At 67.2% G+C, this 46814-nt stretch carries 56 protein-coding genes, 2 tRNA genes and 1 pseudogene; 31 read left to right on the top strand and 28 right to left on the bottom strand.

Annotated features, from left to right (window positions below; genetic code table 11):
• The 4 genes and pseudogenes from C492_RS26005 to C492_RS01635 form a co-directional block, all read right to left on the bottom strand.
• Window positions 1-153: pseudogene (locus C492_RS26005) on the bottom strand (DUF354 domain-containing protein); the annotation flags it as partial.
• On the bottom strand, window positions 146-1159 hold the full coding sequence (locus C492_RS01625; protein ID WP_008419906.1) for a glycosyltransferase family 2 protein: 1014 nt from the start codon (window positions 1157-1159) through the stop codon (window positions 146-148). The gene C492_RS01625 and the pseudogene C492_RS26005, both read right to left, overlap by 8 nt.
• Before the next feature lie 42 nt (window positions 1160-1201).
• Window positions 1202-2188: a Gfo/Idh/MocA family protein gene (locus tag C492_RS01630; RefSeq protein WP_008419908.1), complete on the bottom strand. Its 987-nt coding sequence runs from the start codon at window positions 2186-2188 to the stop codon at window positions 1202-1204.
• Entirely contained in the window at window positions 2178-2399 is a 222-nt protein-coding gene (locus C492_RS01635) for a hypothetical protein (protein ID WP_008419910.1), read from the bottom strand. Before C492_RS01635 ends, C492_RS01630 begins: the two co-directional genes overlap by 11 nt.
• 791 nt (window positions 2400-3190) lie before the next feature.
• Here C492_RS01635 and C492_RS24835 point away from each other — a divergent pair.
• Window positions 3191-3613: a toxin transporter gene (locus C492_RS24835; protein WP_193364836.1), complete on the top strand. Its 423-nt coding sequence runs from the start codon at window positions 3191-3193 to the stop codon at window positions 3611-3613.
• Window positions 3614-4896: 1283 nt separating this feature from the next.
• Here the strand turns inward: C492_RS24835 and larC are convergent.
• Window positions 4897-6234 (bottom strand): nickel pincer cofactor biosynthesis protein LarC, encoded by a 1338-nt coding sequence (gene larC, locus C492_RS01650; RefSeq protein ID WP_008419916.1) that lies wholly within the window; start codon window positions 6232-6234, stop codon window positions 4897-4899.
• Window positions 6235-6426: 192 nt separating this feature from the next.
• Here larC and C492_RS01655 point away from each other — a divergent pair, with 192 nt between their 5' ends.
• The gene (locus C492_RS01655) at window positions 6427-8655 is read left to right on the top strand and encodes a CDC48 family AAA ATPase (protein ID WP_008419917.1); all 2229 of its coding nucleotides are present in this window, start codon (window positions 6427-6429) and stop codon (window positions 8653-8655) included.
• A 321-nt stretch (window positions 8656-8976) separates the two neighbouring features.
• Entirely contained in the window at window positions 8977-9246 is a 270-nt protein-coding gene (locus C492_RS01660) for a hypothetical protein (RefSeq protein WP_193364837.1), read from the top strand.
• 12 nt (window positions 9247-9258) lie between these two features.
• Here C492_RS01660 and C492_RS01665 read toward each other — a convergent pair whose 3' ends face one another.
• The 7 genes from C492_RS01665 to C492_RS01695 all read right to left on the bottom strand — a co-directional run bounded on the left by C492_RS01665 (window position 9259) and on the right by C492_RS01695 (window position 17277).
• Window positions 9259-10185 (bottom strand): DMT family transporter, encoded by a 927-nt coding sequence (locus C492_RS01665; RefSeq protein WP_008419919.1) that lies wholly within the window; start codon window positions 10183-10185, stop codon window positions 9259-9261.
• A gap of 38 nt (window positions 10186-10223) precedes the next feature.
• On the bottom strand, window positions 10224-10583 hold the full coding sequence (locus C492_RS01670) for a DUF7344 domain-containing protein (RefSeq protein WP_049892613.1): 360 nt from the start codon (window positions 10581-10583) through the stop codon (window positions 10224-10226).
• Between the two features lie 105 nt (window positions 10584-10688).
• Window positions 10689-12290: an ABC transporter ATP-binding protein gene (locus tag C492_RS01675; RefSeq protein WP_008419921.1), complete on the bottom strand. Its 1602-nt coding sequence runs from the start codon at window positions 12288-12290 to the stop codon at window positions 10689-10691.
• Window positions 12287-13609, bottom strand: a complete 1323-nt coding sequence (locus tag C492_RS01680; RefSeq protein ID WP_008419922.1) for an ABC transporter ATP-binding protein — start codon at window positions 13607-13609, stop codon at window positions 12287-12289. Before C492_RS01680 ends, C492_RS01675 begins: the two co-directional genes overlap by 4 nt.
• Before the next feature lies 1 nt (window position 13610).
• Entirely contained in the window at window positions 13611-14612 is a 1002-nt protein-coding gene (locus C492_RS01685) for an ABC transporter permease (RefSeq protein ID WP_008419923.1), read from the bottom strand.
• Window positions 14609-15598, bottom strand: coding sequence for an ABC transporter permease (locus C492_RS01690; RefSeq protein ID WP_008419924.1), 990 nt, complete (start codon window positions 15596-15598; stop codon window positions 14609-14611). The genes C492_RS01685 and C492_RS01690 overlap by 4 nt, the downstream gene beginning before the upstream one ends.
• A 110-nt stretch (window positions 15599-15708) precedes the next feature.
• Window positions 15709-17277: an ABC transporter substrate-binding protein gene (locus tag C492_RS01695; RefSeq protein ID WP_049892615.1), complete on the bottom strand. Its 1569-nt coding sequence runs from the start codon at window positions 17275-17277 to the stop codon at window positions 15709-15711.
• A gap of 197 nt (window positions 17278-17474) precedes the next feature.
• Here C492_RS01695 and C492_RS01700 point away from each other — a divergent pair, with 197 nt between their 5' ends.
• From C492_RS01700 to C492_RS01710, 3 genes are read left to right on the top strand one after another with little or no spacing between them, the layout of a single operon-like run.
• Window positions 17475-18113 (top strand): ribonuclease H family protein, encoded by a 639-nt coding sequence (locus C492_RS01700; RefSeq protein ID WP_008419926.1) that lies wholly within the window; start codon window positions 17475-17477, stop codon window positions 18111-18113.
• 51 nt (window positions 18114-18164) lie between these two features.
• Window positions 18165-18617, top strand: a complete 453-nt coding sequence (locus C492_RS01705) for a DUF2240 family protein (protein ID WP_008419928.1) — start codon at window positions 18165-18167, stop codon at window positions 18615-18617.
• A gap of 23 nt (window positions 18618-18640) precedes the next feature.
• The gene (locus tag C492_RS01710) at window positions 18641-19015 is read left to right on the top strand and encodes a hypothetical protein (protein ID WP_008419930.1); all 375 of its coding nucleotides are present in this window, start codon (window positions 18641-18643) and stop codon (window positions 19013-19015) included.
• A 20-nt stretch (window positions 19016-19035) separates the two neighbouring features.
• On the opposite strand, the gene C492_RS01715 is transcribed toward C492_RS01710, so the two are convergent.
• From C492_RS01715 to C492_RS01730, 4 genes are all read right to left on the bottom strand, one after another.
• Window positions 19036-19713 (bottom strand): HAD family hydrolase, encoded by a 678-nt coding sequence (locus C492_RS01715; RefSeq protein ID WP_008419932.1) that lies wholly within the window; start codon window positions 19711-19713, stop codon window positions 19036-19038.
• Window positions 19714-19786: 73 nt separating this feature from the next.
• Window positions 19787-21064 (bottom strand): cation:proton antiporter, encoded by a 1278-nt coding sequence (locus C492_RS01720; protein WP_008419934.1) that lies wholly within the window; start codon window positions 21062-21064, stop codon window positions 19787-19789.
• Between the two features lie 36 nt (window positions 21065-21100).
• A complete protein-coding gene (locus C492_RS01725; RefSeq protein WP_008419936.1) occupies window positions 21101-21592 on the bottom strand; it encodes a cation:proton antiporter regulatory subunit in 492 nt (163 codons plus the stop codon).
• 87 nt (window positions 21593-21679) lie between these two features.
• Complete coding sequence (locus tag C492_RS01730) at window positions 21680-22048, bottom strand: methylglyoxal synthase (protein ID WP_008419938.1); 369 nt, start codon at window positions 22046-22048, stop codon at window positions 21680-21682.
• An 86-nt stretch (window positions 22049-22134) separates the two neighbouring features.
• Between C492_RS01730 and C492_RS01735 the strand changes: the two genes are divergently transcribed.
• Entirely contained in the window at window positions 22135-22554 is a 420-nt protein-coding gene (locus C492_RS01735; protein WP_008419939.1) for a VOC family protein, read from the top strand.
• 11 nt (window positions 22555-22565) lie between these two features.
• Here C492_RS01735 and C492_RS01740 read toward each other — a convergent pair whose 3' ends face one another.
• The gene (locus tag C492_RS01740; RefSeq protein WP_008419941.1) at window positions 22566-23120 is read right to left on the bottom strand and encodes a DoxX family protein; all 555 of its coding nucleotides are present in this window, start codon (window positions 23118-23120) and stop codon (window positions 22566-22568) included.
• A gap of 259 nt (window positions 23121-23379) precedes the next feature.
• On the opposite strand from C492_RS01740, the gene pyrF reads away from it, so the two are divergent.
• Window positions 23380-24180 (top strand): orotidine-5'-phosphate decarboxylase, encoded by an 801-nt coding sequence (pyrF, locus tag C492_RS01745; protein ID WP_008419942.1) that lies wholly within the window; start codon window positions 23380-23382, stop codon window positions 24178-24180.
• A 29-nt stretch (window positions 24181-24209) separates the two neighbouring features.
• Here pyrF and C492_RS01750 read toward each other — a convergent pair whose 3' ends face one another.
• Window positions 24210-24389 carry a hypothetical protein gene (locus C492_RS01750; RefSeq protein ID WP_008419943.1) on the bottom strand — a complete coding sequence of 60 codons (180 nt, stop codon included), beginning with the start codon at window positions 24387-24389 and terminating at the stop codon, window positions 24210-24212.
• Between the two features lie 82 nt (window positions 24390-24471).
• Window positions 24472-24885: a DUF7344 domain-containing protein gene (locus C492_RS01755; RefSeq protein ID WP_008419944.1), complete on the bottom strand. Its 414-nt coding sequence runs from the start codon at window positions 24883-24885 to the stop codon at window positions 24472-24474.
• Between the two features lie 187 nt (window positions 24886-25072).
• Between C492_RS01755 and C492_RS01760 the strand changes: the two genes are divergently transcribed.
• Both C492_RS01760 and C492_RS01765 read left to right on the top strand, forming a co-directional pair.
• Window positions 25073-26290, top strand: coding sequence for a DUF7504 family protein (locus C492_RS01760; RefSeq protein ID WP_008419945.1), 1218 nt, complete (start codon window positions 25073-25075; stop codon window positions 26288-26290).
• The gene (locus tag C492_RS01765) at window positions 26287-28356 is read left to right on the top strand and encodes a hypothetical protein (RefSeq protein WP_008419946.1); all 2070 of its coding nucleotides are present in this window, start codon (window positions 26287-26289) and stop codon (window positions 28354-28356) included. Before C492_RS01760 ends, C492_RS01765 begins: the two co-directional genes overlap by 4 nt.
• A 7-nt stretch (window positions 28357-28363) precedes the next feature.
• Here the strand turns inward: C492_RS01765 and C492_RS24410 are convergent, their stop codons facing one another.
• Complete coding sequence (locus tag C492_RS24410) at window positions 28364-28513, bottom strand: DUF7503 family protein (RefSeq protein WP_169333430.1); 150 nt, start codon at window positions 28511-28513, stop codon at window positions 28364-28366.
• Between the two features lie 262 nt (window positions 28514-28775).
• Between C492_RS24410 and C492_RS01770 the strand changes: the two genes are divergently transcribed.
• Window positions 28776-30395: a GTPBP1 family GTP-binding protein gene (locus C492_RS01770; RefSeq protein ID WP_008419947.1), complete on the top strand. Its 1620-nt coding sequence runs from the start codon at window positions 28776-28778 to the stop codon at window positions 30393-30395.
• A gap of 11 nt (window positions 30396-30406) precedes the next feature.
• Here the strand turns inward: C492_RS01770 and C492_RS01775 are convergent, their stop codons facing one another.
• From C492_RS01775 to C492_RS01805, 7 genes are all read right to left on the bottom strand, one after another.
• Window positions 30407-31087 carry an HAD family hydrolase gene (locus tag C492_RS01775; protein ID WP_008419949.1) on the bottom strand — a complete coding sequence of 227 codons (681 nt, stop codon included), beginning with the start codon at window positions 31085-31087 and terminating at the stop codon, window positions 30407-30409.
• Window positions 31088-32020: a methenyltetrahydromethanopterin cyclohydrolase gene (mch, locus tag C492_RS01780; protein WP_008419950.1), complete on the bottom strand. Its 933-nt coding sequence runs from the start codon at window positions 32018-32020 to the stop codon at window positions 31088-31090. It abuts the gene before it with no gap.
• Between the two features lie 69 nt (window positions 32021-32089).
• Window positions 32090-32296, bottom strand: coding sequence for a heavy-metal-associated domain-containing protein (locus tag C492_RS01785; RefSeq protein ID WP_008419952.1), 207 nt, complete (start codon window positions 32294-32296; stop codon window positions 32090-32092).
• Window positions 32297-32389: 93 nt separating this feature from the next.
• Entirely contained in the window at window positions 32390-32704 is a 315-nt protein-coding gene (locus tag C492_RS01790) for an MTH1187 family thiamine-binding protein (RefSeq protein WP_008419954.1), read from the bottom strand.
• Window positions 32705-32809: 105 nt separating this feature from the next.
• A complete protein-coding gene (locus tag C492_RS01795) occupies window positions 32810-33163 on the bottom strand; it encodes a HalOD1 output domain-containing protein (RefSeq protein ID WP_008419955.1) in 354 nt (117 codons plus the stop codon).
• A gap of 148 nt (window positions 33164-33311) precedes the next feature.
• Entirely contained in the window at window positions 33312-33638 is a 327-nt protein-coding gene (locus tag C492_RS01800) for a DUF5789 family protein (RefSeq protein WP_008419957.1), read from the bottom strand.
• A 438-nt stretch (window positions 33639-34076) separates the two neighbouring features.
• Window positions 34077-34147 (bottom strand) — tRNA-Gly (locus C492_RS01805).
• 360 nt (window positions 34148-34507) lie between these two features.
• Between C492_RS01805 and C492_RS01810 the strand changes: the two genes are divergently transcribed.
• The gene (locus C492_RS01810; RefSeq protein ID WP_008419959.1) at window positions 34508-35626 is read left to right on the top strand and encodes a M14 family zinc carboxypeptidase; all 1119 of its coding nucleotides are present in this window, start codon (window positions 34508-34510) and stop codon (window positions 35624-35626) included.
• A 493-nt stretch (window positions 35627-36119) separates the two neighbouring features.
• Here the strand turns inward: C492_RS01810 and C492_RS01815 are convergent.
• A tRNA-Gly gene (locus C492_RS01815) sits at window positions 36120-36190 on the bottom strand.
• A gap of 290 nt (window positions 36191-36480) precedes the next feature.
• Here C492_RS01815 and C492_RS01820 point away from each other — a divergent pair.
• From C492_RS01820 to C492_RS01910, 19 genes are all read left to right on the top strand, one after another.
• A complete protein-coding gene (locus C492_RS01820) occupies window positions 36481-37353 on the top strand; it encodes a putative RNA uridine N3 methyltransferase (protein WP_008419961.1) in 873 nt (290 codons plus the stop codon).
• A 4-nt stretch (window positions 37354-37357) separates the two neighbouring features.
• A complete protein-coding gene (locus tag C492_RS01825) occupies window positions 37358-38377 on the top strand; it encodes a 50S ribosomal protein L3 (RefSeq protein WP_008419963.1) in 1020 nt (339 codons plus the stop codon).
• Between the two features lie 3 nt (window positions 38378-38380).
• Window positions 38381-39133: a 50S ribosomal protein L4 gene (rpl4p, locus tag C492_RS01830; protein WP_008419965.1), complete on the top strand. Its 753-nt coding sequence runs from the start codon at window positions 38381-38383 to the stop codon at window positions 39131-39133.
• The gene (locus C492_RS01835) at window positions 39130-39384 is read left to right on the top strand and encodes a 50S ribosomal protein L23 (protein ID WP_008419967.1); all 255 of its coding nucleotides are present in this window, start codon (window positions 39130-39132) and stop codon (window positions 39382-39384) included. Before rpl4p ends, C492_RS01835 begins: the two co-directional genes overlap by 4 nt.
• Window positions 39385-39387: 3 nt before the next feature.
• Complete coding sequence (locus C492_RS01840; RefSeq protein ID WP_008419969.1) at window positions 39388-40110, top strand: 50S ribosomal protein L2; 723 nt, start codon at window positions 39388-39390, stop codon at window positions 40108-40110.
• Entirely contained in the window at window positions 40107-40529 is a 423-nt protein-coding gene (locus C492_RS01845) for a 30S ribosomal protein S19 (protein ID WP_008419971.1), read from the top strand. Before C492_RS01840 ends, C492_RS01845 begins: the two co-directional genes overlap by 4 nt.
• Before the next feature lie 7 nt (window positions 40530-40536).
• Entirely contained in the window at window positions 40537-41016 is a 480-nt protein-coding gene (locus C492_RS01850; RefSeq protein ID WP_008419973.1) for a 50S ribosomal protein L22, read from the top strand.
• A complete protein-coding gene (locus C492_RS01855; protein ID WP_008419974.1) occupies window positions 41016-41903 on the top strand; it encodes a 30S ribosomal protein S3 in 888 nt (295 codons plus the stop codon). Before C492_RS01850 ends, C492_RS01855 begins: the two co-directional genes overlap by 1 nt.
• A 27-nt stretch (window positions 41904-41930) precedes the next feature.
• Window positions 41931-42167 (top strand): 50S ribosomal protein L29, encoded by a 237-nt coding sequence (gene rpmC, locus C492_RS01860; RefSeq protein ID WP_008419975.1) that lies wholly within the window; start codon window positions 41931-41933, stop codon window positions 42165-42167.
• Between the two features lie 9 nt (window positions 42168-42176).
• A complete protein-coding gene (locus C492_RS01865; RefSeq protein ID WP_008419976.1) occupies window positions 42177-42632 on the top strand; it encodes a ribonuclease P protein component 1 in 456 nt (151 codons plus the stop codon).
• The gene (locus C492_RS01870; protein ID WP_008419977.1) at window positions 42623-43072 is read left to right on the top strand and encodes a 30S ribosomal protein S17; all 450 of its coding nucleotides are present in this window, start codon (window positions 42623-42625) and stop codon (window positions 43070-43072) included. The genes C492_RS01865 and C492_RS01870 overlap by 10 nt, the downstream gene beginning before the upstream one ends.
• Window positions 43072-43470 (top strand): 50S ribosomal protein L14, encoded by a 399-nt coding sequence (locus C492_RS01875; protein WP_008419978.1) that lies wholly within the window; start codon window positions 43072-43074, stop codon window positions 43468-43470. The genes C492_RS01870 and C492_RS01875 overlap by 1 nt, the downstream gene beginning before the upstream one ends.
• A 2-nt stretch (window positions 43471-43472) precedes the next feature.
• Complete coding sequence (rplX, locus tag C492_RS01880) at window positions 43473-43850, top strand: 50S ribosomal protein L24 (RefSeq protein ID WP_008419979.1); 378 nt, start codon at window positions 43473-43475, stop codon at window positions 43848-43850.
• Window positions 43847-44557 carry a 30S ribosomal protein S4e gene (locus C492_RS01885; protein ID WP_008419980.1) on the top strand — a complete coding sequence of 237 codons (711 nt, stop codon included), beginning with the start codon at window positions 43847-43849 and terminating at the stop codon, window positions 44555-44557. Before rplX ends, C492_RS01885 begins: the two co-directional genes overlap by 4 nt.
• On the top strand, window positions 44550-45095 hold the full coding sequence (locus tag C492_RS01890; RefSeq protein ID WP_008419981.1) for a 50S ribosomal protein L5: 546 nt from the start codon (window positions 44550-44552) through the stop codon (window positions 45093-45095). Before C492_RS01885 ends, C492_RS01890 begins: the two co-directional genes overlap by 8 nt.
• Window positions 45088-45270, top strand: coding sequence for a 30S ribosomal protein S14 (locus C492_RS01895; RefSeq protein ID WP_008419982.1), 183 nt, complete (start codon window positions 45088-45090; stop codon window positions 45268-45270). The genes C492_RS01890 and C492_RS01895 overlap by 8 nt, the downstream gene beginning before the upstream one ends.
• Window position 45271: 1 nt before the next feature.
• A complete protein-coding gene (locus C492_RS01900) occupies window positions 45272-45664 on the top strand; it encodes a 30S ribosomal protein S8 (RefSeq protein WP_008419983.1) in 393 nt (130 codons plus the stop codon).
• A gap of 2 nt (window positions 45665-45666) precedes the next feature.
• Window positions 45667-46200 (top strand): 50S ribosomal protein L6, encoded by a 534-nt coding sequence (locus C492_RS01905; RefSeq protein WP_008419985.1) that lies wholly within the window; start codon window positions 45667-45669, stop codon window positions 46198-46200.
• Window positions 46201-46203: 3 nt separating this feature from the next.
• On the top strand, window positions 46204-46814 hold a 611-nt coding region (locus C492_RS01910), incomplete at its 3' end, for a 50S ribosomal protein L32e (protein ID WP_008419986.1).

Consider the following 46814-nt stretch of genomic DNA (forward strand, 5'->3'; position numbering starts at 1 on the left):
GATGCCGTAGTGCTCGAGCAACTCGCAGGCGACGTCCTTCTCGCGGACGAACACCCTGATGTCGTACCCGCGCCCCTCGAGTTCGGCGATCGCGTTCCTGAAGAAGTGGACGTGCGCGGGGTGTTGGATCGTGACGACGACGCGCTCACCCATCCCGCCTCACCTCGAGGGGGGCGTGCAGCCGGCGCTCGAGGCGCGCAGCGGCGCCGGCCGAGGCCGCGCCCGCGACCGCGAGGAGGGCGGCCCGTCCGATCCCGATCGTCGCTCCGTCGCTCGGACGCCGTCCGAACAGGGCCCGAGCGCCCTCGAGGGCGCTGCCGGCGAGTGCGAGCGCGCCGGCGGCGTACCCCAGCGGGACCGGGTGGAGCTCCCGGAGCGGGTACCGCCTCGCGAGCCGCCGGACGAACGCTCCGAGGAGCAGCGCCGACACCGTCGGCACGTAGGTCGCGTACGCGATCGAGGACTCTTCGTCGCCGTACCGGGCGGGCATCGGGACGTCGGCGACGCGCAGCCCGGCGGCGTTGCACCGAACCAGCAGGTCGTTCGGGTAGCCGTAGCGGTCGTAGACCGCCTCGAGGTCGAGTCGCTCGAGGGCCCGCCGCGAGATCGCCGTGTAGCCGTTCTGGGGGTCGCCGGTTCGCCAGTACCCCGAGGCGATCCTGGTCAGGACGGTCAGCGCCGCGTTCCCGACCAGCCGGAACCGGGGCATCTCGTCGCGGGCGCCGTCGGCCAGCCGGTTCCCCTTCGCGTAGTCGGCGTCGCCCTCGACGATCGGGTCGAGCAGCGCGGGCAGGCGGGCGGGGTCCATCTGGCCGTCGCCGGCCATCACGGCCGTCACGTCGATGCCGTCGGCGAGGGCCCTGCGGTACCCCGTCGCGATGGCGGCGCCGACCCCGCGGTTGCGGTCGTGGCGGATCGGGACGATCCGACGGTCGAACCCCGCGCCCGCGGCGACCGTCTCCCGTCCCCGATCGGTCGCGGCCGCGCGGTTGAGCCGGCTCGCTCGCTCGGCGATCTCCGCCCAGGTTCGGTCCCGCGAGCGGTCGTCGACGGCGTAGACCCGATCGACGTAGTCGGGCACCGCCTCGAGGACCCCGCCGACGAACCCCGCCTCGTCGTAGGCCGGGACGACGACGCCGACCGTTCGCCTCCGGTACATCAGCCCGCACCTCGCGGCCTCGAGCCGACGGGTCGACGCGGGTCACTCACGCGAGGCCTCCAGATCCGCCGTCGGCCGATCGTCGCGCCCCGCGCCCTCGATGCGTCGGGCGACCTCGAGGGCGGCGAGCCCGTCCTCGACCGTGACCTCGGGGGTCGAGCCGGTTCGAACGGTCTCGAGAAACGACGCGAGCTCCCGCCGCAGGGGTTCGTCGTCGGAGACGCGGACCCGTTCGACCAGGCTCTCGCGCCGGAACCGGACGCCCTCCTCGCGCCGGACGTACTCGGGGACCGAGCGCCGGTGGATCTCGATCGACTGCTCGAGGTAGTCGACCGCGACGAGACACTCCTCGGCGGTGACCTCGAGGGATCGAACCTTGCGCTGGGTCAGCCGGCTCGCGGTCAACGACGCCACCGCGTCGGGGAACTCGAGCAGGGCGCTGGCGTGGCGATCTCCGGCGACTCCGCGACCGGTCACGTCGACGGGGTCGTCCTCGAGCAGGGCGAGCACGACGTCGATGTCGTGGATCATCAGGTCGACGACGGCGCCGTCCGCGATCGGCCGTCCGGGGGGCGGACCGAGCCGGCGCGCGGTGACGTCGACGATCGACAGCCCCTCGAGGATCCCCTCGAGCGCCTCGACCGCGGGATTGAACCGCTCGACGTGACCGACCTGAACGGGGACGCCGGCCGCCTCGACCGCCCGCCGCAGCGCCCGCCCGTCCGCGAGGTCGCCGACGACCGGTTTCTCGACGAGCGTCGGGACGCCGGCCTCCAGGCACGTCCTGACGACCTCGAGGTGGTGGGCCGTCGGCACGGCGACCGAGACGGCGTCGACCCGATCGAGCAACGGCTCGAGGCCCACCGCCGCGGTCCCGTGACGGGCGGCGACGGCGTTCGCCCGTTCCGCGTCGACGTCGAAAACGCCCTCGAGGGCGGCTCCTTCGACCTCCTCGTACACCCTGGCGTGGTGTCGTCCCATCGCCCCGACGCCGATCACGCCGACCGCGAGCCGGCGTTCATCCGCCATCGCCGTCGAACACCTCCGGGGGATGTCCGATTTCGTCATCGGTCCGGATCGTCGGTGGACGGTTCCGTCGCTCCGGGGTTTCGGAAGCGGTTCGTCGGCCGCGGCGAGCGCGTGCCCCCGATCGTTCGCGCTCGAGCGGGAACCGGCCGGTTCGGAACCGCTCGCCGCACTCGCCCGTCCGCCGGGGGTCGCCCGAGAGTACCTCGCTCATGTCCCCTCTCCGTGGGGGGAGGATTCGCAAAAGGCGGGCCGATCGTTACGAGCGTTAACACCTGTCAGAACGCCGCAAACCCACTTTTCCGCCCGATCCGAACCCGGCGAGCGCGCGCGGGCGATCGTCCCCCGAAACCCCGCGGGCGCGATCCGCCAACGATCGGTTACGTCCGCGGTCCGGTTCGGTTTCGGAGTCGACTGGCGGGAGTCGACCTCACCGGTGCGCCGCGAGAGCGCGGACCGAAACGGTGACCCGTCGCGGAACGCGGACGGCCGCCGGGCCCGCGGCCCGGCGACGGCGGTGCGACGATTCGGGGTCAGTCCCGTCGCGGCGCTCGAGCCGAGGACGGCGCGAGTAGGTCCTGATTACGATTTGACATTCGGTAGCTAGCGACGCGGACCGTTCTCGAGCGAGGCGGGCGACGAGGGAACGGGACGGGACGAAATCGCTGCGTAACCGGATCGAAACGCGGGTCGAACGGTTCCGGGGCGGACGTTGCGGGTGCGGTGACGAAAGCGGGGATCCCGATTCGGAACGCGCCAACGCGGTGTTTCCCGACGGGAATCGGACGAACGGTCGGTCGTTCACGAATCGCGACCGATAGCGGCGTTTTAGCGGCGCTCAGTCCGATAATTCGGGACGTAATCGTTGTTCGGGTTCAAGTAGGCCTCCGTCCTGACTCCCTGTCGGGCACTGCGTCACGAACCCCGAAAGAACCGGCGGCTCGTCTCGAGCCGGCGTTTCGCGAAGGAGGGGGCAGCGACCGTGATGCGTGCCCGTGATACCCAATGAAACGCGCACTCACGATCACGATGACGGTCGCACTGCTCGGCAGCCTGCTGTTCATGGGCTTTGCCGGCACCGCAGCGGCACACGACTATCACGACGACAAGCACGACAACGACAAGCACGACAAGCACGACAACGACAAGCACGACAAGGACCGTTACGACGACAAGCATGATAACCACCACCACGATAACGACCGCTACGACGACGGAGATCGGACCGCTCTCATCGGTCAGTCCTCACACGCGGAAACCAACCAGTACCAGAAGGTCAACCAGGAGAACAACCTGAAGCAGGGCGATAACGTCGCCGCCGCCTACAAGGGCGACGCTGCTGCCGCTAACTTCGCCAGTCAGAGCAACTCCAACGCTCAGATCGGCATCAGCTCCTCCGCTAACTTCGCCGGCATCAGCCAGAAGTAACCGCGTTCGATCGCTACCGCGTGCGGCTTTTTTACGGCTCGCGATCGATACCGACGGCTCTCTTCCCAGGGACCCAATTGAGAGTAGCGCCGCGTTCCCGCGACAGCACGCGGCGTTCGCCCGAACGATCGGCTGGTGACGACGGGAAGGCGACGAATCCGGACGCGACCCGCTTCCGTCGGCTCGAGTCGGGAACCTGTAGCGATACCAAAACGAGGTTCGGCTCGCGGTAACGTTCACGAGCGTTAGCTGTGAGCGGGACTTGGCGGTGCTAGGACGCGGATACATCACGAAACTGTACCCTCAGTTCATATACAACCCCGTGATGAGTCCCAGTCGGGCAACGCGTCAGACGGCGACGAAACGGTAGGGTCTCGAGGAGCCGCGGCTGTGTCGATCACGGTCGCGGTCAGCAGTGTCTGCCCGTTGTAGCCGATATCGCACAATTCCACAACAATGAAACGCGCACTCGCAATCACGATGACGATCGCGCTGCTCGGCAGCCTCCTGTTCGTCGGCTTCGCAGGGACTGCAGCAGCGGGAAGTTACGACGACAAACACGACGACCACGACGACAAATACGACAAACACGGCGACGACAAGAAGGACGACCGCGACCACAAGCACGGCGACGATAAGAAGGACGACCGCGACCACAAGCACGGCGACGATAAGAAGGACGACCGCGACNCACAAGCACGGCGACGATAAGAAGGACGACCGCGACCACAAGCACGGCGACGATAAGAAGGACGACCGCGACCACAAGCACGGCGACGACAAGAAGGACGACCGCGACTACAAGCACGGTGACGACGGCGACTCGTACGCCGACGACGTCGTCGCGATCGGTCAGTTCTCCGACGCCGAGACCAACCAGTACCAGAAGGTCTCCCAGGAGAACGACCTGAAGCAGGGCGACAACGTTGCCGCATCCTACAAGGGTGACGCTGCCGCTGCTAACTTCGCCGAGCAGAACAACGCCAACGCCCAGGCCGGCGCCAGCATCTCGGGCAACTTCGCCTTCGCCGCCCAGAAGTAACGGCCCGCAACACCCGATCGATTCGTTTTTTTTTTTTGCATCCAGTCCGTACGGCTCCTCCTCCAGTCCGAGTACGTTACCGACCGCTCGAGCCGGACGCAGCGTCTCACTCCCGACGAGCCACCGTGCGGGACGGCGAGCGCTCCGGATCGGCGTCTCGAAACCGCCGCTCGAGCGAGTCTCGTTCGGCGCGGGGTCGCGGGATCCTGGGGCGTCTCCGGGACGCGCTCGCGGACGATCGTTACCGATCGACGGCCGCCTCGGCGCGTCGCAACACTTCTCGAACCGGAAGCGCGCTCTCGCGGGCCACCCGCGCGGCGTCGTCGTACTCCGCGCTGACATCGTAGACCTCGCCGTCGGCGTCGCTCGCGACCTTGACCGAGACGGCGTAGGACTCGCCGTCGACTTCGAGCGCGACGGTCTCGAACTCGCGGTCGGCGATCCAGCGGTGGGTCGCGCCCGCCTCCCGGATCCCGAGGGTGCCCGTCTCCTCGGCGAGCGCCCGGGCGACGCGCTCTCGGTCTTCGGGTTTGCAGATCACCTTCACGAGGTGGCCGGGGCGGGACTTCTTCATCGTCGCCGGCAGTACCGTAACGTCGCGCGCGCCCGCGCTCGCGAGTGACTCCTGTAACCCGCCCAGGACTTCCGGCGTCGCGTCGTCGAGGTTCGTCTCGAGGACGGCGATGTCGTCTCTGACGAGCTCGCGGCCGCCGTCGCCGACGAGCGTCCGGAGCACGTTCGGGTGCGGATCGAGGTCGTAGCCGCCGGCGCCGTAGCCCGAGGCCGCGAGCTCGAGCGACGGCAGCGCGTCGACGCCGTCCGCGAGGTGGCCCAGAATCGCCGCCCCCGTCGGCGTCAACAGCTCGGCGTCGACGGGACCGCCCCGCAGCGACCAGTCCGCCCGCTCGGCGATCTCGACGACAGCCGGCGACGGGACGGGGTACTCGCCGTGGCTCATCTCGACGGTGCCGCCGCCGGTCGAGAGCGGGGTGGTGACGATCCGATCGGGGTCGAGATCGCGAGCGAGCGCGACGGCGCCCACGACGTCCGCGATCGCGTCGTCGGCGCCGACCTCGTGGAAGTGGATGTCCTCGAGATCCTCGCCGTGGACGCTCGCCTCGGCCTCGCCGAGCAGCTCGAAGATCGCGAGCGCGTCGCGTTCGACCGCGTCGTCGAGGGCCATCTCCGCGACGATCTCGCGGACCTCGAGGTAGCTGCGGTGGGGGCCGTGGCCCTCCGCGGGAACGCCCTCGTCGCCTCCGTGGTCGTGACCGTGATCGTGGTCATCGTCCCCGTGGTCGTGGCCATCGTCCCCGTGGTCGTGCTGGTCCGGATCGCCGTGGTCGTGGGCGTGTCCGTGACTCCCCTCCGTCCGGGCCGCGTCCTCGCCGTCGGTCAGGACCACGTCGACGGTTGTCGACGCGATGCCGCACTTGACGGTCTCGTCGATCCGGTATTCGAGGTCGAGCGCCGTCTCGACGGGCTCGAGGACGTCCCGGTCGGCGCCGGCGTCGAGCAACGCGGCGAGGATCATATCGCCGCTTGCACCCATTCGGCCGTCGAACGCGAGCGTTCGCATACGTCGACTGGCGGCCGGCGAAGCCAAAAAGCCACCTTCTCGACGCCGCCAAAACCCACCGAAGCCGGTACCTCTATGTGTCTTGGCACCTCAGTTAGATATGGTGCTAACTAGCACGGTGTGGGTTCACGGTAGCAAAAAGCCTATCCGGTCCCGAATCGGAATCACTGACATCGCCGTCCATCCCGAATCATGAACGAAGTCCAACTGGAGGTTGCGAAAGCGTACCCGAACGACTCGGGTCGCGGTATCGCCCGACTCGACCCGGACACGCTGTTACATCTGAAGCTAAGTCCGGGCGACATCATCGAGATCGAAGGCGCGGATACGACCGCCGCGAAGGTGTGGCGGGCGGACCGACAGGATTGGAACACGGACACCGTCCGGATCGACGGCTTCACCAGACAGAACGCCGACGTCGGTATCGGCGAACGAGTGACGATCCGGAAGGCCGAGGCAACCAAGGCCGACGAGCTCGTCCTCGCACCGCCCGAAGAGGCGTCGGTACAGTTCGGCTCCGACGCCGCGGGGATGGTCAAACGCCAGATCCTCAAGCGACCGGTCGTCGGCCACGACATCGTTCCCGTGATGAGCTCGACGAACCACCCGTTCATGCGCTCGCCGGGGCAGGCGATCCCGTTGATCGCCGTCGAGACCGAGCCCGAGGGCGTAGTGCTGATCACGGAAGATACCGACGTCGAACTCCGCGAGGAGCCCATCAGCGGCTTCGAGAAGACCGGCGGCGGAATCACCTACGAGGACATCGGCGGCCTGCAAGACGAGATCCAGCGGGTCCGCGAGATGGTCGAGTTGCCGATGAAACACCCCCAGATCTTCAAGAAGCTGGGGATCGAGCCGCCACAGGGCGTGCTGTTGCACGGCCCGCCCGGTACCGGGAAGACCCTGCTCGCCAAGGCCGTCGCCAACGAGACCTCGGCGAGTTTCTTCTCCATTGCCGGACCGGAGATCATCTCGAAGTACTACGGGGAGTCCGAACAGCAGCTTCGGGAGATCTTCGAGGACGCCAGCGAGGAGTCGCCCGCGATTATCTTCATCGACGAACTCGACTCCATCGCGCCCAAACGCGAGGACGTCACCGGTGAAGTCGAGCGCCGGGTCGTCGCCCAGCTGCTGACGATGATGGACGGCCTCGAGGCCCGGGGCCAGGTGATCGTCATCGCCGCAACCAACCGGGTCGACTCGGTCGACCCCGCGCTTCGCCGCCCGGGCCGGTTCGACCGCGAGATCGAGATCGGCGTCCCCGACGAGGTTGGCCGCGAGGAGATCCTCCAGATCCACACCCGCGGGATGCCGCTGTCCGACGACGTCGATCTGGCCCACATGGCCGACGAGACCCACGGCTTCGTCGGCGCCGACATCGAGAGTCTGACGAAGGAGGCCGCGATGAAGGCGCTGCGACGGTACCTCCCCGAGATCGACCTCGACGAGGAGGACATCCCGCCGAGCCTGATCGACCGGATGATCGTCAAACGGGAGGACTTCCGGGGCGCGCTGAACGAGGTCGAACCCTCGGCGATGCGGGAGGTGCTCGTCGAGCTGCCGAAGATCTCCTGGGACGACGTCGGCGGACTCCACACCGCCAAGGAACAGGTCCAGGAGTCCGTCGAGTGGCCGCTGAACAACCCCGAACGGTTCGAACGGCTGGGGATCGATCCGCCGGCGGGCGTCCTGCTGTACGGGCCGCCGGGCACCGGGAAGACGCTGATGGCGAAAGCCGTCGCCAACGAGACCAACGCCAACTTCATCTCCGTGCGGGGCCCGCAGCTGCTCAGCAAGTGGGTCGGCGAGTCCGAGAAGGCGATCCGGCAGACCTTCCGCAAGGCCCGGCAGGTCTCGCCGACGGTGATCTTCTTCGACGAGCTCGACGCGCTGGCGCCCGGCCGGGGCGGCGAGACCGGATCGAACGTCTCCGAACGGGTCGTCAACCAGCTGTTGACTGAACTGGACGGCCTCGAGGAGATGGAGAACGTGATGGTCATCGGCGCGACCAACCGTCCGGACATGATCGACCCCGCCCTGTTGCGCTCGGGGCGGTTCGATCGCTTAGTCATGATCGGCGAACCCGACGTGGAGGGTCGCGAACGGATCCTCGACATCCACACCCAGGGGACGCCCCTGGCCGCGGACGTCAACCTCCAGGAGATCGCCGAGATCACCGACGGCTACGTCGGCAGCGACCTCGAGTCGATCGCCCGCGAGGCCGCCATCGAGGCGCTACGTGAGGACCACGAGGCCAACATCGTCGAGATGCGTCACTTCCGGCAGGCGATGGAGAACGTCCGGCCGACGATCACCGACGACATCCTCGACTACTACGAGCGCATCGAGGAGGAGTTCCAGGGCGGCTCGAGCGGACCCGATCCGACCGGTCGTCGCGGCAGCCGGATCGGCTTCCAGTAGCGCTGTCTCTCGTTTTTCGTCGGTAGGGCGTAGATTACGCTTCCCCTACCGCGCCGTCGGTCGATCGGGACGCGGCGCCGAACCGTTCGTTCGATCGAGCAAACGGCGACAACCGTCGCCTACGCGTCGTCGTCCCGCGCGCGACATCGTGTGAACTATACGCACACCGATCCCGTCGGGAACGGCCGCGAGAGCGGTCGCCGTTCCGATCGGTTCGGTTCAGTTCGGTCCATATTCGGATGAACCGGACCGAACCGATCGAAACGGTCGCGCCGGTATATGTGGACCCGAGTGGGGGACCGACACGTGATCGGTGTTTCGATGTCCAGTCCAACAACCCGCGATACCCGCACCGCGGCGTCGACCGAGAGCACCGAGAGCCAGAACGACCGGCGCCCCCTCGAGCGACTCGTTCCCCACCTGATCGACGCCGTCCGGAAAACCGGATTCTGGACGGCCATCGTGCTTCCCTTTCTGTACGTGCCCCTGCTGGCGACCGGCCTGTCGACGGCGGCCGAGACCCTCACGTTTCTCGCCCTGCTCGGGAGCAACCTCGTCGCGCTCTACGTCGGCCACACCTATCGGCAGTGACGATCTCGGCGGCTACCGACTCGAGCGCCACCGACCGATCGCGGCGACCTCCCGGCCGATCGCTCGCCGCTTGACGAGGACGAATCCGCAGGCGATCAGCGCGAAGCCGGCCGCGGTCGCCGTGTCGATCACTTCGCCCAGGTACAGCCAGCCGACCAGCGCCGTAAACACCGGAGCGACGTAGGAGACCATGTTGATCTCGACGGCGCCCAGTCGCTCGAGCAGGTCGAAGTACAGCAGGAACCCGAGCGCGCTCGCGACAAGCGAGAGGTAGGCGAGCGCGCCCAGCGCCTCGGGGTGGATCCAGGCGGCGGGCTCGATCGGCTCGCCGAGCCCGAGGCTCACGACGTGCATCAGCGCGGCGCCGCCGAGCATCGACCAGGCTTCCATCGTCTCGATCGGCAGGTCGGCGTCGATCCGTCTGGTGAGGACGCCGCCGAGGGCGAACGCCGTAGCCGCACAGAAGACCAGCAGCTTCGCGACGGCGTCGGTCGCGAACAGGTTCGACGGGTCGGGCTGGACGATTACGCCGACGCCGACGAGGCCGAGGCAGACGCCGCCGACGCCGACGGCCGACAGCGCGTCCGAGGGGACGAGCGCCCGCGCGAATCCGGTGGTCAACACCGGCGAGAGGCTCACCACCACGGCCGCGGCCGCGGCGGTCGTGTGTAACTGGCCCACGAAGAGGAAGACGTGGTAGGCGCCGATCAGCAGCGCCGCACCGACGGCGACCGTCGTCCACTCTCCACGACTGACGGGTCGCCAGCGATCGACGGCGTAGACCGCGTACGCGAGCATGAGCGCGCCCGCGATATCGTACCGAAGCGCCGCGAACAACACGGGCGGAAGGTACTCGAGTCCCGCACTGATCGCGACGAACGAGCTCCCCCAGGCGGCCGCCAGCAACAGAAAGAGCGCGAGGTTTCGATAGCGGGTCACGGTCGCCGTTTCTCGGGCGGCGTGCTATGCGTTTCGGATCAGGGCAAGGGCGTCTCGCGGAGCTCCGGCTCCGACTCGGTCTGCTTGAACTGCTCGAGCAGCGGACGGATCTCGTCGAACCCCTCCTCGAGGACGATGTCGCCGCTGCGCAGGTCGTAGTCGATGATGTCGTAGTCCGCAAGCCGCGGCAGGTGGTTGTGGACCAGCGAGACGTAGACGCGCTGGCGGTACTCCGAGTCGACGGCCCCTCTCTCGCCGCGCTCCCAGGCGGCGATCTCCGTGACGATGTCCTCGAGGTTGCCGCGTCGCGTCTCGGCCAGCTGGTAGAGGAGGTAGCGGCGCTCGGATTCGGCTAACAGCGAACAGGCGGCTTCCATACGAGACCGGGTCTGCGTCATACCCGAGAGAAGCCGCCGTTTGTAATTACGCCTGCTGCCAAAACGATTTGGGCCACTATCGGAATTTATATTAGATTATAATACGTTAAAATTTCCGCATCCGGATCAGTGCTCCGGCGCGGGCGCATCGCGTCGCTCGGCCGCGTCGTAGAGGTGGCAGGCGACCGGGTGCTCGTCAGCGTCGAGGGCAGGGTTCCGCCGCTCGCAGACGCTCTCGTACTCCTCGCGGAGCCGATCGGCCGCCGCCTCCCAGTCGCCGACGGCGACCGACGCCAGCGCCTCAGTGACGACCGCGTCGTGTCGGGCCGGCAGTTCGGTTCCGAGCAGTCGATCCTTCAGCGCCGCCACGAACGCATCGACGTCGGCCTCCGAGACCGTTCCGTTCTCGAGGGCGAAGCGCCCGTCGTCGCCGACGGTCTCCAGGGAGACGTCGCGGCTCTCGACGCGCTCGCGGAGCGTCATCAGCTCGCGGTAGGTCTCCTGGTCGATCTCGAGGTCCGCGGGCGGGATCACCTTCGGACACCGGGTTCGGAACCGGCAGCCGCTGGGCGGGTCCCGCGGCGAGGGAACGTCCCCCGAGAGGGTCTCTCGCTCGCGCTCGCGCTCGTCGGTCGAGGCCCGCGGGACGCTGTCGAGCAACGCCTGCGTGTAGGGGTGTTTCGGGTCCGCGAACAGTTCGTCGACGGGACCGATCTCGACGATCTCGCCGAGGTACATCACGGCGACGCGGTCGCAGACGTGGCGGATCACCGAGAGGTCGTGACTGATCAGCAGGTAGGTGAGGTCGAACTCCGCCTGCAGGTCGGCCAGCAGGTTCAGCACCTGCGCCTGAACCGAGACGTCAAGCGCCGAGGTCGGTTCGTCGAGGACGACGAACTCGGGCTCGAGCGCGAGCGCGCGGGCGATCCCGATTCGCTGGCGCTGGCCGCCCGAGAACTCGTGGGGGTAGCGATCCAGCTGGTCGATCGAGAGCCCGACCCGCTCGAGGAGGCTCCGTGCGCGGTCGAGCCGGAGCCGTTTCGTCGAGCGGTCGACCGAAACGCGGACGTCGATCCCGTCGCCGCGCTCGACGTCGACCGAGAGGTCCTCGGCGACCTCGGCGACGACGCCGTCGGCCTCGTCGACCCCCCGTTCGTCGGGGTCGACGTCGCCGGCGACGTCGCTCGAGCGGACGGTGACGTGGACCGTCGCGACGCCGTCGACGGGCGCGACGAGTTTGTCGACGTCGTCGGCGACGGTCACCGAGACGATGTCGGCGGAGATGCCGTCGGTCCGCAACTCGGCGCGGCTCTCGACCCCGGGATCGGTCCAGGGCCAGTCGTGGATCTCGAGGGGCTGGGTGACGATCCCGCCGATGGTCATCCGCGGATCGAGACTCGAGAACGGGTCCTGGAAGACGACCTGGGCCCCCCTGCGGAAGTCGGTCAGCGCGTCGCCCTCGAGGTCGTAGACGCTCTCGCCGTCGAAGACGACGTCGCCGTCGGTCGGCTCCTGGAGCCGGAGGAGGGTCTCGCCGGTGGTCGACTTCCCGCAGCCCGACTCCCCGACCAGTCCGAGGGTCTCGCCAGGGTCGATGTCGAAGCTCACGCCGTCGACGGCCCGGACGGGAACGGGTTCGCCTCCGAGCAGCCGATCGAGCAGCGAGTCGTTCTCCCAGAAGTACTTCCGAAGGTCCTCGACGCGAACCAGCGGGTCGTCTGCGCTCATCGGCGCTCACCTCCGGTTCCCTCGACGGTCGACTCAGCCCGTTCGGGCTGGACGTCCGTTTCGGTTCCGTCGGGATCGGCGTGTTTGTCGGCCGCCGCGCGGTCGGCCTTCCCGAAGTAGTCGGTCGGCAGCGCGCGCGCCTCCGTATACTCCCGGGTCGCGAGCACGCAGCGCACCTCGTGTTCCTCGCTTCCGGCCCCGTCGTACTCCGGGGGATGGGAGAGGCAATCCTCCATCGCCTTCGGACAGCGATCCGCGAAGTAACACCGATCGCCCATCTCGCGGTCGAGCAGGCTCGGGACGTTACCCGGGATCGGCTCGAGGCGCCCGCCGCCTCGCGGTTTCTCCGCTCGATCGTCCGCGGCGCGTCGCGCCGTGGGACCCTCGAGGTCGGGGATCGATCCCAGCAGCCCCTCGGTGTAGGGGTGGACGTGGTCGTCGAAGACGTCCTCGAGGGTGCCCCGCTCGACGATCTCGCCGGCGTACATCACGCCGACGCGGTCGCACATTCGGGCGACGACCCCGAGGTTGTGCGTGATCAACAGGATCGTCATTCCGGTCTCCTCCTGGAGGTCGTCGAGCAGGTCGAGCACCTGGGCCTGGATCGTCACGTCCAGGGCCGTCGTCGGCTCGTCGGCGACCAGCACGTCGGGCTCGCCCGCCAGCGCTTGGGCGATCATCGCCCGCTGGAGCATCCCCCCGGAGTACTCGTGGGGGTACTCGTCGGCCCGCTCGACGGGATCGGGGATACCGACGAGTTCGAGCAGCTCGATCGCGCGCTCGCGACTGGCTTCGCTGACGTACTTCCTCGAGGGGAGTACCGTCGAGAGCACGAGCGATCCCAGCGAGTACTCCCGGGTCTTCGCCCGCGTCGATCGCGGGTTCGCGCTGGCTCGCCGCTGGACCTCGACGGCCTCGGCGATCTGCTCGCCGACCGTGAGACTCGGGTTGAAGCTGCTCTCGGGGTCCTGAAAGATCATGCTGAAGGAGGTTCCCCGGAGCGACCGCCGGACCCGCTCGGGGACCTCGAGCAGGTTGACGAACGAGCCGTCGACGGCCTCGGGGTGGTCGTCGGCGACGGCCTCGGCGAGGCCGTCGTCGTTGAACCAGATCTCGCCGTCGGTGATCCGTCCGGGCGACTCGATCAGGTCGATGACCGACCGCGCGGTGACGCTCTTGCCCGAGCCGCTCTCACCGACGATCCCGAAGACCTCGCCCCGTTCGATCCGCAGGTCGAGATCCGAGACCGCGTTTACCTGTCCCTGTTCCGTAAAGAACCGAGTCGACAGCCCGTCGACGCGTAGGATGTCCGTTGTCATATCAGGCAGCACCTCCGCCTTCGCCCTCGATGTTCGGATCCAGCGAGTCCCGGAGCCAGTCACCGAGGAGGTTGATACTGATCACCGCGAGCACGATACCGACGCCGGGAATCGTCGAGATCCACCAGTTCTGCCGGAGGTACTCCTGTCCCTGCTGGATCTCGTAGCCCCACGAGAGGGTCGTCCCGGAGAAGCCCAGAAACGACAGCGAGCTCTCGAGGAGGATGACCGAGGCGACCTGGATCGTCGCGAGGACGATCACCGGGGTCAGGCTGTTCGGCAGCACGTGTTTGAACAGGATCGTCGCGTCGCTCGCGCCGAGGCTGCGCGCGGCCGTGACGTACTCCTCGTTGCGGATCGCCATCGCTTCGCCGCGGGCGACCCGGGCGAACCAGACCCAGGTGACGAGCCCGACGACGAGGGTCACCGTCCCCGGAAGCGGCGTCGAGGACGGCATCCCCTCGGCGAGGCCGGCCGCGACGAACGGATCGGGGATCGACACCGTCATCGAGCCGAAGACGCCGACCAGCGCGAGCGCCAACACGAGCGACGGAAACGCGAGCATGACGTCGGCGACCCGCATCATGGCGTCGTCGATCCGACCGCCGAAGTACCCCGAGATCAGCCCGAAGGGGACGCCCATGATCACTGCGATCCCGGTTCCGAGCGTCCCGACCAGCAGCGAGGTTCGCGCGCCGTACAGGAGCCGCGAGAAGACGTCCTGCCCGACGTTGTTCGTCCCGAGGAGGTGCTCGCTCGAGGGCTCGACCTCGATCGACTGTCGCTCGCCGTCGACGACCTCGTAGGATTCGGCGGTCGTTCCCATCGGCGGGTAGGAGGTCCCGTCGTCGAAGTAGCCCGTCGTGTTGGGGTTGTGGGTCGCGAGGACGGGCGCGAACAGCGCCATCAGCAGGATGGCCGTGAGGACGACGAGTCCGATCTTCGGCAGCAGGTTCCGCCGGAACTCCGCTTTCAGGTTGGACGCGACTCGATCCGAGATCATTCGTCTAGCACCCGCGGGTTGAGCGTCGCGTAGATCGCGTCGACGCCGATGTTGATGATCACGTAGCTGATACCGACGAAGACGATGATGCCCTGAATGAGCGGCCAGTCGAGGTTGTTGATCGCGGTGATCAACCGCAGTCCGAGGCCCGGCCAGGAGAAGACCGTCTCCGTGACGACGGCCCCGCCGATCAGGGTCCCGAGCTGTAACCCCAGCACGGTGATGATCGGAATCATCGTGTTCCGGAGGACGTGTTTGTACCGGATCAGCGTCTCCGGGATTCCCTTCGCTTCGGTCGCGGTCACGTACGGCTTCCCGTACTCGTCGAGCATCCCGCTTCTGGTCAGCCGGGTGATCAGCGCGGTGAAGTAGGTTCCCAGGGTAACCGCCGGGAGGGCGATGTGGTGGAGCCAGGTGAGCAGATCCCCCACGTAAAACGTCGTCAAGAACGTCCACAGCGCGTCGTGGAACGCGACGGGGCGTCGCCCTGTGGGAAAGATATTGAACTCGACGGCCAACAGCAGGATCAGCATGATCCCCAGCCAGAAGTTCGGCGTGCTGATCCCCACCAGCGAGAACGACGTCGCGCCGTAGTCGGCGGGCTCGTTGCGACGGGTGCCGCTGATGACCCCCAGCGGGATCGCGATCACGAGGGCGACGATCGTCGCCGCGATCGCCAGCTCCAGCGTCGCGGGAACCCGCTCGATCACCATCGTCGCGACCGGGCGACTCGACTGGTAGGAGTAGCCGAGGTCCCCGACCAGGAGATCGCCGAGGTAGTCGCCGTACTGTACGTAGATCGGTTCGTCGAGTCCGAGCTCCTGTCGGATCCGTTCACGGGTCTCGAGGTCGACGGCCGGGTCGACGATCAGGTTGACCGGGTCGCCGGGCGTGATCGCCCGGAGCCCGAACAGGACCGTCACGACCCCCCAGACGACGAGGATACCCTGCAACGACCGCTTGAGCAAGAATTTTCCGAAAGCCATTGGTGTGTCGATCGAACGCTGTCAGACGTTCCGGTAGCCGAATTTTTTGCCGGAAGTACGTGATTCTTCCGGAACGATGATTCGAAACCGATTCCGCCGCGGCCGAACGGTCAGTTGATCTCCCAGAGGTAGATGCTCTCGTCGGTTCGGGGCTCCCACTCGAGGTCCTCACGGACCCCGTAGACGCTGTCCTGGGAGTGGAGGAACACCCACGGCGCCTCCTCCCGGAGTTGGGCGTTGATCTCCTGGAGTTGCTGTTCGCGCTCGCTTTCGTCCTCGATCGTCTGGCTCTCGAGGATCATCTCGGAGATCTCCTGGTTGCGAAGCGTCTCCAGGGCGGCATCCTCGGTGAAAAACGGCGCAAGCCCGTAGTCGGAGTCACCGGTGATGACGCCCCAGCCGATGAGGAAAAACGGCATCTCCTCGTCGTCGTAGCCGGCGCTGTTCGCGTCGGAGATGTCCGGGAACGGCGCGGTGTTGAACTCGCAGCTGACGTTCTCGAGCTGGTCGATCTGGTCGGCGGCCATCTGGGCGACGTCGGCGTCGTTTAAGTACCGCCCCTCCGGGGAGTACAGCGTGATCTCGGCGCCCGCGTAGCCGCTTTCCTCGACCAGCTGCTCGGCCTGCTCGACGTCCTGCTGGTAGGGGTCGAGGTCGGGGTTGTAGCCGAAGACGCCCTCCGGAATCGGCTGGCTCATCGGAGCGCCGTACCCGCCCAGCGCGTTCGAGATGATGCCCTCGTTGTCGACGGCGTAGTTCATCGCCCGTCGGAACTCGGTGCTATCGAACGGTTCGACCCCGGATTTCATCACGAGGAAGACGTTTCGAAGGCTGGTCTCCTCGCGGATCTCGACGCCGTCCGCGTCGTCGATCCCCGGAACGTCCTCGGGGATGATGTTGTCGACGATGTCGCTCTCGCCGGTTTCCAGCGCATTGGCCCGACCGCTCGACTCGCCGTCCGCGTTGAAGACGACCCGCTCGAGGGTCGTCTCCTCGCCCCAGTAGTCGTCGAACGGCTCGAGGACGACCTGGACGTCCGGCTCGTACTCGACGACCTCGTACGGTCCCGTCCCGTTGAACGCGTCCGCGCTGTCGCCGGCGACGGGTTGCTCTCGCTCCTCGATCCAGGCCTGGTTGACCACGCGGCCGTAGTTGGCGTACTCGTACTCCGCCAGCGACGGCGCGACCTCGTGCTCGAGGAGGACGGTCGTATCGTCGACGGCCTCGGCGTTGTCGATCGACCCCAGTCCGGCGGCCTGGTCGCTCTCGATGCCGACCTCGGGATCGATCATCCGGTTGAACGTGTAGGCGACGTCCTCGGCGGTCATCTCGTCGCCGTTGTGGAAGACGACGTCGTCCCGAAGCGTGAGTTCGGCACCGTCGTCGGTGTCCTCCCAGTCCTCGACGACGCGGGGTTCGAACTCGAACTCCGGCGTGACGTTGAAAAGCGGCTCGTAGACGGGGTCGAGGACGTTGAAGTACGGCCCCGTGATGTGGTCGTTGGGGTCCGGGTTCTCGATGATCTCTCCCTGCGTGATCACGATCTCCTCGGTCCCCTCGCCCTCGTTCGGATCGTCGAGACAGCCGGCGATAGCACCCAGTCCAGTCGTCGTACCGATGATCCCGGCGGCTTTCAGCACGGATCGCCGACCGGCATTCAGGTTGTCAGCACCCTCCATACCCTATGGAGTAGGAGTATCCATTATAAATATTGATTATTCGCCGTGGGATTTCGAGGGAGATCCGTTGAGGTCTCGACAGTAGTATACAACACGGTACAACTTCTTACAACCTCGACGGTTCCGACGGCGATCGAACGCTCTCTCGAGGTGCAATCGCCCACAAGTTTAAGTGAGCTAGATCACCTACTCCGGATATGGCCGCTCACGGCCGGTCTGCCCTGCGGGACCTGTTCGACGAGTCGCCCACCCCTCACATCGCCCACCCTCCGCGTACCCACCATCGGGACTTCTACGTCGCCACCGACGGGTCGTTCCGAGATTCCGGTGGCGGGCTGGGCGCCGTCATCGAAACGCGCGACGGCACCCGGGTCGCCCGGATCGCGACCGCGGACGCCCCGCCGGACAACAACGTCGCCGAGTACCGTGCGTTACACCTCGGGCTCGACGTTCTGGCGGCTCGGGCGCCGCCGGACGCCCGCGTGGGCGTTCTCGTCGACCACGACGCGCTCGCCAGCAACGTCAACAACGCCGTCCTCGCCACCGGTCATCCGGATCGGAAGCCGCCCCGGCCGATCTCGGTACCGTCGGCGACGCGGTACCACTGGCGGGGGATCCAGGCTCGGCTCAACGGATTCGAGGAGATCCGGGCCGCCCGGATCGACAGCGACCAGAACCCCGCCCACCCGCTCGCGAACGCGCCGGCTCGGTACCAACACGTCAACCGGGAGGCCGACCGCTGCGTCCTGCCGGACCCCCCGGAGCCGACCGCGCCCGCCGAGTTTCCGCCGCCGTCGCGAGCCGATCGCAACGGCGGCGGCCGGGCCTCGGACTGAGGCCGGCCGGAACCGCCACCGTTTTTCCGTCGCTCCAGAGAGTCGTGTGCGATGAGCCTTCGCGTCGCCGTCGCGGCCCCCTTCGTCCAGCACGGAACCGACCGGTTGCAGGAAAACGCCGTCGTCGTCGCGCTCTCGCTGGACCGCGACTGGTTCTCGCCCGACCAGGCCAAGCGGCTGATCGACGTCGCGACCCGCGAGGGGCTGGTGACCCGCGAGGACGGCGAACTCGTCGCCGCCTTCGATCCGGCCGCGGTGACGATTCCCGAGGAGTTCGTCCCCGACGAGGACCTCCTGCGGGAGCGCTCGGCGTTCGAACGGGTCCTCGACGCGCTCGTCGCCGAAGGCGTCGAGAAACAGGAGGCCGTCGGGGCGATCAACGCGCTCCAGGGCGAACTGGGCCTGACCATCGAGGCCGCGGCGGTCGTCTACGCTCGCCGGGAGGGGATCGACGTCGACGACCTCGTCCCGGTCGCCCGCTCGGCGCTGATCGAAGAGCGTTAGGTCGCCGCCGACCGATTCCGCGTATGGTCGAAGACCGGATCACCGACGGTCGGCGGATCGCCGAACTGCTCGCCTCGGAGCTCGACGGCCGGGACGACGGCCCCCTCGAGACCGTCGCCGTCGTCGACGCCGACCGCGGCGTCGAGCCGTCCACTGACGGCGAGCGCGCGTACGATATCGTCGCCGCCGCCGAGCCGCTCGCGCGCGCGTTCGTCCACCCCGATCGGGTTCGCCTCGAGTTCGAGCGCGGATGCGAACTCGCGGCCGAGGCCGCTGGCGACCGCGGGCTTCGGGTACGGCCGACGGCGACCGCGCCGCCGAAGACGCTGGTGTTCGTCGAGAGCGGCGCCGCGGTCAAGCGGGCGAGCGATGCCGTCGCCGCCGTCGTCGAGAACTGAGTCGTTCGTCGCTTCCGAGACTACGGGTCGAGCGCCGACCCCTCGAGTTCGGCGACCGCCGCGGGGACGGCCGTCGCGACGGTCTCTTGGCGGACGTGGGCCGCGGCCCGCGGATCGGGATCGGGACCGTCCTCGAGGAGGACCTGGATCGCGGTCATCCCGGCGTCGGTCGCACCCTCGACGTCGGCTTCGACCTCGTCGCCGACGTACACCGCGCGCTCGGGGTCGACGCCGAGCTCGTCGGCGATCGCCTCGAAGGCGCGGACGTCGGGCTTGCCGGCCTCGAGTTCGCCGGTGACCAGCGCCGCGTCGAAGGCCTCCTCCCAGCCCAGCGTCCGGAGTTTGTCCCGCTGGGCGAGGACGGGGCCGTTCGTCAACAGTCCGATCCGGTAGCGCTCGCCCAGCTCCGTAAGCATCGACTCGACGCCGGGCAGCGCCCGAAGGTCGGCCGCGATCTCGTCGCGGTAGGCTTCGGCGAGCTCGGCCGGCTCGGCCTCGGTGTCCCGGTTCTCGAGCAGCTCCGCGAAGATCGGCTCCCGGGTCTCGCCGGTGAGGTTTCGTCGGTGGGCCTCGAGGTAGTCGGCCCGCGAGAGGTCGGGCGCCCCGGCGGCGTCCGCCGCAGCCTCGAGGATCGTCGTTCGGTCCCGCCGGGGGACCGCGAGCGTGTAATCGAGGTCGAAGACGACCGCCTGTGGCATGAGCGCAGGAAGGGAACGAACGCGTTTGAACCTATTGTTTCCGAGCTGATACGCCGGCCGGAGCGGGATCGGACTAGTCGTCGGTCGCGCTCGGGGTCGGTCCCAAGGCCGTAAGCCGCGGGACGACGACGGCCTCGATCCGATCGGAGTACTGCATGAGCGTCGTTCCCAGGATGCTCATCAGGAGGACGTAGCCGACCGAGAAGGCGTAGATCGTCTCGGCGGTTCCCTCGGCGAGACCCGTCCCCGCGCCGGCGAGGGCGATACTCGCGATGATCAGCGAGAACTCGCCGCGGGTCGTCATACCGAGCCCGACCCGCACCGAGTGTCGCTCGTCGAGATCGTACGCTCGACCGCCGAGGTAGCCGCTGATCAGCTTCGAGGGGGCCGTCAGCGCGACCGCCAGCGCGATCAGTCCGAGCACGTCGGGAAACAGCGTCGGATCGGTGACCAGTCCGATCCAGAAGAAGAACACGGCGGCAAACGTGTCCCGGATCGGCTCGAGCAAGTTCTCGAGGTCGTGGACGTGATCGGTCGAGGAGAAGGCCATCCCGACGAAGAACGCGGCGACGGCCTCGCTGACCCCGAGCGCGAGCGCCGCGCCCGCGACGAGGACGGTGATCCCGATCGCGCGCAACACGACGAATTCGTTGGAATCGGTCTCGAGGCTGCGCTGGAACCAGGCGGTGCCCAGGTACACCGCGACCAGCAGGGCGAGGATGAACCCGATCGCGACGCCGATCTGGCCCAGCGCCTCGCCGACGTCGCCGCCGCCGAGTACGAGCGCGGAGGCGACCGCCAGGTAGACGGCGATAAAGAGGTCCTCGTAGACGAGGGTGCCGAGTATCGGGTCGGCCTCGTCGTTGGCGATCCAGCCCAGATCGATCAGCGACTTCGTGATGATCGCGCTCGAGGAGATGTAGACGATCCCGGCGGTCAGGAGGGCCGGCAGGAAGGATCCGAAGATCGCGTACCCGAGCGCCAGCCCGATCCCGAAGTTGATGGCGAGGTCCCAGGTTCCGGCCCGTCCGATGCGGCTCCTGGCCTCGATCAGGCGGTTCAGGTTGAACTCGAGCCCCAGGAAAAACAGCAGGAAGACGATTCCGAGTTCGGCGCCGACGTAGACGAAATCGGTCTCGGCGAGCGCGAGCGCGGAGCCGTGGGGGACGATCTCGGTACCCAGAAGCGCCGGGAAGTCGATCCGTCCGAGCACGTACTCGCCGCTGGCCATCCCGACGAGGATGTAGAAGGGGATGACCGACTGCCCGATCCGGTTCGCGACCACGCCCGCCAGCGCGACGGCCGCGAACAGCACCCCGACGTCGATCAGCGCGGTCGATTCAGCAGCCACTCAGGATCACCTCCGACGACTCCGACATCGGTCGAATCAGGCCCCGTCATCGCCCAGCAGCGCCTCGAACTCGGTGCAGTCCTCGCGCTCGCCGACGACGACGAGCGTGTCGCCGGCCTCGATGACCGTCTCGGGGGTCGGGGGCGTGATCACCTCGTCGTCGCGCTGGATCGCGACGACGGAGACGCCCGTTCGCTCCCGGATCCGGGAGTCGCCGATGGTCTGACCGGCGATCTCGGCGTTCCGGGCGACGCCGTACCACTCGAGGAAGGTCCCGTCGGTAAACATCGTCTCGACCCGATCGGTCCTGACGGGCTGGAAGTACGCGCCCTCGAGGATCGTCCCGACCTTGCGGGCGAGCCGATCCGAGAGCTCGAACAGCTTGTCGCTGTCTGCGCCCTCGCGTTCCTTGTGGTAGACCTCCCGCTTGCCGGTGTTGTGCGTTACGATGACGAGGCGCTCGTCGCCCTCGAGTTCGACCTCGAACTTCTTTCCGACGCCCGGAAGATCACTCTCGTAGATGGTCATACGGGAACGTGGGCACCGGTAACTATTAAAGGACCTGACGCCCGACGTCGGGACCGCCCCCGTCGGGATCGATCGACCGAATCGGCCCTACTCCGCGAGCCCCTCGATGAGGAACTCCGCCGACGAGAGGTTCGTCGCGATTGCCGTGTCGTGGACGTCACAGATCCGAAGCAGCGCGGAGATGTCGGGCTCGTGGGGCTGGGCCCGCAGCGGGTCCCGGAGGAAGACGATCCCGTCGAGTCTGTCTTGGGCGACCTCCGAGCCGATCATCAGGTCCCCGCCGAGCGGGCCCGACTCCTTGCGCTCGATCTCGAGGTCGGTCTCCTCCATCAGCCGTTTCCCGGTCGTTCCGGTCGCGATCAGCTCGTACTCCCGGAGCTGGGTCTCGTGAGTCTGCGCGAACTCGATGAGGTCGGCTTTCTTCTCGTCGTGGGCGATGAGCGCGACGCGGGTCATAGGTCGATATCGTCGCAGGGGACCATAACACTGGCCGAACCGCGGCGAACGGAAGCGCTTTTGGGACCCGTCGCACGAACGACACCGTGACGAAACTCAGCGCACACCACGTCGGCGTCACCGTCGACGATCTCGAGGGCGTGCTGGCGTTCTACCGCGATCGGCTCGGCCTCGAGGTTCTCGATCGCTTCGAGGTCGGCGGCGAGGCCTTCGCCGACGCCGTCGGCGTCGAGGGCGCGGGGGCCAGCTTCGCCCACCTCGACGCGAACGGCGTCCGCCTCGAGCTCGTCGAGTACGACCCCGAAGCCGACCCCCGCTCGAGACCGCAGCTAAACGAACCCGGCGCGACCCACGTCGGGCTCTCGGTCGCGGACCTCGAGGCGTTCTACGCCGACCTGTCCGACGAGGTGCCGACGATCAGCGAACCGCGGACGACCGAGAGCGGAACCGCGATCTGCTTTCTTCGGGATCCGGAGGGGAACCTCGTCGAGGTGCTCGAGACGTAAGAAAAGCGCCCTCAGCCCAGGACGTACCGGAGCTTCGGGTACCGCTCGACCAGCGGCTGTCCGCCGACCTCGAGTCGCTCGAGGGAGCGGTCCAGGCCCAGGATGCGCCCGGCACCGAGGGCCGCGACGGCCAGGAAGACGACGCCGTAGATCAGCGTCGAATCGAACAGCGCCAGGATCTCGCCCTCCCAGCCGCCGAGGTAGAAGGCGACCATCTGGAGCGCTCCGCCGAGGGCAGCCAGACGGACGAACGCGCCCGCGATCAGCGCCGCGCCGATCAGCAGCTGCGTAGCCGGAACGACCACGTTGACGATCTCGATCAGGACTGCGCTCTCGGCCATGGCGGCGTAGAGGCCGCTGACGGGACTGGCCGGGTCGACGTGCAAGAGGTAGCCGCTGGCGTCGAACGGCTCGCCGGTCACTTTACCGAGCCCGGCGAACAGGATCATGCCGCCGATCACGGCCCGCAGTGCGACGACGAACCACGCGCTGAGCGCGTGGGGCTCGCCGACGAGATCGATCCCCCCGTAGCGGCTCTCGAGCCGGTTTCGCGTCGTGGTGGACATTTTCGGTCACCTCTTCACGTTCGTTCGTTGCGCGTCGATTCCCCTATACCCTCGAGGCGGTTCCTGCGGACCGGGAAACGTAACGGGCGTTCGAATCGGTTTTTCCAACCCGGTACGGTGAGGGCGATTCGCAAGCCGATCGTGCTCGGATCGCCGACGACGGGCGTCGGGACGTACGGACGCGAACGCGATCGAACGGGAACGGACGGCTTCCGGCGGGATAGCAATCTTTTCGACCGTCCGGCCGCCACTGCCGTCCGTGAACTTCTTCGATCGCCTGCGCGACCGCATCCGGACGGTCGACAGCGTCGTCTCGGTCGGGCTCGACCCCGACCCCGCCCGGATCCCCGAACACCTGCAGGACCGCGAGCTCCCGCGGTGGGCGTTCAACCGCCGGATCATCGACGCCACCCACGAACACGCCGCGGTCTTCAAACCGAACGCCGCCTTCTACGAGGATCCCGACGGCTGGCGCGCCCTGGAGGAGACGATCGCCTACGCCCGCGGGAAGGGCGTTCCCGTCCTGCTCGACGCCAAGCGGGCCGACATCGGCAACACGACCCGTCAGTACGCCGAACTGCTCGAGCGCGCGGACGCGATCACCGTCAACCCCTACATGGGTCGGGACTCCCTGCAGCCGTTTCTCGCCGACGAGGAGGCGGGCGTGTTCGTCCTCTGTCGGACCTCGAACCCCGGCGGCGCGGACCTCCAGGACCTCGAACTGGCCAGCGGCGAGGCCGTCTACGAGCGGGTGGCCGCGCTCGCGGAGCTGTGGAACGAGAACGACAACGTCGGGCTGGTCGTGGGCGCGACCAAGCCCGCGGAGCTCGAGGAGCTGCGCGAGCAGGTGCCGGACCTCCCCTTCCTCGTGCCGGGGATCGGCGCCCAGGGCGGGGACGCCGAGGCGGCCGTCGAGTACGGGCTCGCCGACGGCGTCGGCCTCGTCAACTCCTCGCGGGGAATCATCTTCGCGGGCGAGGACGGCGAGGAGTTCGCGAGCGCCAGCGGGCAGGCGGCCAAGCGGCTCAAAAAGCGACTGAACCGGTACCGCGACGCCTGAGGCGGTCGCTCTCCGAACGGCGTCCCGCCTCAGAATCGGTTGATGTCGACGTCGTCGGACTGGCGGTCGGGCTGGCCCTGGGCGACGCAGTCGGCGCAAAGCCCCGGACCCGGCTCGTAGTGCTGTTCGCACACGAGGGCCCCGCAGTTGGCGCACCGCTCCTGTGCGGATCTGGACTCGCAGATCTGGCAGAGGCCGCTGATGCTCATGGACGACCGTACGGGCTCGAGCGGCTTGAAAGGGGCCCCGGCAACGCCCGCTCGGTTGGCGCGCCGACGGGCCGGCCGTCGATCACGTGTTTCCGGTTTCGAGCCCGTAACAGCACTCCAGCAGCGTCTCGAGGGCATCGGCGGACGACGACCGCCTGACGGTTCCGCTTCGGGCGTCGTACTCGATCAGCCCCCGGTCCGAGAGCTTCGGCAGGTGGACGTGATAGAGGTCGACCTGGACGCGCTCGCGGTCGTCGGAAGAGAGGCGTTCGGGCGGAACCGACGCCTCGCGGGCGGCGATCGTCGCCGCCAGCGATTCGACGCTCGCGACCTCGGCCTCGGAAAGACAGTAGAGAACGTCGCGACGCCGCCGGTCGCTGAGCAGGGAGAGGTACTCGTCGATCGACGAACGATCCCCGCCGACGGCGGGTAGCTCGAGCCCCAGTTCGGTCGCCACCGCGTGATCCTCCGTGTCTTCCGAGCGATAGTCGACCATGTATCCGTAGGGTCTCGACCCACGTAGATAAACTTGCTAGAGCGCTACCGCAGCGGAACGTACGAAACCAATATAAAGACCATCCAAGAAAAGTAAATAGCTTTGCCATTTCGACGGTTGATTTTACTCTTTCGACGCGTACGGTATCCGCGAGCTTTTCCTAAGCGTCGGTCGTACCCCGTGACGGATGACGAACGACCGATCCCGGGACGGCTCCGGAGTCAACGAGAGCGACGAGGCGACTGCCGGGATTCGGTCATCCCCGAGCATCTCGATCGTCGAACGGGTCGCGGCCGAGACGGACCGCTCGCCGCTCGAGTTGCCTCCCCTGAACGAGACGGTCGACGTCGACGCCCTCGATCGGCTCCTCGAGGGCGGCGCGGACCGACCGTGGCCGACCGTCGTCTTTCGGTACGTCGACCGCCGCATCCGGGCGACCGTCGACGGGGAAATTTCGATCTCGCGCCCGGACGAGGACGAAATCTCGGTCGTCGACGAGTGGACCCACGTCTCGGTCGCCGCGGAGCCCGACGACAGATCGCTCGGGGTGCGACTCGTGTCGACCCTCGCCGACCGCTCGGGACGGGATCGATCACGGGTTCGGACGGCGATCGCGGAAGTCGTCGACCCGGACGCGCTGGCCCGGCTCAGTCGCCGCCGCGAGAACGGGATTCCGCGACCCGGCGCGACGGTCCTGTTTTCGGTGCTCGGGTGCGACGTCGTCGTCGACGCCGGCGGAACGATCAGCGTCGGCTCCACGCTCGGCCGACTGAAACGCACCGGGGGGAACGTGCTGATCGCCGGCGGGGTCCCGGACGACCTCGTCGACGTCGCCAGCGGCAACCTCCTCGGGGACCCCGGGCGGGATCGGCGCCACCTCGTCGCCTTGCTCGATCGCGACCGCAGCGTCGTCGGCGCCCGTCTCGGTCCGGCACGCGCCGGCTCCGCCCAGATCGTCGACTACGCGATGAGCGCGCGCTCGATCGCCTCGACAGGCGCGTCCGCGGACGGCGGGCGCGTCGTCGACGAGCCGACCGACCTCGACGAGCTCGAGGCGGCGATCGACGCGCGGATCCGCGCGTTCGAAACCGGGGCGTCCCTCTCGGCACCCGGCGACCTCCGGCTCTGTGTCGATTCGCTGCGGCCGGTGCTCGACGAGCGCGGGACCGACGGCGCCGCCGAGTTCCTGGAACCGATCTGCGAGGCGGTTCGGGACGTTTCGGGGCTGGGTCACTACGTACTTCCGGTCGACCGCGAGAACGACGCCGTTCGCGCCCTCGAGTCGCTGTTCGACGCGACGGTCGAGCTCCGCGTCGGCGACCGCGGCCCCCAGCAGCGCTGGCACCTCCACGAGAGCGGGTACGCGACCGACTGGATTGGGCTCGGCCGACCCGGCCGGCGATGACGGCCGTCCCCAGGTTCCGCCCGTTCGACGGCGGCGACGGGCTCGCCGTCGTCGATCCGATCGAGAACAGGCGGTGTCCGTTCCGAACCGATCGCCCGGTCTCGCCGCGCCCGATCGCCCCCGCCGGATTCTCCTTCCCCGTCGACGGCGCCGTCGAGCTGACGGTCGCGGAGCTGGTCTTCCCGTACGTCGTCCCGGTGTACGCCCGCGACCCGAGCGGCGAGGTGGTGCTCGAGGCAGACCACCGCGCCGCCGAGCGGCTCCCGGCGGGGGAGTACGTACTCGAGCTGATGGCGCCGATCAAACTCTACGTGCGCGTCGACAGCGAGGTGACGATCACGTCGACCGACGACCGCCTGGCGTTCGAGTTCGGCGAGCCGACGACGGTCGGACTCGGAGCCAGGTCGCGACACGAACGCCCCGCGGCGACGGTCACGACGACGCCCGAGCCGGCCGATCTGGCACGCGCCGTCTCGACGTTCGGCTCGGCGCTGAAGACCCTCGACTGCGACCGGTCGCTCCCGTCGCTCCGCGGCCACCCGCCCCGCCTCGAGCTCGGTTCCGAGCTGAAAATCCCCGAGGCGGTCGAGCCGCCCGACTCGGGCGTCCGGATCGTCGTTCCCCCGGACAGAGCGACGATCTACGCGGCCAGCCCGCTCGCACACTACCTCGCGGCGTCCGTCGAGGTCGGGCCGGAGCCCCGCCTCGAGACCGACGCGGGGTTCGTCCACCGGTTCGACGCCGACACGTCGATCGCGCGCGGCATCGAACGGGTCCTCGAGCGCGCGTTCTTTCTCGACTGCGTGGCCCGGACGGAGGGGCTCTATCCCGTCAAGCTTCACGAACGGGACCGACTCGAGGACCGCGTCGACCTCGCCCTCGAGGAGTTCTACGAGGCCGACCTCTCCGAGCGGCTCGAAACGGCGCTTTCGATCCCGCACGAACGGGTCGCCGACCTCCTTCCGCGGTGGAACCTCGTCGCGCACGCGACACCCGACCCGGAGAACGCGACCGTCCTCCCCTATCTCGTCGACGAGCTGGCGATCGTTCGCCCGGCGCCCGAACGCCGACCCGAGCGCGACGCGTCGCCGCTTACCGCGCACGCGATCGGCGAGTTCACGCGCTCGAGCGACTCGTCCGGTTCCGAAGAGCGCCCCACATACGTCTCTCCGCCGGAGGCCGACGCCTTCGGCCAGGCGTGGCTCGGGGACGGCGTTCCCGTCGGGGCGAACAAACTCACCCGAGCCGCCTTCGAGAACGGTCTCGAGCGCTCCTCCTCCGGCGACGCCGTCGAGGTGGCGATCGTCTGCAACGACCCGGAGATGGCGGCGGAGTTCGACGCTGACGACGGAACCCTCTACGGCGAGCGCGAGCGGCTCCCGTTCGAGGTGACGGTCCACGGGGACGTCACGAGCGGGCGGCTCCGGGAGCTGTTCGCGGCCGACGTCGACTTCCTCCACTACGTCGGCCACGTCCGGGACGGCGCGTTCGTCTGCGCCGATGGCGTCCTCGAGGCCCGGGAGCTGCCGACGGTCGGCGTCGACGCGTTCCTGATCAACGGCTGCCGATCGTACGGGGTCGGCGCCCGCGTGATCGAGCGGGGCGGAGTCGGCGGTATCGTCACGCTCAGCGACGTCGGCAACCGCGACGCGGTCGCCGTCGGTCGGCTCGTCGCACGGCTGTTGAACAACGGGTTCTCGGTTCGGGACGCGACCTCGCTGGCGCGGAGCTATCGGCTCGCTGGCAACCAGTACGTCGTCGTCGGCGACGGGAGCGCCACCGTCGGACAGGCCGGCAGCGGCGTTGCGAACAGCTGTCGAATCGAGTCGCTCGGCGACGACCGCTACCGACTCCACCTTCGGCTGTACCACGTCGACAGCGGGGTCGGCGCGCAGTACGTTCCCTACATCGACGGCGTCGACCGCCACTTCCTGGCGGGAACCGAGCCCCCGCCGATCGAACTCTCCGGCGACTCGCTCGCCCGCTTTCTCCGGCTGGCGGAGATCCCCGTCCGCTACGACGGCGACTGGTGCTGGTCGACCGACGACCGGTTCGCGGAGTTGTAACGTCGGATTACCAGGTGCCGCCGCCGTTGCCGGTGATACCGAGATCGGCCGCGGCCGTTCCGATCTGGGACAGCAGGAGACAGCCGGCGAACAGGGCGCCCGTCAGTCGCGGATGCTCTCTGAGAAACGCTCGTACCGTCTTGTCGTTCGATGACATGGCGCCCGGAGAGATGTGATCGCCGGTAATATCATTTTTGTAAGTAATTCTAGGTCCGATTAACCAGTTGCTATAGATTTCGACGGAAAACATCTCGAGGCGAATTCGGTCGTAACCGGGAGCTACCGGTCCAGGGGCGTCGGTAACGAACGGTTACGGACGACGATCGGCAGCGCTCTCGCAACGGCCGAATCCGTCCTGTGTCGTGCTAACAGACGCCTCTGCCGGGAAGCTTTTATCGGCTCGTGAGTTACTGCCTGCCATGAGCCGTGACCGGGCCCTCCTCGACCGGGCCCTGGAACGTGGCGAACAGGACGGCGGAAGCGTCGAGTTCAAGGAACGGCTGCTTCGGGACGTCCACCTCGAGGGCGGACGCCGGGAGAGCCTGGCCGCACAGCTCCGTCACCGACTGCTGTCGGGCGACGGGGAAGCGACCTACGTCGTCGGCGTCACCGACGACGGCGGGCTCGCCGGCATCGATCACGACGCCTTCTCCGAGTCGATGGACGTCCTCTCCCTGCTGGCCGAGGAGGCCGACGCTCACATCGACGACGTCCAGACCTGGGGCGTCGGAGGCGAGAGCGGCTCCTCCAAGGGGCTGGTTGGGGTCGCACAGGTCCGCGACGGTTCGATGCTCGAGACCGACGACGAACACCTCGTCGTCGGGACGGCGGGCCACGTCGACCACGGGAAGAGCACCCTCGTCGGATCGCTCGTTACCGGCACCGCCGACGACGGCGACGGCGCGACGCGGGCGTACCTCGACGTCCAGCCCCACGAGGTCGAGCGCGGCCTCTCCGCCGATCTCTCCTACGCGGTCTACGGGTTCGATGACGACGGCCCCGTCCGGGTCCGGAACCCGGACCGCAAGGCCGACCGCGCCGAGGTCGTCGAGGAGGCCGATCGACTCGTCTCCTTCGTCGACACCGTCGGCCACGAGCCGTGGCTCCGGACGACGATCCGCGGGCTGGTCGGACAGAAGCTCGACTACGGGCTGCTCGTCGTCGCCGCCGACGACGGCCCGACCCGAACCACCCGCGAGCACCTCGGCGTGTTGCTGGCGACGGAGCTGCCGACGATCGTCGCGATCACGAAGGTCGACGCCGTCTCCGACGAGCGGGTCGAGGAGGTCGAACGCGAGGTCGAGCGGCTGCTCCGGGACGTCGAGAAGTCCCCGCTGCGGGTCGCCCGCCACGGCGTCGACGCCGCACTCGAGGAGATCGGCGACCGCGTCGTTCCCATCGTGACGACGAGCGCGCTCACGATGGAGGGACTCGACACGTTCGACGAACTGTTCGATCGGCTGCCCAAGACCTCCCGGGACACCGGCGAGTTCCGGATGTACGTCGACCGCAGCTACTCGGTCACCGGCGTCGGGGCCGTCGCCTCGGGGACGATCATGGCCGGCGAGGTCGAGGCCGGCGACGAACTCCTGCTCGGACCGATGCCCGACGGGCGGTTCCAGGAGGTCGAGGTCCGATCGATCGAGATGCACTACCACCGGGTCGATAAGGCTCGAGCCGGCCGGATCGTCGGCATCGCGCTTAAGGGAGTCACCGAAAGCGCCATCGAGCGCGGGATGGCCCTGATTCCCCGCGACGCCGATCCCGATCCAGTCCGGGAGTTCGAGGCCGAGGTGATGGTGCTCAACCACCCCACCCGGATCGGGGACGGCTACGAGCCCGTCGTCCACCTCGAGACGATCGGCGAGGCCGCGGCCTTCTCCCCGGAGAACGGGCGGCTGCTGCCGGGCGATACGGGACGAACCACCGTCCGGTTCAAGTTCCGCCCATACCTCGTCGAGGAGGGCCAGAAGTTCGTCTTCCGGGAGGGACGGAGCAAGGGGGTCGGTACCGTCACGGACGTCCGTCCCGCCGAGTAACACTACCGGCGTCAGCGCCAGGGCGGAGACCGCAGGTCGGCCAGCGACTCGAGGACGTAGTCCGGGCTCGGGTCCGGCTCCGCCGGGACCGTCCCCTCGGGAAGCCACGCCGAATCGATCCCCGCAGCCCGGGCGCCCGCGACGTCGGCAGAGAGAGAGTTACCGACGTACACCGTCCGCTCCGGCGCCGAGCCGAGCTCGTCGAGCACGAGATCGAACGGCTCCGGATCGGGCTTGGGCGCGGCGTCCTCGCCCGCGTAGACGATCGTCTCGAACGCGTCCTCGAGTCCCGTCGACTCGAGCTTCTGGCGCTGCATCGCGGAGAGTCCGTTCGTGACCAGTCCGAGCGCGTACTCGTCGGCCAGCGCCTCCAGGGTCGCCGTCGCTCCCGGCAGCGGCTCGACGTTTCGCTGGTCGCGCTCCTCGCGGAACGCGCGCGCGACCGCGAGGCCGTCGGCGCGGTCGTACCCCGACTCGACCGCCAGATCGCCGAAACACTGCTCGTGGAGGTCTACGGGTCTCGCGCTTCGCTCGAGGTACTCCCGGTAACGATCGTAGTAGGCCCCCGGCTCGAAGACGGGGCCGACGCCGGCGCGCTCGAAGGCGATCTCGAGGACGTCGGCCGCGCTGCGGCGGTACCGACAGAGCGTGCCGTCGAGATCGAAGAGCACGGTGTCGATCGGGGCAGCCATCTAGAGGCTGAACGACTCCGCGAGCAGCTCCTCGTCGGTCTCGCCGTAGCTCTCGGTCGGTCCTCCGAGGACGTCGACGGTGACCGCCGCGGGCGCGAACAGATCCGCGGGAACCTCCTCGAACTGCCAGTCCAGATCGTCGAAGATCGCCGCGAAGGGACGGCCGTGGGCCTCGGCCGCCGTCGAGGGGATCGAGTCGAAGACGTCCGCGTCCTCCCGGACCGTCAGGTGGGCGCGGCCGCCGTAGGCGATCGCGTCGTTCGTCCTGGCGATCGCGTCGTCCTCGTCGGCCGCGACCGGCGCGACCGGGGCCCGGCCCGTCGCCGAGACGATGTCGTTAGGATCGTATCCCAGCTCCGTCAGCCGGTAGGTCGCGAGCTCGGCCGCCCGCGCCGCGGACGTGATGCTCCCCGCGAGACTCGCCGTCCGGTAGGCGAGCAGGAAGACGCTGCTGGGCTCGACCTCCGCGAGGTCGGCGACCTGCTCGGCGGCCGACGCCGTCGGCAGCTCGTCGCTCTCGACGGCCAGCGCGGTCAGGTCGAACGCGTCGGTGTAGCCGACCTGCCTGAACTCCTCCTCGCGCGCGACGAGCGCTCGCGCGGGCCCGCTGCCGAGCCCCTCGAAGTCCTCCGTCGCCAGCTCCCAACCCGCCTTCTGGGAGCAAAGCAGCGACAGCGCCGGCTGGTCCGACGTCAGCTCGACGTAGGGGATCGGCGTCCCGTCGATCTCGCCGAGCTGGTGGCTCGGCGTGGCCATCCCCGCGGTCTGGATCTCGGTCAACAGCAGTCCGGCTTCGACCCCGCCGTCGAACTCGACGCCGAAGTCGAGGACGGTCGCCTCGTTCTCGAGGTCGAACCCGCCGACGTTGAGCTCCTCGGCGTAGTCGAGGGCTTCGTCGACCAGCTCGATCGCCATCCGGTTGAGACTCTCCATACCCCTCCTCTAGCGTCGGCCGTAAAACAGTTTGTCAGTCGGCGCCGCCTCGCCGTCGCCCCTTCGCGATCAGGCGTCGGCCTCGTAGCCCGCGTCCTCGATCGTGCTGCGGATCCCCTCGACGGTCGTCTCCTCGCCGTGTTCGACGCGCACCTCGTCGGTCTCGTGGTTCGCCGTCGCCGACGAGACGCCCGCGAGCGCCTCGAGCGCGTCGGTAACGGTTTCCTCGCAGCCGCTACAGGACATGCCGGTAACGTCGAGCGTCGTCCGTTCCATGCCCGCCCGTACCGACTCGAGGGTGTTCGGTCTTGCGCCTCGAGACGCCGGGCCGGCCCGAGCCGCGGGCGAATACGCCGTCGGGTCGATCCGCTACTCGCGGTCGCTCGAGGGGAACCGACCCAGGGCCTCCTCGACGGCCTCGACCTTTTCCGAGGCGGCCGTCTCGCGGTCCCGCTTGTCGTCGATCTTCAAGACGGTGCTTACGCGATCGCCGTCGACGGCCTCGTGGGCCGCCTGGGCGGCCGCGAACAGCTCGTCGATCGAGTCGGCCTCGATCACCGTCCCCATCGGGTTCGTCTCGTAGCCGACGTCGTACTCCTCGAGGGCGTCGACGGCCCTCGCGACCTCCTCGGCCATGCTGCCCTCGATCACCGGTGCGACGCTGAGTAGCGCGACGACTGTCATGGCGGACACTGTCGGGATCGTCGCACCTAAATCCGGACCCTGCACTCGACTCTCCGCGGTCGCGATCGGTCGTCGGAACTCGACGGCTGAGGACGGTCGCCGTCGTCACCGGACGGGGCGCGGACGGGGGGCGGCGTCGGGCGGATAGATGACGATGTCGCCGTCGGCGTAGACGTACACCTCGTGCTCGAGGGCTGCGAAGGCGATGTGGCCGCCGGTTCGCTCGGTGCCGTCGGCCTTCGGCCGGAATATCCGATCGAGGGCGTCGGGATCGATGCTGTCGTACAGGGAGAACTCGCCCTGCGAAACGTCCGTGTCGGCGATCTCCGCGAGCGCGTGGACGATCCTCGCGGTCAGCGTCGCGGTGTCGTCGTCCGCGTGGTGAAAGACGTACCTGTCGTTGGCCTGGTCGTACTGGAGTTCGTCCGTCTCCGTTTCGGATGTAGACTGGGGTTGCATGGGACCTGTTCGTTCGACCGTTCGCTGGTGGGTATCGCTCCGGGATATATAAGCCACTCGCAGGCGGCACTACTGCTCGAGGCGGACGGTCATCTCGGCCGACACCCGCGACGAGCCCGCGGTCCGGAGCCCGCGGCGTCGGATCGGGTCAGAACGACTCGTGGGGCCACTCCTCACGCTCGCCAATCGCCGGCGGGGTCCGGTCGCTATACCCCTTGCGGCCGATCGCGGAGTCGCCGACGGTGTTGAAGATCGCGGCCCGAGCGTCCGCGGCGGAGTCGATGCGCTCCTCGGGAACCAGCTCGAACAGCTCGTGGAGTTGCTGTTCGCCGTTCGGGAGGTCCAACACCGCGTCGCCGTACTGCTCGACCAACTCGTCGCTCGTCGTCGGATACTGGTGGTCCTCGAGGTCGCGAGCGAGCGGTCCGAACTCGACGCCCAGCTCTCTCGTTCGCTCGTCGTCTGGTCCGGTCATTCCGACTCTCAAGCCGCCACGGTCCGACTTAAAGCCCGTCGGTGGTTTCACGCCGGCCCCGAGCGCGAAGGCGGTTCATCTCGAGTTACTCGCTCCAATCGGGAGTTGGTAACTCGACGTCGGATACCGTCGCTCGAGGACGAACGGTTCTCGGGGATTCGGAACGAGACACCTCGAGGCCGGCCGCCGAGTCGACGGTCGCTCGAGGACGCGCGGAGTACGGGTTCCGATTCGGCTCGAGACCGTCGGAGCGTTACTCTGAAACTGTGCTGACCGAACTGCGAGCTTCGCGAACCGCTCGCTCTCGTTCGCGGTCTTCTCGTTCAAATCTAGTGCGATTTTCACTGAACAGTCGACTCGCTCCGCTCACGGCTTCGCCGTTCGCAATACCGTGGCGCGTAGCGCCACGCGACGCTCGTCGTTGTTGTTCAGTGAAAATGCGCTGGCTGGGATTTGAACCCAGGTTGTGACCATGGCAAGGTCACGTGATACCACTACACTACCAGCGCCCCGTTGCAGTCTTACGTCTCTCGAGTGAATTCATAAGGGTTACGAATCGGTCGGCTCGAGTGCAGATCCGACGCAGCCGGGACCGCGAGCCGTCGGCGGTCGCTATCAGCGATGTGAGACTCGAGACGAGGAGGGGTTGATAGTCGCTCAGAAATCACCTCTGTCGGCAGTCCCCCGCACTGGCTACGTATCCGACGAGGTGGTGATGTAATTGTGTATTATGGTCTCAAATGTTGTTATCGACCTACATGAACGCAATTCTATTATCTGTAGGAAAGATTAATATTCAATGACGGTGTGTGTTATCTCGGACCATGAAGCGAAGGCAAGTACTGAAAAGCGTTGGTGGAGCGACAGCCATGGGACTCGCCGTATCCGGACGAGTCGCGGCACAGGATTGCCAGGACGACTTCATCAAACCGGGCGGGCCGTTCGTTCCGGAGACCGCGACCATCAACTACAACGCGTTCACGAGCAACGAGGAACTGTACGAGACGCTCGAGAAACTCGACTCCCGAAGCGGTCTCGAGTACGAGTCGATCGGCGAGACGTGGCAAGGCCGCGATATCCCCTACGTACGTGCCGGGGATGGTGATCCGGACGTCTTCTACATCACCCAACAACACGGCGACGAGCAGCACGTGACCGAGGCCGCCTTGCGTCTTCTCCAGGGGCTCGCTTCCGGCGGGCGCCGGTCCGACGAGATCCTTGACGAACTAACGCTCCACGTCGTCCCACGACTCAATCCCGACGGCTGGGCGCCAGCAGACGACAACGAGACGCCCACGCGAGCGAACGCGCGGCCGGAGGACGTCTGTCACGACGGACCGTACTTCGGATCGGATCAGTGTGGGCCGGTTGACCCGAACCGACAGCACTACTTCGGTATCGACTCGGCTACCCTTGCCGACGCAGACGGCATTGATCCCGACGTGATTCCGGACGAGAATCCCTCACCGGAGACCCAGGCACTGCTCGACAAGGCCGACGAGGTCGGCGCCGACATCATCACCGACTGGCACCACCAGTTCACGTACCGCAACGAGGACTGCGAGATGATCAACGCGTCGACGCTGTGGCCGCTCAACGAGGCAGCCCCTGATGAGGCAGTAGCCCTCTCCCGACAGATCAGCGCATACGCCTACCAACAAACCAAGGGATACGGTCACACGACCTGGGATAGATATCCCGGCGGGACAACCGCGAACATCGCACGGAACGCTCATGGCGTCCGAGGACGGGGTAGCGTCCTCTTCGAGTTCCGCGGGCAGGCGTCCCAGCTTGGAAACGCCTCGAACGGAAGGCTCGTCACCGTCATCAACAACGTCATGACCGAGGTTCTGGAGGGGCTCGCGTCTGGTGACCTCTACGACGTCGACCCGGCCGATGCCGATTCCCTTCCACCCCGTGGCGATTACTTCTGGAAGGAACTCCCACGAAGCGAGTGGGGGCCAGAACACGAGGCGTATCGAGAGTAACGCGGGATCGACCGTCGGGAGACACTCCTGACGCGGCCCATCGCACACCGTATTTCCGTCGTGTCTTCGTCGTCACCTCCCCTTCTGCTACCGGTTCCTTCTCGTTCCTCGAGCGGCGCTTCCGAGTTCGAATACTCGAGTTGCTACGCAGCGCTCGCGGCGTTGTAGTCGGAGAAATGCGCTGGCTGGGATTTGAACCACGCGAAGACGGTCGCCTCGCTTCGCTCGGCGCTGCGACTTCTCTCGTTCAAATCTAGTGCAATTTTCACTGAACAGCCGACTCGCTCCGCTCACGGCTTCGCCGTTCGCAATACCGTGGCGCGTAGCGCCACGCGACGCTCGTCGTTGTTGTTCAGTGAAAGTGCGCTGGCTGGGATTTGAACCACGGTCGTTCCGCTTCGCTCCACTCCCTGCTTCAAATCCCCTGGACGATGTCTCCGTCTACGGATACTCGCACTGCTACGCAGTGCTCGCGGCGTTATAGTCGGAGAAATGCGCTGGCTGGGATTTGAACCCAGGTTGTGACCATGGCAAGGTCACGTGATACCACTACACTACCAGCGCCCCGTTGCAGTTTCACCTATCTCTGGTAGCTGTATAAGGATTGCGAATCGGGGGCCGTGTGAGCCGTTTCGCCGTACCACGTCCCGGTGCCGTCGGTCCATTTCGGCCCCCTCTCGAGGGGCGTCTCGCAGGGGAACACGTTAGCGGTCGCGACAGTGTGTCTCGAGTACCCGTATGCGTCGAATTCTCACCCGTGAGCCGTTCACAGCCGGAATCGAATCCGCTACCCTTTTAAGACCTTGTCCGCAAAACATCGCTACAGTCTAGTGGCGCGGCGCCGAAGCGTGGACATGACCGTCAGCGTGCTCGTGCCGTCGTCGCTCACCCGCGAAGCCGAGGACAAACGCGAGGCAACTCGCAAGCTCGGATACGTCGCCCGCGCGGCGACCGTGTTCCGGGCGGATCGGCTCGTCGTCTTCCCCGATCGGGAGGGCGAACGCGGGCGATTCGACGGCGAGTTCGTCGCCACCGTCTTGCGGTACGCGACGACGCCCCCCTACCTCCGAAACGAGGCCTGGGGGATGCGCGACGAACTCGAGTACGCGGGCATCCTGCCCCCGCTCCGCGCCGTGTCACAGACCGGCTCCGAATCGGACGATTCGGGGTCGTCAAGACAAGGAATCGTGACCGAGGTCGGACCTGATCAACGCGTGCGGGTCAATTGCGGCTTGCAACACCCGATCTCCCTCAACGTGCCTCCCGGTATGGAGCTCGAGGAGGGGGAGCGCGTAACCGTCAGGGTCTCTTCGCGACGACCGGTCCGGGCGAAACTCGTCGACGGGCCCCTTCCGGGGCTCTCGATCGAGCGGACGGACCTCGAGGCAGCGCTCGGCCGTGAGGACGCCGGCGTCCGCATCGCGGCCTCCCGATTCGGTGCCGAACTCACCGTCGGGCGGCTGGGGACGCTGGCCGGACGCCGCGAGCGCGACGGGATGACCGTCGCCTTCGGGGCACCCGAGAGAGGGCTGCCGGCAATCCTCGGAATGGACGAGGAGGCCGTCGACGCGCTGTCCCGCCGGGACGGCGTCGACGGCGACGGAGTCGAACCCACCGATCCGGGGTTCGACCTCTGGCTGAATACGGTTCCGGACCAGGGAAGCGACGTGGTGCGAACGGAAGAGGCTCTGTTCGCCACGCTCGCTCCCCTCTCTCTCAGAGAGTGATAGAATGCCACAACCAAATTCACCACGCAAAGGCTCACTCGGGTTCGGCCCACGACAGCGCGCCTCCTCGGAGGTTCCGCGCTTTAACTCGTGGCCGGACGACGACGGACAGCCGACGCTCCAGGGTTTCGCGGGCTACAAGGCCGGCATGACCCACGTCGTGATGGTCGACGACAAAGCGAACTCGCCGACCGAAGGGATGGAAGAGACCGTCCCCGTCACGATCGTGGAGACGCCGCCGATGCGCGCGGTCGCCCTGCGTGCGTACGAAGACACGCCGTACGGAAAGAAACCGCTCACCGAGGTCTGGACCGACGAGTTCGTTCCCGAACTCGATCGCGTTCTGGACCTTCCCGGCGACGACTACGACGCCGACGCGGCCGAAGACGAGCTTCGAGGCTACCTCGAGGACGGCCGCATCGCCGACGTTCGCGTCATCACGCACACGGTCCCTTCGGAGGTCCCTTCGATCCCGAAGAAGAAACCGGATGTGATGGAGACGCGCGTCGGCGGCGGCTCCGTCGAGGAGCGTCTCGAGTTCGCCCTCGAGGTGCTCGCCGACGGCGGCGAACACGTCCTCAACGACGTGTTCCGCGCCGGCGAGTACGTCGACGCCAGCGGCGTCACGAAAGGGAAAGGGACCCAGGGCCCCGTCAAGCGCTGGGGCGTCCAGAAACGCAAGGGCAAACACGCCCGACAGGGCTGGCGGCGCCGCATCGGTAACCTCGGCCCCTGGAACCCCTCCCGCGTCCGCTCGACGGTCCCCCAGCAGGGTCAGACCGGCTACCACCAGCGGACGGAACTGAACAAGCGCCTCGTCGACATCGGCGACGGCGCAGACGCGACGGTCGACGGCGGCTTCGTCAACTACGGCGAAGTCGACGGACCGCACGCGCTGATCAAGGGCTCGCTCCCCGGGCCGGACAAGCGCCTGCTGCGCTTCCGCCCGGCGATCCGACCCGGAGACCAGCCGCGCCTCGATCCCGAGGTCCGGTTCGTCTCCACCGCATCCAACCAGGGATAACACATGGACGCAACAGTACGCAACCTGGACGGCTCGGACGCGGACTCGATCGAGCTCCCGGCGGTCTTCGAGACCCAGTACCGCCCGGACCTGATCGCCCGCGCCGTCCGCGCCGCCCAGGCCAACCGAAAACAGGACTACGGCGCCGACGAGTTCGCCGGCCTTCGAACGCCGGCCGAATCGTTCGGTAGCGGCCGCGGGATGGCCCACGTCCCCCGACAGAACGGACGCGGTCGACGCGTTCCCCAGACGGTTTCGGGACGCAAAGCTCACCCGCCGAAAGCCGAGAAGGACTGGACCGAATCGATCAACACGAAAGAGAAAAAGCTGGCCGTCCGCAGCGCCATCGCTGCGACGACCGACGCCGAACTCGTCGCCGAGCGCGGCCACGAGTTCGACGACGACCTCGAGACGCCGGTCGTCGTCAGCGACGAGTTCGAGGACCTCGAGAAGACCAAGGAGGTCGTCTCCTTCCTCGAGGACGCCGGCCTCGCGGCCGACGTCGAACGCGCCGACGAGGGTCGAAGCGTCCGCTCGGGTCGCGGGACGACCCGCGGACGGAAGTACAAACAGCCCAAATCGATCCTCTTCGTCACCGCCAGCGAGACCGGTCCGTCGCGTGCGGCCCGGAACCTTGCCGGCGCGGACGTGACGACGGCCGCGGAGGTCAACGCGGAGGATCTCGCGCCGGGCGCCCAGCCCGGTCGGCTGACCGTCTGGACCGAGAGCGCGCTCGAGGAGGTGGCCGACCGATGAGCCGCCAGATCGAGCACCCGCTCGTTACGGAGAAGGCGATGAACGACATGGACTTCGAGAACAAGCTCCAGTTCGTCGTCAACCCCGACGCGACCAAACCCGAGATCCGGGACGAGGTCGAGGAGCGCTTCGAGGTCACGGTCGACGACGTCAACACGCAAGTGACCATGAAAGGAAAGAAGAAAGCATCCGTCAAGCTGTCCGAGGACGACGACGCCCAGGAAGTCGCCTCGCGTATCGGGGTGTTCTAACCGATGGGACGACGCATTCTCGGACAACGGCGCGGCCGCGGGACCTCCACGTTCCGCGCCCCGTCGCACCGATACAAAGCGAAGCTCGACCACAAGAAAGAGGAGGACGACGACGTCGTCCGCGGGACGGTCGTCGACATCGAACACGACCCCGCCCGCTCGGCGCCGGTCGCCGCCATCGAGTTCGAGGACGGCGATCAGCGACTCGTGCTCGCGCCGGAAGGGATCACCGTCGGCGAGGAGATCCAGGTCGGCGTCAGCGCCGAGATCAAGCCGGGGAACACGCTCCCGCTCGCGGAGATTCCCGAGGGCGTTCCGGTCTGTAACATCGAGGCCAACCCCGGAGACGGCGGTCGGTTCGCTCGCGCCTCGGGCGTCAGCGCGGACCTGATCACCCACGATCGATCGGCCGCGGTCGTCCAGCTGCCAAGCGGCGAGGTCAAGCGGCTCGATCCGCAGTGTCGCGCCACCGTCGGCGTCGTCGCCGGCGGCGGCCGCACGGAGAAGCCGATGGTCAAGGCCGGGAACAAGTATCACAAGATGAAAGCTCGGGGCACCAAGTGGCCCCGCGTCCGCGGTGTGGCGATGAACGCGATCGACCACCCCTTCGGTGGCGGCGGTCGCCAGCACCCGGGCAAGCCGAAGTCCGTCTCGCGGGATGCCCCGCCGGGACGGAAGGTCGGTGACATCTCCTCGCGCCGTACCGGCCGAGGTGGAAACAAATGAGTCAGGAGTACAGAACCGGTCGCGAAGGTGAGTTCACCTACCGCGGCCACACGCTCGACGAGCTGCAGGAGATGGAGCTCGAGGACGTCGCGGAACTGCTGCCCGCTCGCAAGCGGCGAAGTATCGAACGCGGTCTCTCCGTCGAGCAGGAGAAACTGCTCGAGGAGGCCCGCGAGAAAGGCGAGGAAGAGACCGCCAACGCGCCGATCCGAACGCACCTGCGGGACATGCCGGTGCTGCCGGAGTTCGTCGGACTGACCTTCTCCGTGTACAACGGACAGTCCTTCGAGCGCGTTCGCGTCGAACCCGAGATGATCGGCCACTATCTCGGCGAGTTCCAGCTGACCCGCACGTCTGTCGAGCACGGACAGGCCGGGATCGGCGCGACTCGATCCTCGAAGTTCGTCCCACTGAAGTGATCATCGCATGGGAATCAACTACTCAGTCGACGCGGATCCGGACACGACCGCGAAGGCGATGCTCCGGGAGCGTCACATGAGCCACAAGCACAGCAAGGAGGTCGCCCGCGAAATCAAGGGCCGCACGGTCGCGGACGCGCAGGCGTACCTTCAGGACGTCATCGACGAGGAGCAGTCGGTCCCGTTCAAGTCCCACAACACTGGCGCCGGACACCGCTCCGACGTCGAGGGCTGGGACGCCGGCAAGTACCCCGAGAAGGTCTCGGGGGAGTTCCTCGATCTGCTCGAGAACGTCGAGTCCAACGCCGACCACCAGGGCTTCGACGGCGCCTCGATGGAGATCGTCCACATCGCCGCCCACAAGGTCGGCGAGTCCGTCGGCCGCAAGCCCCGCGCGATGGGGCGGGCGACCGCCTGGAACACGCCGGAAGTGGACGTCGAGATCGTGGTCGAGGAAGTCGACGAGAACGAGGCGGGTGAGAACTAATGGCTGACGAACACCAGTTCATCGAAAACGGCCTGCAGCGGTCCCAGATCGACGAGTTCTTCGAAGAGGAGCTCGGCCGCGCGGGCTACGGCGGTATGGACGTCGCCAAGACGCCGATGGGTACCCAGATCGTTCTCAAGGCCGAGAAGCCGGGAATGGTCATCGGCAAGGGCGGCGAGAACATCCGGAAGGTCACGACGGCCCTCGAGGAGAAGTTCAACCTCGAGGACCCCCAGATCGACGTTCAGGAGGTCGAGGAACCCGACCTCAACGCACGGATCGTCGCCGACCGTCTGGCGAACGCCCTCGAACGGGGTTGGTACTTCCGAAAGGCCGGTCACACGACGATCGATCGGATCATGGATTCGGGTGCGCTCGGCGCCGAGATCGTCCTCTCCGGGAAGGTCACCGGCGCCCGCTCGCGCGTCGAGAAGTTCAACCGCGGCTACATCAAGCACAACGGCGAGCCCGCCGAGGAGGTCGTCGATCACGGCCAGGGCGTCGCCGTCATGAAACTCGGGACGATCGGCGTCGACGTGAAGATCATTCCGCCGGGCGCCGAGCTGCCCGACGACTTCCAGATCAACGACGATGCGGATCCCGAGGAGCTCGTCCCCGACGCCGTCGAGGCCAACGAGGCCGAGGGCGTCGAAGAGCTGCTCGAGGGCGAACCCGAGGAGGCCGAGGCCGCCGAGAGCGGCGCCGAAGCCCCCGCGGACGAGGACGTCGAGCCCGAGCCCGAAGAAGAGGATATCGAGGAGGTCATCGAGCAGGAGGTCGAGGCCGCCGAGGACGAGGACGTCGACGTCCCCGACGAGGCGCCGGCCGAGGAGGAACTCGACGACCTCGAGGCTGTCTCTTATACACATCTCTNGAGATGTGTATAAGAGACAGGACGAGGGAGGTGACGCCTGATGGCGATCCTCCACGTCGAAGAGATCCGCGACATGACCGCCGCCGAGCGCCAGTCCGAACTCGAGGAGCTCGAGACCGAGCTGCTCAACCAGAAGTCGGTGCTCGCGGCCGGCGGCGCCCCGGAGAACCCGGGTCGCATCGGCGAGCTGAGTCGCACCATCGCCCGGATCAAGACGATCCAGCGCGAAGAAGGCGACCTCGACGAGACGGCGGACGCAGACGAGACCGAAGAATAACACACTAACATGGCACTGACACCCGAAACGCTGCCCCGACACGAACTCAACGGCCTGCCCGTCCGCGTCGTCGAGAGCGACGACGCCTCGCGGGTCGGTCTCGAGGGACGGGTCGTCGTCGAGACGACCAATACCCTCTCGATAGAGGTTTGCGTTCCGCCGGAGGCGGAACGGGACCGAGGCGGCAACGCCGCCGAGTGCGACGAGGGCGCGTCTCGGGTCGTGATGGTGCCGAAGTCGGGCTCGACGTTCGAGTTCGCGATCACAGATGACGCCGCCGACGCCGCGAAGGCGTCGGGGACCGCGTCCAAACTGGCCGATGCTAAACCCGAGCCGACGGAGGAATCCTCCGCCGGTTCGGACTGCGCCGGCGAGGACGTGGCCTACGTTACGGTCGATGGCTCGCGACTGCTCTCACAACCCGCCCGACGCACGGAAACGAATGGTGACTCACCATGGCAATAGGATTAGACGTTGAAACCCCTCCGGAGCCGGAAAACCCGGAGGAATACGACTACGAGAAGTGTCCGTTCTACGGCGAGCTCTCCGTTCGAGGGCAGATCCTCGAGGGGACCGTCATCTCGACGGACATGGACAAGACCGTGGTCGTCGAACGAGAGTACGACGTGGCGGTTCCGAAGTACGACCGCCAGATGAAGCGTCGCTCGCGCATCCCGGCCCACGTACCGGGTGTGCTCGAGCCGCTCTCGGTCGGCGACACGGTCAAGATCGCAGAGACCCGACCACTGTCGAAGACGAAATCGCACGTGGTCGTCGAAGTAACCGAGGAGGCAACCGCGGAGGACATCGCCGAGCTGACCCGTCAGTCCGAACCTGACCGGGAGCTTTCCAGCGGCGACGTCACCGAGGGTGCCGAGCCCGAAGCGACGCAGGGTGATCAGTGATGGAGGCGATGAAAGCCGACGTCACCCAGGGACTCAAGAAGGGGTCGCTGGTAACCTGCGCCGACAACACCGGCGCCCGCGAGCTGAAAGTCATCAGCGTCTCGGGCTACCAGGGCACCAAGAACCGCCAGCCGAAGGCGGGTCTCGGTGACAAGGTGACCGTCTCGGTCACCAAGGGTACCCCGGAGATGCGCCGCCAGGTCCTCGAGGCCGTCATCGTCCGCCAGCGGAAGTCGATCCGCCGACCGGACGGCACGCGCCTGAAGTTCGAGGACAACGCGGCGGTCATCATCGACGAGAACGAAGAGCCCCGCGGGACGGAGATCAAGGGCCCGATCGCGCGCGAGGTCGCCGAACGCTTCGGCGCGATCGCCTCGACCGCAACGATGATCGTCTGAGTATGAGCAAGCAACCACACAAACAGCGAACCCAAACGGAGCGTGCGCCGCTGCACAAGCGACAGAAGCAGCTTCACGCGACGCTCTCGGATGACCTCCGCGAGGAGTACGACACGCGACGGACCCGCGTCAACGCGGGCGACACCGTCGAGATCATGCGCGGCGACCACGCCGGCGAGACGGGCGAGGTCGTTCGCGCGATCCTCGAGGACGGCACGATCCACGTCGCGGACGTGACAGTCGAGACGGCCGACGGGGAGGAGGTTCCCCGGGCACTCGAGCCCTCGAACGTTCGGATCACGGAGCTGGACCTCGAGGACGAGCGCCGCGAGGCACGCCTCGAAGGCGACGCCGACGACACGGAAGGTGATAGCGAATGACGAAACATCAGAAGCGACTGTCCGTTCCCAAGTCCTGGCCGGTCGAGCGCAAGACCGACGTCTTCACGGTCAAGGCCGACGCCGGCCCGCACGGTGAGGACGGCGTTCCGCTCGTCGTCCTGCTTCGGGACGTGCTCGGTTACGTCGACTCGAAGAAGGAAGCGCGGTACGCCCTCTCGGAGGACTCGATCCTCGTCAACGGGGAGCCGATCAACGACGAGCAGCGCCCGATCGGCATGTTCGACATCGTCGCGTTCCCCGGTCGCGAGGAGTACTACCGGGTCTTCCCCGACGAAGGAGGCCGGCTCGCCCTGACCGAGATCGACGCGGAGGCCGCCGACAGCCGCCTCGGCAAGATCGAGAACAAACAGCAGGTGTCGGGCGGCGACACCCAGCTGACGCTGCACGACGGCACGAACGTCGTCGTCGACGAGGAGTACAGCACGAACGATTCGATCGTCGTCGACAACGACGACAAGTCGATCGTCGCGCACTTCCCCTACGAGGAGGGTGCACTCGTCACGGCCGTCCGCGGTAACCACGGCGGCAAGATCGGCGAGGTAAGCGAGATCGACGTCACTCCCGGCAGCGGCTCGAACATCGTCACCGTCGAAACTGACGACGGCGGGCTGTTCGAGACCGTCGAGGAGTACGTCGTCGTGATCGACGAGAACTTCACGGGCGAGGACGGTGATGACGATGAGTAGCGAGGCCGAATCCGACGGCGAGTTCCACGAGATGCGCGAGCCCCGCGTCGAGAAGGTCGTCGTCCACATGGGCGTCGGTCGCGGTGGCCGCGAGCTCGGGAAAGCCGAGGACATCATCGAGGAGGTCACGGGCCAACAGAGTGTCCGCACGCAGGCCAAGCGGACCGAGCCCGACTTCGGCATCCGCCAGGGCGATCCGATCGGCACGAAGGTCACCCTTCGGGGCGAGGACGCCGCCGAGTTCCTCGAGACCGCGCTCCCGCTCGCGTCGCTGGTCGAGACCCAGTTCGACGACACGGGCAACTTCAGCTTCGGGATCGAGGAACACACCGAGTTCCCGACCCAGGAGTACGATCCGAACGTCGGTATCTACGGGATGGACGTCACCGTCAACCTGGTGCGTCCGGGCTACCGCATCGCCAAGCGCGACAAGGTGACCCGATCGATCCCGTCGAAGCACCGACTCACCCCCGAGGACGCGATCAGCTTCCTCGAGGCGAACTTCGAGGTCAACGTAGAGGAGTCCACGGATGAGTGAAAGCGACGTAGAAAACGACCGGACGGGCGAGCACGCGGCCAAGCGCACGGGCCAGATCGAGGAGTGCCAGCGCTGCGGCCGCAAACAGGGACTGGTCGGCAAGTACGACATCAACCTCTGCCGGCAGTGTTTCCGAGAGATCGCCCGCGACATGGGATTCAGGAAGTACCGATAACATGACCGGAAACGACCCACTCAGCAACGCGCTCTCGGGGATCGACAACGCCGAGAGCGTCGGGAAACTGAGCCACGAGGTAACGCCCGCTTCGAACGAGATCGGCAGCGTGCTCGAGGTCTTCTACGACCGCGGGTACATCGACGGCTTCGAGTTCGTCGACGACGGTAAGGCCGGTCAGTTCGACGTCGAACTGAAAGGAGCGATCAACGAGTGTGGCCCCGTCAAGCCCCGCTATGCGGTCGGCGCCGACGACTTCGAGAAGTGGGAGAAGCGATACCTCCCGGCTCGAGACTTCGGCGCGCTCGTCGTCACGACGAGCAGTGGCATCATGAGCCACTACGAAGCGCGCGAGCAGGGGATCGGCGGCCAGGTGATCGCATACGTCTACTAATCATGCGAGTCGAACTGGAAATCCCCGAAAACGTATCTGTCGAGGTTGATCATCTCGACGTGACCGTCGACGGACCCGAGGGCGCCGTTACTCGGCGTCTCTGGTACCCCGACGTGACCGTCGAAGCCGAAGACGACCAGGTGGTCATCGAAAGCACGGCCGAGGACGCGAAGACGAACGCGACCGTCGGCACCTTCGAGAGCCACCTGAACAACGCCTTCCACGGCGTGACCGAGGGCTGGGAGTACAAGATGGAAGTCTTCTACTCCCACTTCCCGATGCAGGTCCGCGTGGAGGGCGAGGAGGTCGTCATCGAGAACTTCCTCGGCGAAAAGGCACCGCGACGCACGACTATCCACGGTGAGACCGACGTCTCCGTCGATGACGAACGGCTCGTCCTCTCCGGTCCGAACAAGGAGGACGTCGGCCAGACGGCGGCGGACATCGAGCAGCTGACCCGAGTCAGCGGCAAGGACACCCGCGTCTTCCAGGACGGGGTTTACATCACCGAGAAACCCGCGAAAGGAGGTGCCTGATAGATGGCTGACGACGAACCAGAGACCGAGGACGCCCCTACCGAGGCGGACGCTCCACAGGACCTCGAGGACATCAGCGGCGTCGGCGCCAGCAAGGCCGACGCGCTGCGCGACGCCGGCTTCGAGACGATCGACGACGTCAAGCAGGCCGACCAGGACGACCTGGCGGAGGCCGACGGCGTCGGAAACGCGCTGGCGGCCCGTATCAAGGCCGACGTCGGCGACCTCGAGGTAACCGAGGAGACCGAAGCCGAGATCGAAGACGAGGGCGTCGAGGAAGCGGAAGAACCGGACGAGGACGTCGAGACCGAACTGCAGCCCCGCGGGCTGACCGAGAAGACGCCCGAGCTCTCCGAGGAGGAGCAGCGCCTGCTCACCCGACGCAAGCAGGCGGGCAAGCCGCAGTTCAACCGACAGGACTACCACAAGAAAAAGCGCACGCCCGAGTCCTGGCGTCGCCCCCGCGGCCAGCTCTCGAAGCAGCGCAAGGGGATCAAGGGCAAGGGTCCGAAGGTCCAGGCCGGTTACCGCACGCCGGAAGCCGTTCGTGGGAAACACCCCAGCGGCTTCGAGGAGGTCTACGTCGAGAACACGGACTGTCTCTTATACACATC

The sequence above is a fragment of the Natronococcus jeotgali DSM 18795 genome, assembly GCF_000337695.1.
GTDB classification, from domain to species: domain Archaea; phylum Halobacteriota; class Halobacteria; order Halobacteriales; family Natrialbaceae; genus Natronococcus; species Natronococcus jeotgali.

Bases quoted from the DNA above. Each gene is read 5' to 3' on its own strand.
- C492_RS01730 (WP_008419938.1), bottom strand. From the start codon at position 22,048: ATGACCCGCGTCGCGCTCATCGCCCACGACGAGAAGAAAGCCGACCTC.
- C492_RS01890 (WP_008419981.1), top strand. From the start codon at position 44,550: ATGAGTAGCGAGGCCGAATCCGACGGCGAGTTCCACGAGATGCGCGAG.
- C492_RS01850 (WP_008419973.1), top strand. From the start codon at position 40,537: ATGGGAATCAACTACTCAGTCGACGCGGATCCGGACACGACCGCGAAG.
- C492_RS01865 (WP_008419976.1), top strand. From the start codon at position 42,177: ATGGCACTGACACCCGAAACGCTGCCCCGACACGAACTCAACGGCCTG.
- C492_RS01765 (WP_008419946.1), top strand. From the start codon at position 26,287: ATGACGGCCGTCCCCAGGTTCCGCCCGTTCGACGGCGGCGACGGGCTC.
- C492_RS01740 (WP_008419941.1), bottom strand. From the start codon at position 23,120: ATGTCCACCACGACGCGAAACCGGCTCGAGAGCCGCTACGGGGGGATC.
- larC (WP_008419916.1), bottom strand. From the start codon at position 6,234: ATGCGAACGCTCGCGTTCGACGGCCGAATGGGTGCAAGCGGCGATATG.
- C492_RS01715 (WP_008419932.1), bottom strand. From the start codon at position 19,713: ATGCCACAGGCGGTCGTCTTCGACCTCGATTACACGCTCGCGGTCCCC.
- C492_RS01875 (WP_008419978.1), top strand. From the start codon at position 43,072: ATGGAGGCGATGAAAGCCGACGTCACCCAGGGACTCAAGAAGGGGTCG.
- C492_RS01695 (WP_049892615.1), bottom strand. From the start codon at position 17,277: ATGGAGGGTGCTGACAACCTGAATGCCGGTCGGCGATCCGTGCTGAAA.
- C492_RS01820 (WP_008419961.1), top strand. From the start codon at position 36,481: ATGACCGTCAGCGTGCTCGTGCCGTCGTCGCTCACCCGCGAAGCCGAG.
- C492_RS01705 (WP_008419928.1), top strand. From the start codon at position 18,165: ATGAGCCTTCGCGTCGCCGTCGCGGCCCCCTTCGTCCAGCACGGAACC.
- C492_RS01770 (WP_008419947.1), top strand. From the start codon at position 28,776: ATGAGCCGTGACCGGGCCCTCCTCGACCGGGCCCTGGAACGTGGCGAA.
- C492_RS01785 (WP_008419952.1), bottom strand. From the start codon at position 32,296: ATGGAACGGACGACGCTCGACGTTACCGGCATGTCCTGTAGCGGCTGC.
- C492_RS01810 (WP_008419959.1), top strand. From the start codon at position 34,508: ATGGGACTCGCCGTATCCGGACGAGTCGCGGCACAGGATTGCCAGGAC.
- C492_RS01825 (WP_008419963.1), top strand. From the start codon at position 37,358: ATGCCACAACCAAATTCACCACGCAAAGGCTCACTCGGGTTCGGCCCA.
- C492_RS01685 (WP_008419923.1), bottom strand. From the start codon at position 14,612: ATGATCTCGGATCGAGTCGCGTCCAACCTGAAAGCGGAGTTCCGGCGG.
- C492_RS01885 (WP_008419980.1), top strand. From the start codon at position 43,847: ATGACGAAACATCAGAAGCGACTGTCCGTTCCCAAGTCCTGGCCGGTC.
- C492_RS01680 (WP_008419922.1), bottom strand. From the start codon at position 13,609: ATGACAACGGACATCCTACGCGTCGACGGGCTGTCGACTCGGTTCTTT.
- C492_RS01870 (WP_008419977.1), top strand. From the start codon at position 42,623: ATGGCAATAGGATTAGACGTTGAAACCCCTCCGGAGCCGGAAAACCCG.
- C492_RS01775 (WP_008419949.1), bottom strand. From the start codon at position 31,087: ATGGCTGCCCCGATCGACACCGTGCTCTTCGATCTCGACGGCACGCTC.
- C492_RS01655 (WP_008419917.1), top strand. From the start codon at position 6,427: ATGAACGAAGTCCAACTGGAGGTTGCGAAAGCGTACCCGAACGACTCG.
- mch (WP_008419950.1), bottom strand. From the start codon at position 32,020: ATGGAGAGTCTCAACCGGATGGCGATCGAGCTGGTCGACGAAGCCCTC.
- C492_RS01795 (WP_008419955.1), bottom strand. From the start codon at position 33,163: ATGCAACCCCAGTCTACATCCGAAACGGAGACGGACGAACTCCAGTAC.
- C492_RS01790 (WP_008419954.1), bottom strand. From the start codon at position 32,704: ATGACAGTCGTCGCGCTACTCAGCGTCGCACCGGTGATCGAGGGCAGC.
- C492_RS01630 (WP_008419908.1), bottom strand. From the start codon at position 2,188: ATGGCGGATGAACGCCGGCTCGCGGTCGGCGTGATCGGCGTCGGGGCG.
- C492_RS01800 (WP_008419957.1), bottom strand. From the start codon at position 33,638: ATGACCGGACCAGACGACGAGCGAACGAGAGAGCTGGGCGTCGAGTTC.
- rplX (WP_008419979.1), top strand. From the start codon at position 43,473: ATGAGCAAGCAACCACACAAACAGCGAACCCAAACGGAGCGTGCGCCG.
- C492_RS01900 (WP_008419983.1), top strand. From the start codon at position 45,272: ATGACCGGAAACGACCCACTCAGCAACGCGCTCTCGGGGATCGACAAC.
- C492_RS01895 (WP_008419982.1), top strand. From the start codon at position 45,088: ATGAGTGAAAGCGACGTAGAAAACGACCGGACGGGCGAGCACGCGGCC.
- C492_RS01835 (WP_008419967.1), top strand. From the start codon at position 39,130: ATGAGCCGCCAGATCGAGCACCCGCTCGTTACGGAGAAGGCGATGAAC.
- rpmC (WP_008419975.1), top strand. From the start codon at position 41,931: ATGGCGATCCTCCACGTCGAAGAGATCCGCGACATGACCGCCGCCGAG.
- C492_RS01625 (WP_008419906.1), bottom strand. From the start codon at position 1,159: ATGTACCGGAGGCGAACGGTCGGCGTCGTCGTCCCGGCCTACGACGAG.
- C492_RS01760 (WP_008419945.1), top strand. From the start codon at position 25,073: ATGACGAACGACCGATCCCGGGACGGCTCCGGAGTCAACGAGAGCGAC.
- C492_RS01840 (WP_008419969.1), top strand. From the start codon at position 39,388: ATGGGACGACGCATTCTCGGACAACGGCGCGGCCGCGGGACCTCCACG.
- C492_RS01725 (WP_008419936.1), bottom strand. From the start codon at position 21,592: ATGACCATCTACGAGAGTGATCTTCCGGGCGTCGGAAAGAAGTTCGAG.
- C492_RS01660 (WP_193364837.1), top strand. From the start codon at position 8,977: ATGTCCAGTCCAACAACCCGCGATACCCGCACCGCGGCGTCGACCGAG.
- C492_RS01690 (WP_008419924.1), bottom strand. From the start codon at position 15,598: ATGGCTTTCGGAAAATTCTTGCTCAAGCGGTCGTTGCAGGGTATCCTC.
- C492_RS24835 (WP_193364836.1), top strand. From the start codon at position 3,191: ATGAAACGCGCACTCACGATCACGATGACGGTCGCACTGCTCGGCAGC.
- C492_RS01710 (WP_008419930.1), top strand. From the start codon at position 18,641: ATGGTCGAAGACCGGATCACCGACGGTCGGCGGATCGCCGAACTGCTC.
- C492_RS01700 (WP_008419926.1), top strand. From the start codon at position 17,475: ATGGCCGCTCACGGCCGGTCTGCCCTGCGGGACCTGTTCGACGAGTCG.
- C492_RS01750 (WP_008419943.1), bottom strand. From the start codon at position 24,389: ATGAGCATCAGCGGCCTCTGCCAGATCTGCGAGTCCAGATCCGCACAG.
- C492_RS24410 (WP_169333430.1), bottom strand. From the start codon at position 28,513: ATGTCATCGAACGACAAGACGGTACGAGCGTTTCTCAGAGAGCATCCG.
- C492_RS01845 (WP_008419971.1), top strand. From the start codon at position 40,107: ATGAGTCAGGAGTACAGAACCGGTCGCGAAGGTGAGTTCACCTACCGC.
- C492_RS01635 (WP_008419910.1), bottom strand. From the start codon at position 2,399: ATGAGCGAGGTACTCTCGGGCGACCCCCGGCGGACGGGCGAGTGCGGC.
- C492_RS01755 (WP_008419944.1), bottom strand. From the start codon at position 24,885: ATGGTCGACTATCGCTCGGAAGACACGGAGGATCACGCGGTGGCGACC.
- C492_RS01905 (WP_008419985.1), top strand. From the start codon at position 45,667: ATGCGAGTCGAACTGGAAATCCCCGAAAACGTATCTGTCGAGGTTGAT.
- C492_RS01670 (WP_049892613.1), bottom strand. From the start codon at position 10,583: ATGACGCAGACCCGGTCTCGTATGGAAGCCGCCTGTTCGCTGTTAGCC.
- rpl4p (WP_008419965.1), top strand. From the start codon at position 38,381: ATGGACGCAACAGTACGCAACCTGGACGGCTCGGACGCGGACTCGATC.
- C492_RS01675 (WP_008419921.1), bottom strand. From the start codon at position 12,290: ATGAGCGCAGACGACCCGCTGGTTCGCGTCGAGGACCTTCGGAAGTAC.